General features: G+C 36.6%; 57 protein-coding genes, 1 tRNA gene and 1 pseudogene (1 of these 59 running past the window's edge). 18 read left to right on the top strand and 41 right to left on the bottom strand.

The features are described 5' to 3' along the window. On the top strand, positions 1–2,275 hold the 3' portion of the coding sequence (locus U5B17_RS08195) for an HD domain-containing protein (protein WP_430804863.1). Its footprint begins 161 nt before the window's first position; only the last 2,275 of its 2,436 coding nucleotides appear in the window; the start codon falls outside the window, past its left edge; its stop codon occupies positions 2,273–2,275. A 2-nt stretch (positions 2,276–2,277) separates the two neighbouring features. Further along, a complete protein-coding gene (glmS, locus tag U5B17_RS08190; protein WP_430804862.1) occupies positions 2,278–4,089 on the top strand; it encodes a glutamine--fructose-6-phosphate transaminase (isomerizing) in 1,812 nt (603 codons plus the stop codon). 96 nt (positions 4,090–4,185) lie between these two features. On the opposite strand, the gene U5B17_RS08185 is transcribed toward glmS, so the two are convergent. From U5B17_RS08185 to U5B17_RS08170, 4 genes are all read right to left on the bottom strand, one after another. Further along, complete coding sequence (locus U5B17_RS08185; RefSeq protein WP_430804861.1) at positions 4,186–6,393, bottom strand: restriction endonuclease subunit S; 2,208 nt, start codon at positions 6,391–6,393, stop codon at positions 4,186–4,188. 87 nt (positions 6,394–6,480) lie between these two features. Next, complete coding sequence (locus U5B17_RS08180; protein ID WP_430804860.1) at positions 6,481–7,557, bottom strand: Fic family protein; 1,077 nt, start codon at positions 7,555–7,557, stop codon at positions 6,481–6,483. A 10-nt stretch (positions 7,558–7,567) separates the two neighbouring features. After that, on the bottom strand, positions 7,568–8,299 hold the full coding sequence (locus tag U5B17_RS08175; protein ID WP_430804859.1) for a hypothetical protein: 732 nt from the start codon (positions 8,297–8,299) through the stop codon (positions 7,568–7,570). Continuing rightward, positions 8,300–10,363 (bottom strand): type I restriction-modification system subunit M, encoded by a 2,064-nt coding sequence (locus U5B17_RS08170; protein WP_430804858.1) that lies wholly within the window; start codon positions 10,361–10,363, stop codon positions 8,300–8,302. It abuts the gene before it with no gap. A gap of 107 nt (positions 10,364–10,470) precedes the next feature. Between U5B17_RS08170 and msrB the strand changes: the two genes are divergently transcribed. Beyond that, a complete protein-coding gene (msrB, locus tag U5B17_RS08165) occupies positions 10,471–11,475 on the top strand; it encodes a peptide-methionine (R)-S-oxide reductase MsrB (protein WP_430804857.1) in 1,005 nt (334 codons plus the stop codon). A gap of 52 nt (positions 11,476–11,527) precedes the next feature. Here the strand turns inward: msrB and U5B17_RS08160 are convergent, their stop codons facing one another. Next, a complete protein-coding gene (locus tag U5B17_RS08160) occupies positions 11,528–11,734 on the bottom strand; it encodes a transcriptional regulator (RefSeq protein ID WP_430804856.1) in 207 nt (68 codons plus the stop codon). A gap of 163 nt (positions 11,735–11,897) precedes the next feature. Between U5B17_RS08160 and U5B17_RS08155 the strand changes: the two genes are divergently transcribed. Further along, positions 11,898–12,656 (top strand): DUF3944 domain-containing protein, encoded by a 759-nt coding sequence (locus tag U5B17_RS08155; protein WP_430804855.1) that lies wholly within the window; start codon positions 11,898–11,900, stop codon positions 12,654–12,656. Between the two features lie 47 nt (positions 12,657–12,703). Here the strand turns inward: U5B17_RS08155 and U5B17_RS08150 are convergent, their stop codons facing one another. Together U5B17_RS08150 and thiC are read right to left on the bottom strand one after the other, a co-directional pair. Further along, positions 12,704–13,804, bottom strand: coding sequence for an Mrp/NBP35 family ATP-binding protein (locus tag U5B17_RS08150; RefSeq protein WP_430804854.1), 1,101 nt, complete (start codon positions 13,802–13,804; stop codon positions 12,704–12,706). After that, positions 13,794–15,128, bottom strand: a complete 1,335-nt coding sequence (gene thiC, locus U5B17_RS08145) for a phosphomethylpyrimidine synthase ThiC (protein ID WP_430804853.1) — start codon at positions 15,126–15,128, stop codon at positions 13,794–13,796. Before thiC ends, U5B17_RS08150 begins: the two co-directional genes overlap by 11 nt. A gap of 154 nt (positions 15,129–15,282) precedes the next feature. On the opposite strand from thiC, the gene U5B17_RS08140 reads away from it, so the two are divergent. The 4 genes from U5B17_RS08140 to U5B17_RS08125 are packed head-to-tail and all read left to right on the top strand — an operon-like array spanning position 15,283 to position 18,896. Then, complete coding sequence (locus U5B17_RS08140; protein WP_430804852.1) at positions 15,283–16,398, top strand: bifunctional 2-C-methyl-D-erythritol 4-phosphate cytidylyltransferase/2-C-methyl-D-erythritol 2,4-cyclodiphosphate synthase; 1,116 nt, start codon at positions 15,283–15,285, stop codon at positions 16,396–16,398. Next, positions 16,395–17,285, top strand: coding sequence for a response regulator (locus U5B17_RS08135; protein WP_430804851.1), 891 nt, complete (start codon positions 16,395–16,397; stop codon positions 17,283–17,285). The genes U5B17_RS08140 and U5B17_RS08135 overlap by 4 nt, the downstream gene beginning before the upstream one ends. Continuing rightward, on the top strand, positions 17,263–18,420 hold the full coding sequence (locus tag U5B17_RS08130; RefSeq protein ID WP_430804850.1) for a sulfate adenylyltransferase: 1,158 nt from the start codon (positions 17,263–17,265) through the stop codon (positions 18,418–18,420). The genes U5B17_RS08135 and U5B17_RS08130 overlap by 23 nt, the downstream gene beginning before the upstream one ends. An 8-nt stretch (positions 18,421–18,428) precedes the next feature. After that, complete coding sequence (locus U5B17_RS08125; protein ID WP_430804849.1) at positions 18,429–18,896, top strand: phosphatidylglycerophosphatase A family protein; 468 nt, start codon at positions 18,429–18,431, stop codon at positions 18,894–18,896. Positions 18,897–18,917: 21 nt separating this feature from the next. Here the strand turns inward: U5B17_RS08125 and U5B17_RS08120 are convergent, their stop codons facing one another. The 5 genes from U5B17_RS08120 to pgp2 are packed head-to-tail and all read right to left on the bottom strand — an operon-like array spanning position 18,918 to position 21,913. Then, positions 18,918–19,316, bottom strand: coding sequence for a hypothetical protein (locus U5B17_RS08120; RefSeq protein WP_430804848.1), 399 nt, complete (start codon positions 19,314–19,316; stop codon positions 18,918–18,920). Further along, positions 19,304–19,705, bottom strand: a complete 402-nt coding sequence (locus U5B17_RS08115) for a hypothetical protein (RefSeq protein ID WP_430804847.1) — start codon at positions 19,703–19,705, stop codon at positions 19,304–19,306. The genes U5B17_RS08120 and U5B17_RS08115 overlap by 13 nt, the downstream gene beginning before the upstream one ends. Next, positions 19,702–20,706 (bottom strand): alanine racemase, encoded by a 1,005-nt coding sequence (locus tag U5B17_RS08110; protein ID WP_430804846.1) that lies wholly within the window; start codon positions 20,704–20,706, stop codon positions 19,702–19,704. The genes U5B17_RS08115 and U5B17_RS08110 overlap by 4 nt, the downstream gene beginning before the upstream one ends. Continuing rightward, entirely contained in the window at positions 20,706–20,945 is a 240-nt protein-coding gene (gene cmeU, locus U5B17_RS08105) for a CmeU family protein (protein WP_430804845.1), read from the bottom strand. The genes U5B17_RS08110 and cmeU overlap by 1 nt, the downstream gene beginning before the upstream one ends. 2 nt (positions 20,946–20,947) lie before the next feature. Continuing rightward, complete coding sequence (pgp2, locus tag U5B17_RS08100; protein ID WP_430804844.1) at positions 20,948–21,913, bottom strand: cell shape-determining L,D-carboxypeptidase Pgp2; 966 nt, start codon at positions 21,911–21,913, stop codon at positions 20,948–20,950. A 130-nt stretch (positions 21,914–22,043) separates the two neighbouring features. On the opposite strand from pgp2, the gene U5B17_RS08095 reads away from it, so the two are divergent. Genes U5B17_RS08095 through U5B17_RS08085 form a run of 3 tightly spaced genes read left to right on the top strand, consistent with a single transcriptional unit; the run spans position 22,044 to position 23,482 of the window. Continuing rightward, positions 22,044–22,475 (top strand): copper chaperone PCu(A)C, encoded by a 432-nt coding sequence (locus U5B17_RS08095; RefSeq protein ID WP_430804843.1) that lies wholly within the window; start codon positions 22,044–22,046, stop codon positions 22,473–22,475. Next, the gene (locus U5B17_RS08090) at positions 22,475–22,930 is read left to right on the top strand and encodes a hypothetical protein (protein ID WP_430804842.1); all 456 of its coding nucleotides are present in this window, start codon (positions 22,475–22,477) and stop codon (positions 22,928–22,930) included. The genes U5B17_RS08095 and U5B17_RS08090 overlap by 1 nt, the downstream gene beginning before the upstream one ends. A gap of 9 nt (positions 22,931–22,939) precedes the next feature. Further along, positions 22,940–23,482: an SCO family protein gene (locus U5B17_RS08085; RefSeq protein WP_430804841.1), complete on the top strand. Its 543-nt coding sequence runs from the start codon at positions 22,940–22,942 to the stop codon at positions 23,480–23,482. A gap of 151 nt (positions 23,483–23,633) precedes the next feature. On the opposite strand, the gene U5B17_RS08080 is transcribed toward U5B17_RS08085, so the two are convergent. From U5B17_RS08080 to U5B17_RS08035, 10 genes are all read right to left on the bottom strand, one after another. Further along, complete coding sequence (locus tag U5B17_RS08080) at positions 23,634–23,771, bottom strand: hypothetical protein (RefSeq protein WP_430804840.1); 138 nt, start codon at positions 23,769–23,771, stop codon at positions 23,634–23,636. 90 nt (positions 23,772–23,861) lie between these two features. Then, entirely contained in the window at positions 23,862–23,990 is a 129-nt protein-coding gene (locus tag U5B17_RS08075; protein ID WP_430804839.1) for a hypothetical protein, read from the bottom strand. A gap of 513 nt (positions 23,991–24,503) precedes the next feature. Beyond that, entirely contained in the window at positions 24,504–24,674 is a 171-nt protein-coding gene (locus tag U5B17_RS08070) for a hypothetical protein (protein WP_430804838.1), read from the bottom strand. 145 nt (positions 24,675–24,819) lie between these two features. Continuing rightward, positions 24,820–26,397, bottom strand: a complete 1,578-nt coding sequence (gene pckA / locus U5B17_RS08065) for a phosphoenolpyruvate carboxykinase (ATP) (RefSeq protein WP_430804837.1) — start codon at positions 26,395–26,397, stop codon at positions 24,820–24,822. 10 nt (positions 26,398–26,407) lie between these two features. After that, on the bottom strand, positions 26,408–27,706 hold the full coding sequence (locus U5B17_RS08060; protein ID WP_430804836.1) for a sodium ion-translocating decarboxylase subunit beta: 1,299 nt from the start codon (positions 27,704–27,706) through the stop codon (positions 26,408–26,410). Continuing rightward, positions 27,706–29,511 (bottom strand): biotin/lipoyl-containing protein, encoded by a 1,806-nt coding sequence (locus tag U5B17_RS08055; RefSeq protein WP_430804835.1) that lies wholly within the window; start codon positions 29,509–29,511, stop codon positions 27,706–27,708. Before U5B17_RS08055 ends, U5B17_RS08060 begins: the two co-directional genes overlap by 1 nt. After that, a complete protein-coding gene (locus U5B17_RS08050) occupies positions 29,511–29,765 on the bottom strand; it encodes an OadG family protein (RefSeq protein WP_430804834.1) in 255 nt (84 codons plus the stop codon). Before U5B17_RS08050 ends, U5B17_RS08055 begins: the two co-directional genes overlap by 1 nt. A 117-nt stretch (positions 29,766–29,882) precedes the next feature. Beyond that, positions 29,883–31,226: a sodium-dependent transporter gene (locus U5B17_RS08045; RefSeq protein WP_430804833.1), complete on the bottom strand. Its 1,344-nt coding sequence runs from the start codon at positions 31,224–31,226 to the stop codon at positions 29,883–29,885. A 17-nt stretch (positions 31,227–31,243) separates the two neighbouring features. After that, entirely contained in the window at positions 31,244–32,596 is a 1,353-nt protein-coding gene (locus U5B17_RS08040) for a sodium-dependent transporter (protein ID WP_430804832.1), read from the bottom strand. Beyond that, positions 32,596–33,936, bottom strand: coding sequence for a sodium-dependent transporter (locus tag U5B17_RS08035; protein ID WP_430804831.1), 1,341 nt, complete (start codon positions 33,934–33,936; stop codon positions 32,596–32,598). Before U5B17_RS08035 ends, U5B17_RS08040 begins: the two co-directional genes overlap by 1 nt. A gap of 242 nt (positions 33,937–34,178) precedes the next feature. Here U5B17_RS08035 and U5B17_RS08030 point away from each other — a divergent pair, with 242 nt between their 5' ends. Continuing rightward, positions 34,179–34,481: a F0F1 ATP synthase subunit C gene (locus U5B17_RS08030; protein WP_430804830.1), complete on the top strand. Its 303-nt coding sequence runs from the start codon at positions 34,179–34,181 to the stop codon at positions 34,479–34,481. 58 nt (positions 34,482–34,539) lie between these two features. Then, positions 34,540–34,625, top strand: a tRNA-Leu gene (locus U5B17_RS08025). A 1-nt stretch (position 34,626) separates the two neighbouring features. On the opposite strand, the gene U5B17_RS08020 is transcribed toward U5B17_RS08025, so the two are convergent. From U5B17_RS08020 to U5B17_RS08005, 4 genes are read right to left on the bottom strand one after another with little or no spacing between them, the layout of a single operon-like run. After that, on the bottom strand, positions 34,627–35,973 hold the full coding sequence (locus tag U5B17_RS08020; protein ID WP_430804829.1) for an MATE family efflux transporter: 1,347 nt from the start codon (positions 35,971–35,973) through the stop codon (positions 34,627–34,629). Continuing rightward, positions 35,974–36,549 (bottom strand): recombination mediator RecR, encoded by a 576-nt coding sequence (gene recR / locus U5B17_RS08015; RefSeq protein ID WP_430804828.1) that lies wholly within the window; start codon positions 36,547–36,549, stop codon positions 35,974–35,976. Between the two features lie 13 nt (positions 36,550–36,562). Continuing rightward, entirely contained in the window at positions 36,563–37,813 is a 1,251-nt protein-coding gene (locus U5B17_RS08010) for an ArsS family sensor histidine kinase (protein ID WP_430804827.1), read from the bottom strand. Then, positions 37,810–38,481 (bottom strand): response regulator transcription factor, encoded by a 672-nt coding sequence (locus U5B17_RS08005; protein WP_230057412.1) that lies wholly within the window; start codon positions 38,479–38,481, stop codon positions 37,810–37,812. The genes U5B17_RS08010 and U5B17_RS08005 overlap by 4 nt, the downstream gene beginning before the upstream one ends. A 118-nt stretch (positions 38,482–38,599) precedes the next feature. Between U5B17_RS08005 and U5B17_RS08000 the strand changes: the two genes are divergently transcribed. Together U5B17_RS08000 and U5B17_RS07995 are read left to right on the top strand one after the other, a co-directional pair. After that, positions 38,600–40,186 carry an ABC-F family ATP-binding cassette domain-containing protein gene (locus U5B17_RS08000; RefSeq protein WP_430804826.1) on the top strand — a complete coding sequence of 529 codons (1,587 nt, stop codon included), beginning with the start codon at positions 38,600–38,602 and terminating at the stop codon, positions 40,184–40,186. A 36-nt stretch (positions 40,187–40,222) separates the two neighbouring features. Next, positions 40,223–40,650 (top strand): annotated as a pseudogene (locus U5B17_RS07995) (methylated-DNA--[protein]-cysteine S-methyltransferase). A 178-nt stretch (positions 40,651–40,828) separates the two neighbouring features. Here the strand turns inward: U5B17_RS07995 and U5B17_RS07990 are convergent. From U5B17_RS07990 to U5B17_RS07970, 5 genes are all read right to left on the bottom strand, one after another. Then, the gene (locus U5B17_RS07990; protein ID WP_430804825.1) at positions 40,829–41,236 is read right to left on the bottom strand and encodes a hypothetical protein; all 408 of its coding nucleotides are present in this window, start codon (positions 41,234–41,236) and stop codon (positions 40,829–40,831) included. 68 nt (positions 41,237–41,304) lie between these two features. Further along, positions 41,305–41,898, bottom strand: coding sequence for a hydrogenase-4 component G (locus tag U5B17_RS07985; protein WP_430804824.1), 594 nt, complete (start codon positions 41,896–41,898; stop codon positions 41,305–41,307). Between the two features lie 60 nt (positions 41,899–41,958). Continuing rightward, positions 41,959–42,519 (bottom strand): c-type cytochrome, encoded by a 561-nt coding sequence (locus U5B17_RS07980; protein WP_430804822.1) that lies wholly within the window; start codon positions 42,517–42,519, stop codon positions 41,959–41,961. 81 nt (positions 42,520–42,600) lie between these two features. Continuing rightward, the gene (locus U5B17_RS07975) at positions 42,601–43,875 is read right to left on the bottom strand and encodes a major outer membrane protein (protein ID WP_430804821.1); all 1,275 of its coding nucleotides are present in this window, start codon (positions 43,873–43,875) and stop codon (positions 42,601–42,603) included. 126 nt (positions 43,876–44,001) lie between these two features. Continuing rightward, entirely contained in the window at positions 44,002–45,321 is a 1,320-nt protein-coding gene (locus U5B17_RS07970) for an aminotransferase class V-fold PLP-dependent enzyme (RefSeq protein ID WP_430804820.1), read from the bottom strand. 109 nt (positions 45,322–45,430) lie between these two features. Between U5B17_RS07970 and U5B17_RS07965 the strand changes: the two genes are divergently transcribed. Both U5B17_RS07965 and U5B17_RS07960 read left to right on the top strand, forming a co-directional pair. Beyond that, positions 45,431–46,258, top strand: coding sequence for a DUF234 domain-containing protein (locus U5B17_RS07965; protein ID WP_430804819.1), 828 nt, complete (start codon positions 45,431–45,433; stop codon positions 46,256–46,258). Continuing rightward, positions 46,255–47,247 carry a sensor histidine kinase gene (locus U5B17_RS07960; RefSeq protein WP_430804818.1) on the top strand — a complete coding sequence of 331 codons (993 nt, stop codon included), beginning with the start codon at positions 46,255–46,257 and terminating at the stop codon, positions 47,245–47,247. Before U5B17_RS07965 ends, U5B17_RS07960 begins: the two co-directional genes overlap by 4 nt. Before the next feature lie 365 nt (positions 47,248–47,612). On the opposite strand, the gene U5B17_RS07955 is transcribed toward U5B17_RS07960, so the two are convergent. The 10 genes from U5B17_RS07955 to U5B17_RS07910 form a co-directional block, all read right to left on the bottom strand. Further along, entirely contained in the window at positions 47,613–48,047 is a 435-nt protein-coding gene (locus U5B17_RS07955) for a Dps family protein (RefSeq protein ID WP_430804817.1), read from the bottom strand. A gap of 166 nt (positions 48,048–48,213) precedes the next feature. Then, positions 48,214–48,561, bottom strand: a complete 348-nt coding sequence (locus tag U5B17_RS07950) for a chaperone NapD (protein ID WP_430804816.1) — start codon at positions 48,559–48,561, stop codon at positions 48,214–48,216. Continuing rightward, complete coding sequence (locus U5B17_RS07945) at positions 48,558–49,508, bottom strand: WD40 repeat domain-containing protein (RefSeq protein WP_430804815.1); 951 nt, start codon at positions 49,506–49,508, stop codon at positions 48,558–48,560. The genes U5B17_RS07950 and U5B17_RS07945 overlap by 4 nt, the downstream gene beginning before the upstream one ends. Continuing rightward, positions 49,505–49,978 carry a 4Fe-4S binding protein gene (locus U5B17_RS07940; RefSeq protein WP_430804814.1) on the bottom strand — a complete coding sequence of 158 codons (474 nt, stop codon included), beginning with the start codon at positions 49,976–49,978 and terminating at the stop codon, positions 49,505–49,507. Before U5B17_RS07940 ends, U5B17_RS07945 begins: the two co-directional genes overlap by 4 nt. Further along, entirely contained in the window at positions 49,978–50,490 is a 513-nt protein-coding gene (locus U5B17_RS07935; protein ID WP_430804813.1) for a nitrate reductase cytochrome c-type subunit, read from the bottom strand. Before U5B17_RS07935 ends, U5B17_RS07940 begins: the two co-directional genes overlap by 1 nt. Continuing rightward, a complete protein-coding gene (napH, locus tag U5B17_RS07930; protein ID WP_430804812.1) occupies positions 50,490–51,281 on the bottom strand; it encodes a quinol dehydrogenase ferredoxin subunit NapH in 792 nt (263 codons plus the stop codon). Before napH ends, U5B17_RS07935 begins: the two co-directional genes overlap by 1 nt. Further along, positions 51,281–52,045, bottom strand: a complete 765-nt coding sequence (gene napG, locus U5B17_RS07925; RefSeq protein WP_430804811.1) for a ferredoxin-type protein NapG — start codon at positions 52,043–52,045, stop codon at positions 51,281–51,283. Before napG ends, napH begins: the two co-directional genes overlap by 1 nt. A 2-nt stretch (positions 52,046–52,047) precedes the next feature. Further along, the gene (napA, locus tag U5B17_RS07920; RefSeq protein ID WP_430804810.1) at positions 52,048–54,825 is read right to left on the bottom strand and encodes a nitrate reductase catalytic subunit NapA; all 2,778 of its coding nucleotides are present in this window, start codon (positions 54,823–54,825) and stop codon (positions 52,048–52,050) included. Between the two features lie 134 nt (positions 54,826–54,959). Beyond that, positions 54,960–55,838: a cache domain-containing protein gene (locus U5B17_RS07915; protein ID WP_430804809.1), complete on the bottom strand. Its 879-nt coding sequence runs from the start codon at positions 55,836–55,838 to the stop codon at positions 54,960–54,962. Continuing rightward, positions 55,828–56,193 (bottom strand): HIT family protein, encoded by a 366-nt coding sequence (locus tag U5B17_RS07910; RefSeq protein WP_430804808.1) that lies wholly within the window; start codon positions 56,191–56,193, stop codon positions 55,828–55,830. The genes U5B17_RS07915 and U5B17_RS07910 overlap by 11 nt, the downstream gene beginning before the upstream one ends. Before the next feature lie 95 nt (positions 56,194–56,288). On the opposite strand from U5B17_RS07910, the gene U5B17_RS07905 reads away from it, so the two are divergent. After that, the coding region (locus tag U5B17_RS07905) for a molybdopterin-dependent oxidoreductase (protein ID WP_430804807.1) at positions 56,289–57,671 on the top strand (1,383 nt) is incomplete at its 3' end.

Raw genomic sequence — 57,671 nt, 5'->3', positions numbered from 1 at the left:
CCCAGTAAGCCTTCTAGCAAGCGGAAAATTCGCACAAAACCTTATCAGTATAAACTCAAAGCTTGAAATTTTAATTACCTACAAAAATACTCAAGGCTACAACACAAAAACCTTTATAAAAGCCCTAAGTAACGAGCTTGAGACGCTAAATTTAAATCTAAAAATAAAATCTCATGAGATAGATGAAATTTTTTACACCTACAAAGATGATATAAAAGCCAAAAGCTCTCTTTGTATGGTACGCTATATTTGTGGCTCAAAAACCCTATATAAGGGTGTTAGAGATGAGATAAGCCGTACAAAAGAGTACAAAAAAGATGAACTTTTAAGCTACCACGCAAAAGCCTTGATGCCATTTGAAATTTCAAAACCGCTAAACCAAACTCCAGACATAAAAGCTGACTTTGGCGGACTTAACGAAATTTGGCACTTTAACTGCATTTTGGCAACTAAAAATAGCGAAAACAATGCTCGTCTAAGCTCTCTTGAGTTTATAAACGAAAAACAAATAAGCCAATTTAATCTAAACACTGACTTTCTTTTAAGCCTACGCTCAGCCTTAAATTTGACCCAAAACAGCGATAAATTTAGTGCAGAGTGTGTTAATAGTGTAACGCAACTACTTCAAACAAAGAGCAAAAAAAGTCTAGATACAGAGGGTGTCATGAGCCAAAAGATGCTAAATTCTATGCTAAATATCGGTACTTTTGTGCGTTTTTGTGCAGCAGTAATCACTAGAGAAAACTCAAATAAACTAAGCTTAAATGAGAAAAAAATTGCCCGCCAAAATAGTGGCTTTTATCAGATACAAAACTTTATATTCTCATCACTTCACAAAACTCCAACAAACCTAAAACAGCTACTTAGCGAGCTAAATGAACTTAGAGACATAGAGCTAAAATTTGATATAAGTGCTATTTTTTACATAAAAAGACTAAAATTTAACAAAGATGAGCTAGATAGCATTGCTAGTGAGTTAAAAAAACTATTTTTACGCAATAACTCACATTGTATTTTAAAAGCACTACTTGATGCCGATGTTCTTGGACTTATTATCAAGCCACTAGAGCACATTATAGGGCTTGGCGAGTACGATGGCTATCACAAATTTAGCGTCGATGAGCACAGCGTTTTGAGTGTAAAATTTTTAGAAAATATAAAAGATAAATTTATAAAATCTCTCTATGCCGATCTTTGTATGCAGGGCAAGTTAATGTTAAAGCTTGTTACGCTTATGCATGATGTTGGAAAGGGGCTTGCAGGCGAGCATAGCAGTGTTGGATCAAATATCTTTAGGGCATATGCAAACAAACTAGAACTTAGCAGTGAAGCCGTAAATATGGGTGTCACGCTGATAAAACACCACACTCTTATGGCAAATGTGGCAAACAGAGAGGATATATACTCGCAACGCATAATATTTAGCTTTATCTCAAATTTGGGCGAAAAGCAAGCTTTAAAACTACTATATATCCTTACATACTGCGTAATGAATGCTACCGACGAGAGTCTTTACAACAACTATACAGCAAAACTTTTACATGAACTTTATGAGATTTCACTAGAGAGTTTTGAAGATGAAGGTCTGCTTGATGAAGCAACAAGAAGGGTTAAAAAAGAGCAAAGCATACGCAGAAATGATGAGTTTTTGACTTTAAAAGATGAGTTAAAAGATAAAATTTTTAAGATAACTTCAAATTTATTATTTGCAAAATACTCGGCCAGTGAGATCATCGAGCTAGCAAAGCTAGCAAATGATATCAAAAATCTCTATGTTGAACTTAAAAATAAGCAGAATTTAAGCCTTATAATCATCTCAAATGAGCGTGTAAACTTAGCTATGCTTCTTTTTAATCTAGCAAATTTTGACCTTGCATATATGGAGATATTTGAGCTTTTTGAGCACAAATTTTACATAAAACTTGAGTTTAATAAAAACGCCAAAACTGCCGAACTAAAGGAGCTTGAAAACACTGCAAAAACGGCTTTGCAAAGCAAAGATGAGCCAAAAGGTAAAAAGATAGTCATCTCAAAAGATGAGCTAGCGTTTGACCTAAATCACTCTCAAGAGTATGCAAAACTTAACATAAACGCAAAAGATCAACGAGGGCTTATGGCTCATGTGATGGGAATTTTAGCAAAAAATAGCGCAAATATCGCAAGCGCTCGCATACAAACTATAAAAAATCGCACAAGAAACCTGCTTTTAATAAGTAAAGACGATAGTTTGTGTTATAATTGGGGTAAAATTTTAAATCAAATAACAAGTGAGTAAAAATGTGTGGAATAGTCGGATACATCGGAAATAACGAAAAAAAGAGCGTCATACTAGGCGGACTTAAAGAGCTTGAATACCGCGGCTACGACAGCGCTGGTATAGCTGTAATGCACGGAGAGAGCATTGAGTATTTTAAAGCGGTTGGAAAGCTTGAAAATTTAGCCCAAAAGACAAAGGAGTTTAGCTCAGATGGCTTTGGTGTGGCGATCGGTCACACCAGATGGGCAACGCATGGCAAACCAACTGAGATAAACGCCCACCCGCACCTTGGTGAGCACTCATTTGTCGTGCATAACGGCATTATAGAAAACTACGCCGAGCTAAAAGCCGAGCTTGAAGCAAAGGGTGTGAAATTTCTAAGCCAAACAGACACCGAAGTCATCGTTCATCTTTTTGAAGAAAACTTAAAAACTCACGGCGAAGCATTTAAGGCATACGAAGCGACGATTAGGCGCCTTCACGGAGCTTACGCAACACTTTTGATAACAAAAACTGAGCCAAATAAAATTTTCTTTGCAAAAGATGCTGCACCGATGGCTATCGCAAAAGCAAATGACGGCGGACTGATGTTTGCCTCGTCTGACGCTGCACTTATCGGCGTTGCAAGTGAAGTCGCCTACCTAGATGATAAAAGCTACGGCTTTATAACCGAAAAGGAAATTTACGCCTACACAGATAGCAAAGCCGTAACGCCAAGCTTTGTAGCACTTCCGCAAGATAAAAGCTACGCACAAAAAGAAGGCTATAAATTTTTCATGGAGAAAGAAATTTACGAGCAAAGCACCGTCGTAGCCGAGTGTATAATGGGACGCGTAAAAGATGACAGGATAAAGCTTGAAAATTTAGACGATGAGTATTTAAAAGAGATTGATGACATCGTGCTTTGTGCGTGTGGCACGAGCTATCACGCAGCCCTTGCCGCTTCGTATCTGTTTGAGCGACTTGCCGACACCAGAGCCAAGGTCGAGATCGCAAGCGAATTTCGCTACCGAAGCCCAAAACTAAATCCAAACGCACTTTTTATCGTCATCAGCCAAAGCGGCGAGACAGCAGACACACTAGAAGCCCTAAAAATCGCCAAAAACGCAGGATTAAAAACCCTAGCCATCTGCAATGTCGATAACAGCTCGATCGTGCGATTAGCAGACACCACGCTACTAACACGCGCCGGTATCGAAAAGGGCGTGGCTTCTACAAAGGCATTTGCAACGCAGGTTGTTACGCTTTGGATGCTGGTTTTACAAATGGCAAAGGCAAAGGCAAGTATTAGCAAAACCGAGCTTGAAAATGAGCTAAAAGCCCTACTTCACATCCCACAAATCCTAAATATCAACACAAATTTACAAGAAAAAATCCATCGCCTAAGCAAACACTACCTACATGGACACGGATTTTTCTTCATAGGACGCGACATTTTCTACCCACTCGCACTTGAAGGAGCACTTAAATTAAAAGAAATTTCATACCTGCACGCAGAGGGCTATCCAAGCGGCGAGATGAAGCACGGACCTATTGCTCTTGCTGATGAGAGACTTTTTACCATCGCACTTATGCCAAAAACAAGCCTTTATGACAAGGTTAAAAGCAATGTCGAAGAGCTTGCCGCTCGCGACGCATATATACTTGCGATAAGCCCGGAGGAGTTTGAGCTAAGCGATGACTTTATAAAAACGAGCGTTCAAACACATCCGATGGCTGAGTTTTTCGAGATGATGATAATACTTCAAATTTTCGCACTTGAGATTTCAGTGCGACTTGGAAACAATGTCGATATGCCACGAAATCTTGCCAAAAGCGTAACGGTAGAGTAAAACAGGGCTGAGCTTCAGCCCTAAATACACCAAAACATAAATTTATAAAAATTTACCATTTTATCTGCCGTTGTCTATTTATCGAATTTTACACTTTTAAATAGCCAAACTCTGCTCTATGGCGGTTTCTACTTTGGATTTGGCTTGTTGCAAAAGTTCGCTTGCCTTGTTGCGTAGGGTAAAGGATTGTTTTATTTTTTCGGCAATTTGGGTTTGTTTTTCGTACGAAATTAACGGAACATACAAATTTTTAATTGTTGGTAAATCGGTATTTTGTCTAACACTGGCTTGGGCAATATTACGATACAAATACCATTCTTTCGCAATATTTTGAATATACAAAGCCACAAAATAGGGATTAAACTCATCAATATTTTTCAAACGAACCCTAATCGTAAATGAAGCAAAAATATAATTTTCTTGCTCTTTTGATACAACACCAACATCACCAACAGTTCCCATTTGAGAAATGACAATATCATTTTCTTTTGTAAAAAATCGACTGTTTAAATCTTCGGTATTTGTTATTCGGTCAAGTTTGGTTTCGTCTATTTGTAAATTTTTCAAATTTAATCCTTTGATATAGGGAACACCTGTATCTGTTTCAGAATAAGGACTTGTCGGCACAGAACCATAATTAATCAGAGAACAAATTTCTTCTAATGTTTTAAATCCATTTTTCTTAATTTGTTTTTCCATTAAATCATATTTTTGCTGATAATATTCGCTATCTAATCTGCCTGTGGCATTTAGACTTTGGCTTAGCGAACGCGTATTTATGTTTAAATGTGAAAATTTATCATAGCTCGGCGCAAAAAATAGCTCTTCATAAATTTGCCAAGTCGCAAGACGATAAAAATATCTAGCCTTTTTAAGCAATATTTTAACTTCTGCAAATAAGTATCTAGGAGTTACCCCCCCCCCCACGATTATTGAATTTTCAACCATTTCTTTTGCGTTTTTGAGTAAATTTTTAGCTTCACTTATTAAATCAAAACTTTTTTGTAAATTTTTAGCGATACTTTCTTGGATTTTTAAAGAAAATTTTGGGATTAAAAGATTTTTAAATTCATCTTTTGAAATTGCCGTTAGTATTGTTCCGTTTGAAAATTTTTTTAAATAATCTTGAAAAAATTTGCTTTTAAATAAGACAAGAAGCGTTTCGGAATTTATTCTTGCTGATTTTATAACATAAAATCCAGTAGATACGATATATCCGTCAAATTCTTTTGTAATTATGGCACAACTAGAAAACGAGCCTTCAACAGATGAAACAATCAAATCTCCATTTTTTACAAGTCTTCTGGCACGGCTCGGTAAATTTTTACCATTTTGTAACTCTGATTCGTTTATATTTCCATTGCTTGATATGTTTGCAAGCTCGATATATTTATAAAATTCATCATCTTTTGGTATAAATTTTCTATCTTTAATCTCTGTATCATCAAAACTAAAATATCCGCCACGATAATTTTTGATTAAGTTTTCTATATCGTCATATTTTTGCTGATAATATTCGCTATCTAATCTACCTGTAGCAAGGAAGCTTTGTTTAAGTGTTTGCACGGAAACATTTAGTCTATTTGACAAAGGTTGAATACTTAATAATGGGTCGTTCGGATCAAGTCCAATCTCTTCATATAGCAAAATTTCCGCTTGTCGGTAAAGGTCTTTGGACTGCTCTAAACATTCGTAAGCATTTTTCATTATTTCATCTATTTCGTTATTTAATGCAAATATTGAATTTGGTATTGGCATTTCATTAAATACAAATTCATAAAATCTCGGGTGTTCTGTTCCATATTGACTTTTATTCAAAATATTCTGAACAGGCTTTGAAAGAGAAAAAGCCAACAATGTATTTGCAGATATTTTGTCTGTTTTAGGACGATATATTAAATATTCTGTTGAAAAAAATTGTTTGTGTTTTTTTGGTTGAACTACCGCTATTTCTTGCAAATACGAACGCAATCTTGATATTACAAAATCATTTTCTATCGCTAATTTTTTACCACTTCCTAAATCATTGCTCAATTCCGTATCTTGTAAAAAATTTCCCAAAGAATGTGTTAAATCATATACAAAAGATTTTTCATTTGTATATTTAAAAGTTTTTGAAATTAAATCAAAAAAATCAATTACTTTTTTATTGGAATTTATAGAATTTAGAGATAATTCTCTTGATTTGCCATTAAAATCAGAGCCAAAAATCAAATATTCTTTGTCTATACTCTGAAAATTTGAAATGTGTATATCCAAATTTGGATATTTATTTTGCAATGTTTGGTTTAAATTTGAAGTCATTTTTTAGTCCTTTTTTATATGTTAAAAATTATGTTATTTTTAACATAATTTTATAATATGTTAAAAATTTTGATTTTTTTTAACATATTATTTTATAATCAATCCCTTTCTTAAAATTTCAAATAAATGAATATTAACAAAATAATTTATTCTGCCAAGTTTTACACAGCGAAATTCTTCTAAATTTTCGCATATTCTTAGATATTTAGAAGCAGTTTGCCTTGAAATACCTAGTTTATTTTTCACAGATTCGATTTTTGTATATGGATAAGCGAACAATAATTCTACAAAATCCTTACTATAAATTTCTGGTGATTTATTTTGCAAAAGACTACTAAGATCCGACATAGCTTTGTCTATACTTTTTATTAAATTTACCGAAGCAATAGAAGTTTGCTCAATACCTTTTAAAATATATTCTATCCAGTCATTCCAATTTGAATTTTTACTTACTTGTTCTAATAAATGATAATATTTGGATTTGTTTTTTATAATATATGCACTAAGATATAAAATAGGCAAATCCAAAAGACCTTTGTATGTAAGATACAATACATTTATTATACGGCCAGTTCTACCGTTACCGTCATAAAATGGGTGTATGGTTTCAAACTGATAGTGAATAATAGCAAGTCTAATTAGTGGGTCTAAATCGTCTAATTCATCATTTATATATTTTTCTAAATTTGACATTAAGCGAAGTATATCAGCATTATTTTGCGGTGGAATATGCTTAATTTCACCTGTGGCTGGGTTTTTAAGCGTCGTCCCACTTTGCGTTCGAAATCCTGCGGAATGGCGTTCTAATCGTCTTTGAATTTCTAAAATATGGCGATTTAAAAATAATTTTTCCTTTTTTATCAAAGCATAACCCTTTTTAAGTGCAGCTTCGTAATTAATTACTTCTTTTGCAGATTGTGTAATTTTAGCTTCATCAATTTGGGCTAAAAAAAGTTCATCGTGAGTTGTAATAATATTTTCAATCGCATTAGAATCTTTGGCTTCTTGTAAAACCAATGAGTTGATTAAAATATCTTGATTTGGTATAGTTCTAATAAAACCATTTAATTCACCTAATTTTCTTGAGGCATTATTTAAAGCTTTATAAATTTTTGGAGTTATTTCAAAATTTACAGGTAACTCTTGTGGAATAAATTCTTTCATATAATCTCCTTTAACTAAGTATTCTTACAAATTCTCGTAAAAGCCAGTATGCTTTCTCATACGCTTGTTTGGTTTCTGTGTTTTCTGGGTTTATTTCACTATGGAATAAAGCATTTCTCATTGAATAGATTATTTCAACAAATGCTCGGTAAATATCTTTTATTTCATCATCAGTTAAAGTTTTGTTTGTTAATAGTTTTGTTATCAATGGTGTTATATCTTTGACATAACTTTCTATTTCTTCTTTTATAATTGATTGTATTCTTTCTTTTTGTGTTTTTGAAAATACAGAACTATTTAATTTATTGTTAAAATCATCATAAATACAATCTATTTTATTTTCTTCTTCATTGTTGATTTTTGCAATAATCCGCCCATTGTCTGTTATTTTTATAAAATATTTTACTCTCCTATATGTTTCATTATTGCAAATAATTCTATTAGTAAAAGATTTGATTTTAACATATTCAAAATATACTGGTTCTTTATTATTTGTAATCAATCTACTAGATAGTTGATTTTTTAATTCACTCAAATTTTGAATAAATAAATTTTCTTCTAATAATCTTTTGAATATTGAAAAATAATTTGCTCTTTTCATTTCGTCTATTTTATCTCTATCTGCTGTGCAGTCAGAAAATTTATCTTTTAAATAGCAATTAAAAGCAAAATAAGCCTTTGCAAAATAGGCAAAATAATCTATTTCCATTTGCTCTTTATATTCTTTTAATTGCCCATTCATTTATTCTCTCCAAAAACTCAAATTTTCGGCTTTGGCAAATTCGATAAAAGCTTCGGCTATGCCATCTTTATCAAATTCGGCGTATTTTTGGACATTGTCTTGATACTTAATCAAACGCTGATTAAATTCTTCATCACTTTCATCTTTTTGGCGAATAGGTTCATCTCCTGCCATGCGTGGATTAAACAGGTCATGCTTTACAATCCAGTGCTCGTGCGTGTCTTGCAATGGGTAGTAAATTTTATCACCTGAATTATCCTTGCTTGGTTCGCTCATCGTGGCAAAAAATATGTTGTAATCATCTGCCTTAGGACAGAGCTTATCGTCCCATTTTTGCACAAATAAAACACTTGTTTTGGTACCTGTGTGCGGCTTAAATACATTGCCGTGAAGCCCTACAACCGCTAAAATTCGTGCGTGTTCGCTGATAAATTCGCGAATATACTTATCACTTGAGTTGTTAAATCTACCTTGCGGCAAGACAATCGCCATTCTACCGCCAGATTTAAGCATATTTAGGTTGCGTTCGATAAATAGTATGTCTCGTCCAACTTTTTGTTGCCATTTACCATTTGCATTTTTGCCAAGTTCGTAAGCATGAAGTATGCGTGGCTCTTTAATATCTCCTGCAAACGGCGGATTTGCCATTAAAATGTCAAATTCAAAATCTCGGTTTTCGTTTTTGGTTGAACGCAGATTTTTAAGGCGTTTAAAGCCCTCAAAATAAACATCTTCCCACTCTTCGTCTTTGGTAAATTCATCCCAACGAGCATAATCAATAGAATTTAGATACAAAACATTTGTATGCCCGTCGCCTGCGATTAAATTTAGCATTTTAGATACTCGCACACTTTTTTCGTCAAAATCTATGCCAAAGACTTTTTCTTTGACATAATCTTCGCATTCGGGGATTTTCTTTTCGGCGGTAAATAAATCAGATGCTTCTAGACCTTTGTTTTTGTAAATGCTTTTCCATACATAAAAACAAGTGTGTATCGGAAAACCACAACTGCCACTGGCGGTGTCTATCATAGTTTCATTGGGTTTTGGGTTTAGCATTTTTACGCACATATCAATCACATAACGGGGTGTGAAATACTGCCCTTTTTCGCCTTTGGCTGATTTATTGACTAAATATTCAAATGCGTCATCGATGACTTCTAAATTTGAATTGAATAATTTAATGCTTTCTAATGACGCTACACAAATGCTTAAATGCGACGGAGATAGCTTGATTTTGTCATCACCTGCAAAAACGCCCTCCCATTTTTTCTTGGCTTTGTTAAATAGGTTTTCTATTTTTTGTTTGAGTTCGCCGTCGCTTTCGCCGTAATTTTTAAATTCTAAATTGCGTGATTTATCTCTTGCACCTTCTAATTCGTCAAATAATTTAATAAAAATCAATTTAAAAACTTCTTCAAATACATCAACCCCTGCATTGGCTAAAACTTCGTCTTCCATATCCAATACAATGTTTTTAAGCGTAGTTTTTTGTGTTTGCAGTTTGTCGGCATTTTTTAAATCATCAAATGTAAAGTCTTGTTTTAAGACATCTTTTAGGCTTTTGCCACTTTGCGGAATATTTGGAATTGGCTCGAAATAATTTGGGTCTTTGCGGTGATAATAAGCTATTACTTCGCCATTGCTCCAAACCGCGATGGTCGCCCCTGTGGAATTGCAATAACTTTTAAGTTGCTCTTTGCCGTCTTTTGCTTTGGGCTTTTTAAGTTCTATGATGATATAAGGTGCAGTGATTTGCAATGCGTCAAAAATAACAATATCAGCTCGTTTGACTTCACGTCCAAAATGCACTGGATATTCTAATTGTATGCGGTTTTTAAGATACCCATATTCGTTAATTAGTTTATCCAAATAAAGCTGACGGATGATTTCTTCAGGAGTAAGCCTAATCTCTTTATTGCGAATTAAACATGTTGTATGGTATGAAATTTTGCCGTTTTTGTCAGTTTTAGTAAAAATTTTATTTTCTAACCTATCGATACATTCTTTTGTAAATAAATCAAGCTTATGGTTGCTATTTTTTAAAATTTCATCTATTTTCATATATTTTTACCTTATAAATTTTATAATATTATAATCTTATTTGTCTTAATTTTCGTAATTTTAGGTATTTTTTGCTAAAATTTACGAAAAAATTTTAAGGGGAAAACATGCAAATTTTTAAAATTTTATCACTTTGTGTTTTGCTTGTTTTTGCAAACGCTAATCAAAAAGGAGAGCAGATGAGAGACGAGATTTACCTAGCAGGTGGATGCTTTTGGGGTATGCAAGGATATTTTGATAAGATTTTTGGAGTGATTGAGACTAGCGTAGGCTATGCAAACGGCATAAGCGAAAGTGCTAATTATCACGGCTTAAAACAAAGCGGACATGCTGAGACTATGCACATCGTATTTGATGCAAACCGTATAAATTTAGCTGAAATTTTACTTCACTTTTTTAGAGTAATTGACCCAACTAGCCTAAACCGCCAAGGAAACGATATCGGCACGCAGTATCGCACAGGCATTTACTACACCAATCCTGCCCACGAAAAGATAGCTAGGCTTAGCTTAAAAATTTTGCAAGAAGACCATCAAAAGCCACTTGCAATCGAACTAGAGCCACTTCGTCACTATATCTTAGCTGAAGAGTATCATCAAAAATATCTTGACAAAAATCCAGGTGGCTACTGCCATATCAATCTAAATTTAGCACACGAGCCGCTTTTTAAGGCGAAATTTTCGCTCACACAAAAAGAGCTCAAAGACAAACTAAACGATATAAGCTACGCTGTAACTCAGCAAAATGCGACCGAGCGCCCATTTACCAGCGAGTTTGATAAATTTAACGAAAAGGGAATTTATATAGACATCACAAGTGGTGTGCCGCTTTTTAGCTCGAAGGATAAATTTGACGCAGGGTGTGGCTGGCCAAGCTTTTATAAGCCTATCACAACCGACGCTTTAAAATATCTAGCCGATAAATCACACGGCATGGAGCGCACCGAAGTTCGCTCTAGCACGGCAAACGCACATTTAGGGCATGTATTTGATGACGCACCGCTTCAAAATGGAGGCTTAAGATACTGCATAAACGGCGCTGCACTGGAGTTTATCCCAGTGGATAAAATGCGAGAACTAGGGTATAAAAAGCTACTTCCGTTTGTGGAGTAGATGGGGGCTCAAGCCCTATTTATAAATTTATCAAAAACCATTTAGGATAAAACTACTTTAGCCTAAATTTTTGATTTTCACTTGCGAGCTCTTGCAGCTCTTGTAAATTTTTCTCACTCTGTTTTAACAACTCATCAAATTTAAACCCAAGCATTACTATGCGATAAAGCTCGGGTTTATTTTTACGCCAGTTATATAATGTCTTGGTGTCTATTTTTAAAATTCCAGCAATGTCTCTTTGCGATAGATTATTTCCCACTTATTTGCCTTTTTGTAAGGAATTTATGCAAATTTCACTGACTTATCAACTAAGTAATTATTTCTTTATTATTTATTTTATAAAGGAATAATTACTTATATTTAGTTTTTATTAAGCGTTTAATTAGTAAGATTAGCTAAACAATTTTTTACAAGGAGAAAAAATGAGTAAGCTATATGATGCGGATTTGGATTTTTTAAGACAAATCAGTGATGAGGATTTGACGCCATTGGTTAAAATTTTAACTGATCCAATAAGCGAAACGCTCACAGCAAAAGAAAAATACAAAGCCTTCAATCCGCAACACAGCAAGTATATCGATGAAATAATCGATGAGCTACATGATTATGGTGGAAATACAGTTTTTAATTTACTTCGTGGAAGTGGAGTTTCGTATCGTGAAATTTTACTAGATGTCTGCAAAAATCTAAAAATGCAAAATGCAAAATATCTAAAAAGTTTGCCAATAGACGAGATAGAACAAGCCTTAATAGAACAGGGCTTAAGAGTGCAATTAGATAAACTTGACGACGCACAAAAAATAGCTTTTTTGAACGATTTAGGAATAGAAACGAGAGACGCTACAAAAATTTCTACAGATAGTGCCATATTAATGGTAAGACAAGCCTTTAGAGCGGGTGGTTTTAAATCTTATCAAATATCACTCAAGGTAATAAATTATGTTTGGAATGCAACCTTTGGCATAATTTTTGGCAAGCTTTCATTTGCCACAAATGCCTTAATAACAAAATCTTTGAAATTTTTAACATCTGGACCAATCGCTGGAGCTATGGCTGTTTGGACTATTTTTGACATCGCAAGTCCAGCCTATAGAGTTACAACGCCAGCAGTTTATTACATAGCTAGTTTAAGACTAAGGTATAAATACGAAAAACTACTTGAAAAAGAAAATAACAAATAGTTTAAAATGGCTAAATTCCTGCCATATATAGGCAGGAATTTTTTATATTACTTCGAACAAGCCGACTTGCCGTCCATCACTGGCTGGATCGCAGAGTTATCCGCTCCGCCGTCGTCATTTATCTTTTCTATCTGCTTCCAAAGCTTTCTAGCAGCCTCTTCATAGCGTTTTGCAGTCACACTATTTGGCTCGTAAAAGCTCACAGGCTTACCACTATCGCCACCCACTCTCACGGCTGGTTCTATCGGCACTTCGGCTAAAATTTGCGTCTTATAAACTTTAGCCAGTTCAGCAGTCGTGCCCTTGCCAAATATATCATACTCCTTGCCGTTATCAGGGCAGATGAAGCCGCTCATATTTTCAACAATTCCAGCGATTGGGATGTGTAGTTTTTCAAACATATCAAGTCCGCGTTTACTATCATCAAGTGCCACTACTTGTGGTGTTGTCACGCACACACCAGCAGTCACTGGCACACTTTGAGCAAGTGTCAGCTGCGCATCACCAGTACCCGGAGGCATATCAAGAAGCAAGACATCAAGCTCACTCCAAAGCACATCACGAAGCAGCTGCTCGATAGCTTTCATAATCATCGAACCACGCCATATAAGGCTAGCGCCCTCCTCCATTAGCACACCCATACTCATCATCTCAACGCCATGCGATAAAATCGGCTTTAGCTTATTGCCAACAACTTGTGGTTGAGTGCCGACTTCGCCAAGCATTCTTGGGATATTTGGTCCGTAAATGTCAGCGTCTAAAATCCCTACTTTTTTGCCTAGTTTTGCAAGGCTTATGGCTAAATTTAGCGTAGTTGTACTTTTGCCAACACCGCCTTTTCCAGAGCTTACCATGACGAAATTTCTAATCTGCGGAGCGATATTTTTACCGCTTTGGCTGTTTGATTTTTCCTCTGGCATTTTTGGCTGGATGATGTTTATCTCCGCCTGCGCACCACCTAAAACTCGAGAAATTTCAACTCTTAACTCATTTGCTACATCAGCACTTGAGCTAACTATCTCAACATCTATCTTTATCTTCTCGCCAGCTTCGACATTTTTTACAAAGCCAAAACTCACGATGTCCTTTTCAAAACCTGGGTATATAACCGCCTTTAAACGCTCTAAAATTTGCTCTTTACTTAGCATTTTTCTCCTTTATTAGATTTTTTGAAATTTTATACGCACAAAATTTTGGCCCACACATCGAGCAAAACTCCGCCTTTTTAAAGCCATCATCAGGCAAGCTCTCATCGTGAAGCTCTCTTGCCTTATCTGGATCAAGAGCAAGTTCAAACTGCTTGTTCCAGTCAAACGCCCATCTCGCATCACTCATCGCATGATCTCGCTCTATCGCTCCTGCTCTGCCACGAGCCACATCGGCTGAGTGAGCGGCGATTTTGTGTGCGATAATGCCATCTCTTACATCAGCAGCCGTTGGAAGCCCTAAATGCTCTTTTGGCGTCACATAGCAAAGCATCGCCACGCCGTGATACGCCGCCATCGCTCCACCTATCGCACTTGTGATGTGATCATATCCAGCACCTATATCGGTAGGAAGTGGTCCAAGCACATAAAATGGGGCATTATGGCACCACTCTTGCTGAATTTTAACATTGTATTCTATCTGATTTAGTGGCACGTGTCCGGGACCTTCAACCATGACTTGCACATTCTTTTCCCACGCACGAAGCGTAAGTTCGCCTAAAATTTTAAGCTCACTTAGCTGAGCCTCATCAGTAGCATCATACAAACAGCCAGGGCGCAAACTATCGCCAAGCGAGAGTGCTACATCGTATTTAGCACAGATATCACAAATCTCATCAAAGGCTTCGTAAAATGGATTTTCTTTATGATAGTGCATCATCCAAGTAGCCATAAGGCTCCCACCACGGCTTACTATACCCATTTTTCGTTTTGGAATAAGTGGCATAAATTTAAGCAAAAATCCAGCATGTATCGTAAAATAACTAACCCCTTGCTGTGCCTGTTTTTCAAGTACTTCAAGCATAACTTCTATGCTTAAGTTTTCAACATCTTTTACATCGTGAATTATCTGATACATCGGAACTGTACCGATTGGAACTGTTGAATTTTGGATAATAGCTTCTCTAATCTTATCAAGATCGCCACCAGTTGATAGATCCATAACCGTATCAGCTCCATATTTAAGGCATAAATTTAGCTTTTCAAGCTCGCTATCTATGTTACTAGCAAGACTTGAGTTGCCTATATTTGCATTTACCTTTGTCTTTGCGTCTATGCCGATTGCCATTGGAGTTAAGTTAGCATGATTTATGTTTGCAGGGATTATCATCCGCCCAGCAGCCACGCACTCACGCACAAACCGAGCCTCTAACCTTTCAACATTTGCCACATACTCCATTTCAGGCGTTATAATGCCTTTTTTAGCATAATACATCTGAGTTGGTGTAGCGTCATTTGCTCTACTTTTTAACCAGTCTGTTCTCATAATCACCCCTAAATTAATAGAAATATTTTACAAAATTTTAACTTCTAATAACCTTTAACATCGCTCTAAAAAATTTTCAAACATTTTTTTAAAAAATAAAGAAAATAAAAGTCTTTAAAGTGTATAATTTCGTAACATTTATAAAAGGCTGATTATGTTAGATGTCACACTTATTATGCTTGGAGCTGGCAACTCCACACGCTTTGGGCTACCTGTTAAAAAACAATGGCTTCGTATCGGCTCTGATCCACTTTGGCTTATGGCTACCAAGAATTTGAGTAAATTTTACACATTTAAAGATATTATCATAGCTAGCAAAGAGTGCGAATATATGTCAAGATTTGCTCCACACTACCAATTTATTGCTGGTGGAGAGACGCGCCAAGAAAGCCTAAAAAACGCACTTAGCGAAGTAAAAACTGAGTTTGTTTTAGTAAGTGATATAGCTCGCCCCATCATAACACAAGAGCTTTTTAGCAAAATAATAGACGGTGCAAAACAGGCTGATTGTGTAATTCCTGCACTAAAAATTTCCGATACTGCTTACTTTGGAGAGGACGCGATAGATAGAGAAAAGATAAAGCTCATACAAACGCCCCAGCTTTCAAAGACTCAAATTCTAAAAGACGCCTTAAAAACGGATCAAATTTTTACCGATGACAGCTCAGCTATCCGCGCAATGGGTGGCAGCGTATGGCAAATTTTAGGCGATGAGCAAGCTAGAAAAATCACAACAACACAAGATCTAAAAAAGCTAAAATTACAGCCGCCAAGCTTTGAGCAGTTTGCAGGAACTGGCTTTGATGTGCATGAGTTTGCAGATGGCTACGAGCTTTGGCTATGCGGCGAAAAGATAGAGCATGAAAAGGGCTTAAAGGCGCATAGCGACGGCGATGTTGCGCTTCATGCACTAAGTGATGCCATACTTGGCGCAGCTGGGCTTGGTGATATAGGCGAACACTTTCCTGATACTGACGAAAGATATAAGGGTGTAAGCTCGGTGTCTTTGCTTCAAGAAATTTATAAAAATGTACAAAATGTTGGCTTTGAGCTAGTAAATGCCGACATCACCATAATGGCAGAGCAGCCAAAACTAAGTAAATTTAAAGCAAAAATGGAGACAAATATCGCAAATGCCCTAAACATAACGCCAAGCCGCATAAATGTAAAAGCAACAACGACAGAAAAGCTTGGATTTGTCGGACGCAAAGAGGGTATAGCTGTGATAGCGAGTGCAAGCTTAAAGTATTTTGATTGGACAAGAGTATGAAAATTTTAATAGTAGAAAATGAAATTTACCTAGCAGGCTCAATCTCCAGCAAACTTGGAGATGTTGGGTTTGACTGCGAGATAGCAAACAGCGTCAAAGACGCATTAAAACACGAAAGCGCGGATATTATCTTGCTTTCAACCACTCTTGGCGGACAAGACTTTTATCCTATCATTGAAAAATTTAAAAACACCATCATTATACTTTTTGTAACATACATAAGTAGTGATACCGTGCAAAAACCTATACAAGCGGGCGCTAGCGACTATATACAAAAGCCGTTTATGATCGAAGAGCTGCTTCGTAAAATAAACCATTTTATCGAATACAAACGCATGAAAAGCCTTATACAAACGCAAGAAAATTATATAAAACATACGCTTGAAAAATTTAAGATCCCAGATCTTGAAAGTAAAAAAATAAAACTTCCATTGCTTATAAAAACACCCAAAATTCAGTTTGCAGATAAGTTTGTATTTAGATTTACCAAAGAGCAAAATTTGCCTTTTAGTATAGCAAACACAACAAATTTAGCCGAGATTTTAAATGCGATTAGACTTTGTAAAGATGAAGTGTTATATATAAATAATCTACAAAATTTCAACGAAAATGAGCGTGAAGCCATCGTTGGAGCCTGTTACAAAAAGCGCGTTATACTCGCAACAAATAACTTTGAACAAAGTGCGCTTTTTGAAACTATGGAGCTTGCTAAAGATGAGCAAAGCTTTAGCGTGGATAGTATCGTGACTCTTGATGAGTATTTAAAACACACCATATCCACCTATCAAGACCGTTACCCTGATACTGAGCTTGCTAAAAAGCTTGGAATCTCACGCAAATCACTTTGGGAAAAGAGAAAAAAGTATGATATTTCAAAGAAAAAGTAAAAGTATAAACATCAGCAAACAAATTTTAGGCACGCTTGAGCTTATAAAAAACCAGATTTTTTCAGAATTTAATGCGCTTATGAGCGAAGAGCAGGCAAGAGAGTGTCTAAAAACTGGTAAACTTGCAGGCGAAGAGATGCCATTTGCCTTTATCTTTGCTCCAAAAGAGCTTGATGAAGTGGAGCTTAAAGCTGTAGAACAAATAGAGCTAGTTTTTGAAGGGACAGCTGTTGGGGTTATAGAAATTTCAACCATATATGAGATGAAGCCAGAATATGAAAAAAATATCTTTAACACCAGCCAGATAAACAAATGCGAATTTAGTAAATTTGCTATAAGTGGAAATTTTGAGCTTTTTGTTAGCGAAGTAAGGGAGGCAAAAGAGCAGATACAGCGGATAAAAAGAGAGCAAAATGCTAAAAAAATAACCGCCATAATGCTAACCGCAGACCCCTTAAATAGAGCGCATGAGCGTATAATAAGAATGACAATTGATCAAGCCGACTTAGTTGTTATATTTTTACTTCAAACATATCAAGAAAAGCACCTAAATTTCGAGCTTAGAAGAGAGATAATAGACTACTTTATCAAGCGATACCTTCCTGAAAATCGCGTTGTGGTAATGCCGTTTAAAAATACAAATTTATTTAGCGCACACCAAAACCCAACACTTGAATACCTAGCAGCATATAGACTTGGCTCAAACCGACTAGTTTTAGGGCAAAACCATAGCAGCCTTAGTATATTCTACGATCATAATCAAGTAAAAAGCATACTTGATAGCTATGTAAAGCGCAAGGATATGGAGATAGTCATACTACCTGAGCTTGTGTATTGTAACGAGTGTAAAACGCTTGTTAGCACACGAACATGTCCTCACGGTGCACACCATCACATCCGATATAACCCAAATGTGATAAAAACATTGCTCTTCCAAGGGATCTTGCCGCCAGCTATCCTTGTGCGACCAGATATTTCGGCTATCGTTTTGGGTGCACTTTTTAAGGATAGATTTGAAAATTTACAAGATCTTTGCCATGGACTTTTTGTAAATTCCGGACTACTTGAAAAACACACTGAACGAGAATTTTACGAAGAGCTGATGAGACTTTATCAAACCTCATCTTTAACATAAGGAATTTTATGCAAAAATTATTTTTAACATTTTTTGGCGCAGGACTTAGCCCAAAGGCACCAGGTACTGTTGGCTCAGTAACTGCGGCTATCGTTGGATATTTTATACTTAAATTTTTCTCTGCAACCACCCTATTTTTAGCAACTATCCTAATCTCCCTCATCGCCATAAGTGTTATAAATGCTTATGAAAAGCAAAGCGGAGAGCATGATAATGGCTGGATAGTCATCGATGAAGTTGCTGGTGTATGGCTAGCGTTTGTGATAAGTGGAGCAACTGAGATACAAATGCTCTTATCCCTTGTCTTTTTTAGGGTTTTTGACATTTTAAAGCCATCTATTATCGGGAGGATCGATAGAGATGTAAAGGGCGGTCTTGGAGTCATGGGTGATGACATCGTGGCTGGCTTTGTTGCTGGGATAGCAAGCTCAATGATTTATGGTATTTTACTTAAATTTAACCTTGCAAGCTTTTAAAAGCAAACACTAAAAAGTATTTTAAGGTATATTGCAAAGCTTTTTATCAATGATAAATTCAAACAAAAGCTTTGCCCCACTATCCCTATAGAAAAGATGGTGTAGCTTAATGCCACCAGCTAACATGGGCACAACCCTTGGATCTTTGCAGTGAGTTTCAATACTTCGTTTTATAAGCATTTGACGATATTTTTTTAGCTCGTCATCACTCATTTTTAAGATAGCTTTACTTGAAGCATCATTTATCTTATAATGATAATATAGCTCTTCACCAACATTTAAAAGCGCAGTAAGCGTGAAATTTATATCGCGACGCTGCGGAAGAGCACGCGAATAATACTCAGCATAAGAGCGTGCCAGCTCATAGGGCGTGGCAAAAAGTACCACAAAAAGGCTACACATAAGAACTATCGCTCGCAAAACTGCCTATCCACGCTTATGCGAAATTTCTCTTTACTGTCCTTTAAAAATATCCCATTTAAGGTTAAGTCGTGGTGTAAAATTTTTAAAAAAAGCCTATTTTCGCATAGATCTTGCTTTGCGCCTAAAACAAGATCAGACCTTAAATTTGCCTTATCTTTTTCGATAATAAAAATCCCGTTTAGCTCGCTATTTTTAGCACCTATGCTATTTAAAGTAATGTTTTCATTTATCTTTGCGGGTAGATACTGCGCAGCTAAAACAGCTATAAACTGAGCTGTCTCAGCTGGCTTTAGTGTTTTTAGCAAATTTTCATAAATACTAAAGTCAGGTACCTTTTGTCCAAAAAGCAAAGCCATAAAACCAAGCAACAAAGCTATCTTTTTCACACCCATTTCCTATCTATAAAAGGTGAGAGTTTGACCAAAATTTCATACTCTATAGTATTAAAAAATTTTGCCCAACTACGCGCATCATCAAACACACAAACCCACTCGCCCACATCTTCACAGCTAAAACTATCCATACTCATCTTACCTAGCATTGGCTTCTTGTTTGCCAAAAGCAGCTCGCCCTGTCCGCTATATCTTAAAAGTCCGCCGCCATAACCAATGTCATAAGTTGCCACGGTCATATCCTTTGGTGCTATAAATTTTGCCCCATATCCGACACCCTGAGTGGCTTTTAGCGTGCGTGCGCTAATACGCCTAGCCCAAAGACTAAGAACTGGTTTTAGCTTTAAATTTTTATCAAACTGTGCATATCCAAACTGTGCCATACCAATGCGCACATATTCATCATCAAACCCAGATGAGTTTCTCTCAAAAGCAGCTGAAGCATGCGAATGAAAAACTAGCTCATCTTTACTACCAACCTGCTCTTTTATGAGTGCTTTTACAAGCTTGAAATTTTGCTTTTGCACGAAATAATCCGCATTCATCTCGTCAGCCGATCTAAAGTGTGTAAAAACTCCAAGAAGCTGTAAATTTCTCTCTTTTATGATTTTTAAAGCAACATCTATCTCACTTAAATCTATGCCATTTCTATGCATTAAAGTATCTATCTTTAAGTGTATCTTTATACCACTTTTTGCCGCTCTTAGGTCATTAAGAGAATTTGCAGCATAGATAAAGTCATCTTTTTCAAAGCCATTAAAAATGTGTGAAAGTATAAGAATTTCTTGCATATATTGCGTAAGTTCATATGCTTCGTGCTCATTTTTTACCGCACAAATTTTAAACCCAAGTTTACTTGCTGTTTTTGCCAAAAGCTTTGCCCCATGCCCATAAGCATTACTTTTTAATACAAGTATGACGCGCCCACTAGCTTTTTTAGAGATAACCTTAAGGTTATGTTCATAATTTTTTTTATTTAGTCTAATCTCTGCCATTAGACATTAAAACTCACATCATAAGCCTTATAAACATCTGGCAAAAGGCGCCTTACGCTATAATCAAGAGCATAAAATTTCTGATAAACTTCCCTTGCATTAATCTCTTTTGCACTATCAAAGTCAAAAACATCCGTACCATTTTTCTTGGGGATATTTGCATCTAAAAGCTCAAAAAACTCAGCCCTTGCTTTAAAAATTTCCTCAATTTTTTTTGCTATTTCCTCTTTCTTCTCCACTTTTACTCCTCAACTAAAATTTTCATACCATCTTCATAAAGCTTAACATAAAGTGTCTTTTGCCCACTAAATTTCGTTGATGGAGAATCATAAACCTCGTAAAAACTCACACGAAAAAGTGGCTCATTTTTAGAATTTGGGTATGGGGTTATGACAAAATTTGAAAAACTGATACTCTTTTGTTCTTTGCGTGAAAATATCATGCGTTTCATGTTTTTAAAATTTTCCAAACTCATGCCATCGTGACGGATAAAATCCTTATCATAGAAGCTAAAATACTCCTGCGTATCATTTTGTGTCCACGCCTTTTTCCATTTAAAAATACTAGAAAAAATTTTACCTATCTTTGTGGTATCAGCCTTTGGTCGCTCACCCTCATATATAAAAGCAAGGCTTTTTTTATGATCAATTAACTTATCATACGAACCAAGCAAGATGTCATTTTTCATAGCAACACAACCCTTAGTCTTTAGATCATCGGTGCGTTCGCCATTGAGTGGATAACCGTGTATCCAGATACCGCTTCCATTTCGTTTTGCATGCTTATCGAGTAAATTTGGATAAGAAAGCGAAAAAGCAAGTGGTCCTAAATATGGATCACTGGGGATAAAACGGCGCGTAAGCTCATATACACCAATAGGCGTTTTTAAGTCACCTTCAGCCAACTTTTCACCGCTTTTTCCCACGATTACATCTATATTTAGCTCACTTTTTATATTGCCATTTGAATAAGAGATAACTTCGAGTTTTTTGTTGTCTTTATCAACCACGCTTAACAAAACATCGCTATCATAGTAACCGTATTCTAAATTTTTACTTTCTAGCTTTTTTTGCCAAAAGCTATCACTTAGAATGTTTTTTTCTATCGTTTTTATAACTTCACTCGCGCCATTTTTTAGATAAATTTCTTCATAATCTGTTGCATTTAAACAGGATAAGACAGTAAAAAATAAGATAATCTTTTTCAAATTTATACTCATTTTATTGGAATTTAAACCGCTTATTATACCAACAATTTACTTAGTTTTGCTAAACTTGTGTGATAAAAAGATGAAAAATATTAATTTTTATCTTAAATTTCTCACAAAGGATATAAAAATGAAAAAAATTCTACTACTTAGTTCACTTTTAGTACTTGGTACTTTTGCTTCTGAGATAAGCATCGAGAAAATTTACGCAAAAGAGAGCATGAAAAGTGCTGCAAATGGTGCTGTTTTTATGGATATAACAAACAACTTAGGTGCAGATATAAAGCTAATTTCAGCAAGTTCTAATGTATCAGACAGTGTGGAGTTGCACGAGCATAAGACGATTAATGGCATGTCAATGATGTCAAAAGTAGATGACATCGCTATCGCAAACAAAGAGACTGTACATCTAAAGCCAGGCGGTCTTCACATAATGCTTATGGGACTTAAAAAACAGCTTGTAAATGGCGACGAGATCGATCTTAGTCTTAAATTTGATACTGGCAGAGTGATAAATTTAAAAGTTGATGTTGTAAATCACAAACAACTCTTTTTAGAGTAATGAAAAAGTATTATGCCCTGCTCGTAGCCATTACGATTGGGGCTTTATCGTTTGTTTTTTTTAGCAACAAAACCTCTGTTGCATCAAGTTTTAGTATCTCACAAAATAAACTTGAGCCACTAAAATGCGATCTTAATATTAAGCCCTGCGAGGTTGTTTATAATAATAAGAGTATAAAATTTGATTTTTTAGATGATAAGATCGCGCCTATGCAAGAGCTTACACTGGTTATTAGCGGTCTTGATAAGCTAAACTTTAAATCTCCCAGCTTACAAATGTATGGATTAAATATGAATATGGGAAATATCAATGCAAAACTTACAAAACAAGATGAAAATTTCATCTCAAACATCGTCCTTAGCTCATGTCTTATCGATATTATGAGATATCGTCTTGAAGTCTTAGAGCAAGGCAGAAAGACTGGTCTTTATGTCGATTTTGACCTGAAATTTTAGGAGGGAAATTTGAGATACTTCTTTTCATTTTTTATCGTACTTTTTGTTATTGTAGGCTCAACCTTTTTACTTATTAAAAAAGATCCACACTATTTTTATGCCGATATAAATGGTACAAAGGTCGGACTTGAGAGCTTTGATGGCGAGTATAAGGCAGTTTATTTTGGTTATCTTTATTGTCCAGATATTTGCCCAAGCACTCTTTTTAAGCTATCAGAAGTGCTAAAAGAGTTAAATCGAAGTGATTTTAAGCTAGTATTTATAACGATCGATCCTGAGCGTGATACAAACGAAGAGCTTACACAAATGGCACAAAATTTTTATGATAATGCGATTGGCTTAAAGATAAATAACCTAAAATATGTTGCCAAAAACTACGGGGTAAAATATCAAAAAATAGAGATGCCAGACTCTGCTATGCGCTACTCAGTTGCTCATTCAAGTTCTATTTATCTGCTTGATAAAAAAGGTAAGTTCTTTACTGAAATCTCAAATTTAACAACAAAAAATATCAGAGAAAATTTACAAAATTTAATAAAACAACGCCCCTAATTAGCCCTTTTTAAAAAGAGCTAAAAGAAAAATAAAGCTTTTAAAGCAAAACCAATCTCCACTTTTGCACCATTTGCCATAATCCAAGCGCTACTTTGTTTTGCGCCACTAAGCTTAAAACGAAGTGTATTAACATCAAAGTATGAAATATTTAAGTCGCTAAAACACCATCATAAAAGCTATAATCATCAAATTCATCATTGCAATCCTTAGCCACAAAAATAGCTCGTACTAAAACAGCAGACATCGCACCAAGTTTTTCTTTCCCACAAGCCGAAAAATATGGCATCACTGGAGTTAATGTGCAAAAGCTCCACTCTAAAATTTTACTCTTTCCATCTTGTTCGTAGCTAAATTTGCCATATAATTTTTATCAAACTCAAGAACTTGCTTCAAAAACAAAACAAACTGTCGCTCGTTTAACTTTTTTATTTTTATCATTTTGCTTGTTTAAAACTATGCTATATTCTAGCTTTTTGCCATCCTTAAAAAGTTCAGAATTTTTCATCTTTATGTCTAGCAAATTTGGATTAAGCTTGGTATTAATAAAATCAGTTGCAATCTTGTATTCTGGTAGTGGGCTAGTATACTATTTGCAAAAAAACAAGACCAAAAGTTGCTAGAAAACGCACAAATTCTGGACTTTTTAGCTTAAGGGCTTCATTAAATGTTTGCATTTTTATTCATGCAGTTTTATCTTTACAAATTTTATCATAATAATATCATTTTTGATAAAAATCGCCACCATTTTTACAAAGTTCATTTAGGCTAGAATTTGACATATTAAAGACATAAACTCATCCATTTTCTCCGCTCATCCAAGATATACCTATCTCACTAATGCCATAGTTTAAAAATAAAAATCTATAATATATGGCGTAAAAAGATTATCTATCGCGCTTTTTGTGCTGACTTGATTCGAGATTTTCTCAAGGACAAACCTAGTCTTATGTCCAGCACTTATGGCTTTAGCAACGGTATTTTCTTCAGTAAAGCCTGTAAAAGAGCTATTTTTGTCATGCTAATACTCATTTATATTGTGCTGCATATAAGTAGTTTGCGTGATTTTTGATGAATATTTTAGTATATGGCTTAAGCTTGGCGGATTTAGTCCGCTTGTAATCCTTGGTTTATTTATGCAGGCAAGTTCATTAAAATTCATCTTGCTATGATTTGGTTCTAAAGCTAGCATAAGCAAATTGTTGTTTAAAAAATTTTCATAAAGTAGGTAAATACCAGCTAGAAATAAAATGATTATAAGTAAATTTTAAGGTAAGTTAGTTCTTGCAAGATGAATAAAATTTAAAAAAGAAAAGACCTGCAAAAGCAGGTCAAATTTACGCTTTTGGTCCAGCTTTTGCGTATTCAACGCCCTCAGCCACATCTTCATAGCGTTTGAAATTCTCAATAAACATCTTTGCTAGCTTATCACGCATAAAGATATATTCATCAGAATTTGCCCATGTGTTTATAGGATTAAGCAGTCTTGTTTCCAAGCCATCAAGTGCTTTTGGTATGCAAAGGTTAAATTTCTCAAAATTTTCAAACTCACACTTTGTGATACTGCCGTCAAGTATGGCATTTATGCACGCACGCGTAGCCTTGATGCTCATACGCTTACCAACACCATAAGCACCTCCACTCCAGCCAGTATTTACAAGATAGACATTTACGCCGTATTTATCGATCTTCTCGCCCAAAAGCTTAGCGTATGCAGTCGGATGCAGTGGCATAAATGGCTCTCCAAAGCACGCACTAAATGTCGCTTGTGGCTCGGTGATACCGCGCTCTGTTCCAGCAACTTTGGCTGTGTAACCGCTTAAAAAATAATACATAGCCTGCTCTTTTGTCAGCTTTGCGACTGGTGGAAGTACGCCAAAGGCATCGGCTGTTAAAAATATGATATTTTTTGGATGTCCAGCACTCAGGCTTGGCTCGTGGTTTGCGATATGCTCGATCGGGTAGCTCACGCGAGTGTTTTCGGTTTTGCTACCATCTTTGTAATCTACCACGCCGTTTGCATCTGCTACAACATTTTCAAGCAGGGCATTGCGCTTTATGGCACCGTAAATTTCAGGCTCACTCTCAGGATCAAGGTTGATACATTTTGCATAGCATCCACCCTCGAAGTTAAACACGCCTTCATCATCCCAGCCATGCTCATCATCACCGATAAGCCTTCTGTACGGATCTGTTGAAAGCGTTGTTTTGCCAGTGCCAGAAAGTCCGAAAAATAGCGCAGTATCGCCGTCTTTACCGACATTTGCCGAACAGTGCATACTAAGCTTTCCTTCAAGCGGCAACCAATAATTCATCATAGAAAAAATGCCCTTTTTCATCTCGCCACCATACCAAGTTCCGCCTATGACAGCAACATTTTCTTCGACATTAAAGATAACAAAAACATCGCTATTTAGTCCATCTTTTTCCCATTCATCATTTTTGCATTTACAAGCATTATAAACGACAAAATCAGGGCTAAAATTTTCTAGCTCAGCTTCATTTGGGCGAATAAACATATTTTTTACAAAATGCGCTTGCCAAGCCACTTCTGTAACAAAACGAACTGATTTTTTGCTCTTTTTACTAGCTCCGCAAAAAGCATCTTGCACATACAAATCCTTACCACTAAGCTGAGTTTTTGCCTTTTGTAAAAGCTTATCAAATAGCTCTTTTGTAATAGGCTTATTTACCTTACCCCAAGATATATACTTGCCACTTGGATCTTGCTTCACAAAATACTTATCCTTTGGACTACGACCAGTAAAAACTCCTGTATCGACCATAAAAGTTCCGTTACTTGAAACTTTACCTTCGTTGTTATTTTTCTCATGTTCAAAAAGTTCATCGTAGCTTAGATTGTAGAAAATTTTTCCGACATTTTTTAATCCCATTTTTTCCAAATTTGCCTTCATTTTTCACCTCTTACTTAAATATTGATAGTAAAATACCAGCAGCGACGGCAGAGCCGATAACCCCAGAAACATTTGGTCCCATTGCATGCATGAGTAAGAAATTTGTAGGATCTTCCTTCATGCCCTCTTTATTTACCACTCTAGCTGCCATCGGCACGGCACTAACGCCGGCTGCACCAATGAGCGGATTTATCTTATCTTTTCCAAACTTATTCATAAGTTTTGCCATCAAAACACCAGCTGCAGTGCCTATAGCAAATGCCACAAGCCCAAGAAGCAAAATTCCAAGAGTATTTGCTACTAGAAATTTCTCCGCTGCAAGCTTTGAGCCAACCGTAAGCCCTAAAAATATCGTGACTATATTAATAAGTGCATTTTGCATCGTATCGCTTAAGCGGTTAACTACACCACTTTCACGAACAAGATTGCCAAAACAAAGCGCTCCTACAAGCGGAGTAGCATCTGGCAAAACAAGTATGCAAAGCATTAAGATAGTTATAGGAAAGACTATCTTTTCGCGCTTACTAACTTCTCGAAGTTGAACCATTTTAATAAGGCGCTCCTCTTTTGTGGTCAGAGCGCGCATAATCGGTGGCTGGATAATAGGCACTAAAGCCATATATGAATACGCTGCAACCGCGATCGCTCCAAGCAGGTCGGGGGCAAGACGAGACGCTAAAAATATAGCTGTCGGACCATCTGCTCCACCTATAATGCCTATGGCGGCGGCATCAGCTAGCGTAAAGTCAAATATATTTGTGTATTGACTAAGCGTAACGGCACCTATAAGAGTCGTGAAAATTCCAAACTGTGCCGCACCTCCCAACATTGCTGTTTTTGGATTTGCTAGAAGCGGTCCAAAGTCAGTCATCGCTCCAACACCCATAAAAATAATGAGAGGGGAAAGCCCAGTTTCTATACCAAAACCATAAATGATACCCAAAAAGCCATTTGGCCCAGCTATCTCGGCAACAGGTATGTTTGCAAGCAATCCACCAAAGCCGATTGGTAAAAGCAAAAGTGGCTCAAAACCTTTTTTAATCGCAAGATAAAAGAGCAAAAAGCAGATAAAAAACATTATGATACGACCATAGCTTTGTGTAAATTTACTAAGCTCGTGTCCTGCACTATCTTTGTAGCCTTCAATAGGATTTAAAAGAGCATTTATCCCCGTGGTCTTGTAAAAGCTAGTAAATAGCTCGCTCATTGTCTTTGACTCGTATTTTGGTTGCGCATTACTAGCTGGCTCGCTCGCAAAACAAAAACCGCTAATCAAAAAAGCGAGTAAAATTTTGACTAAAATTTTCATTAACCTATCCTAGCTAAAAGCTGGGCATTTTGAACATTTTGCCCTTGCATAACATCGATACTTGTTACAGTCCCATCACAAGGAGCAGAAACTTCGATCTCCATCTTCATTGCCTCTATGATAAATATCGGCTGACCTTTTTTTACGATATCACCGACTTTAGTTAAAATTTTAAATATAACTCCTGGCAAACTTGCAGTAACCGCCTCTCCGCTACCATTTGATATGCTCAAAGCTTGCTGTGCTGGATGGATGGTTGGCGTAACATTTGTTACCTCAACTCCATCATCAAATCCCTCTTTTACCTCAACATTATATCGCACACCATTAACACAAACGCTGTATTTGCCAGCTTCATTTTTTGCAGAAGGTGTCGTAGTAGCTGGCTTAGGAGTGTTTGAAATTTTTCGGACATTTACTTTAGCTTCGCCTTTTAAGAATGCTATGCCCTTTTCTTTACATGCCGCAGCGATAAATAAATTCTCCTCTGTAGCCTCTATGCCCTCGCGTGCTAAAATTTCTTTAGTGTGCGCTAAAGACTTGCTCTCATCGGCATTTGCGATGTCAAGCGCCTTGCGAGTGGTTGGCTCAAGCTTTAGTTGTTCGGCTGCGATTTTTACCACCTCACTATCTGGAGCACAAGGCGTCTTACCGAAGTAGCCAAGCACCATTTTGCCATATCCGTCGGCGATTTTTGCCCATTTGCCAAACATTACATTATTAAAGGCTTGCTGGAAGTAAAACTGACTAACTGGAGTTACGCTCGTGCCATATCCACCCTTTTCAACAACCTCTTGCATAGCATTTATAACCTCTGGAAATTTCTCCAAAATGTTATTATCACGCATCATTTGAGTGTTTGCCGTAAGTGCGCCACCTGGCATCGGTGAGAACGGAATAAGCGGACTTACTTGCGTAGCCTCTGGTGGTATAAAATAATCCTTCAAGCACTCGCCCAAAACTCGCTCGTATTTTAAAATTTTATCCGTGCAAAGTCCGCCAAGATCGTAGTTTTGACCCTTTACCGCGTGTAGCATTGTAAGGATATCAGGCTGACTTGTGCCGCCACTAACTGGGCTAGCTGCTAGATCTATACCATCTGCACCAGCTTCCAAAGCCGCCAAATAACAAGCCACGCTAACGCCTGCGGTTTCGTGAGTATGGAGTCTGATATGCGTATTTTCAGGTAACATTTTACGAGCCATCTTTATAGTTTCATAGACCTTTTGTGGACTTGAAGTTCCGCTAGCATCTTTAAAGCAAACACTATCATAAGGTATGCCAGCATCTAAAATTTCTCTTAAAATCCGCTCATAAAACGCCACATCGTGCGCTCCAACACAGCCTGGTGGTAAGTCCATCATAGTTACTACTACTTCGTGCTTTAGCCCGTGTGCGACTATCCTTTCGCCTGAGTATTTTAAATTTTCAATATCATTTAAAGCGTCAAAATTTCTTATAGTAGTTGTGCCATGCTTTTTAAAAAGCTTAGCGTGAAGATCTATTAGCTCGCTACTGCCAGTATCTAGCATAACGGTATTTACACCGCGTGCTAGAGTTTGCAGGTTTGCCTCTTTGCCAACCACCGAGCGAAATTTATCCATCATCGCAAAGGCATCTTCGTTTAGGTAAAAATAAAGACTTTGAAATCTAGCTCCCCCGCCAAACTCAAAGTGCGTTATGCCAGCATCCTTGGCTGCCTGCAAAGCTGGCAAAAAGTCATCCATAAGCACCCTAGCGCCAAAAACCGACTGAAAACCATCGCGAAATGTCGTATCCATCACATCTATAAATTTTTTAGCCATCATCTCCCCTTTGATCTTTTTTTATGTTGGGTTATTGCAGCACTAATAACCGCTGTCAAAATGCCATCATCTTTAATGTTACTTACAGGAATTTGGCTTTTATTTGGGGTTATGTTATGTGAATTGTCAAATTTTGCAAAGACTTTAGACTGAATTTTTAATACAAAAATCATAAGCAGCAAAAATGAGAAAACACCACCCATGCCAAGCACCATAAACCTAAAACCCTCAGCGACCAGATTTACATCTTGCATAAATTTCCTTATAAAATTTCAGATACAAAAATATAGCAAAAAAGAGCTAAAATTTCCTTTGTTTTTTAAGAAATTTTAGCTCTAAATTTAAAAAAGCGCTTTCAAACTTTAAGTTATCTAAAAAAACAACCCTTTTATCATAATACCAAAAACACAAATAGGCGAGACAAATCTTATCAAGATATACCATACATTAAACGCAAATTCATTCATATAAGGTTCAAAAAGTGTTTTTAGGGCTTCTTTTCTTATAATGTATCCAGCAAAAAGTGCGCCACCTATGCCACCAAGAGGCAGCAAGATCTTCTCAGCTGTAAAGTCTAAAAATGTAAAAAAGTCTTTGCCAAAGACCATATATTTATCACCAACACCTTCTATATTTGCAAAAATACATAAAATACCAAGGGCAAAAATTCCACTTCCAACTATCGTTAAGGATTTTGCCCTACTAAACCCAAACTCACGGATTAAGAAAAATACGAAAGGTTCGATAATTGATATACAAGAAGTAAGTGCTGCAAAACTAAGTGCAACAAAAAATACCACAGCTAAAACATTGCCAACAAAACCTAAATTTCCAAACAAAGTAGGAAGTGACATAAACACAAGTCCAACGCCTTGGCTTGGCTGAGCATCAAACTGAAAAACAAATGTAAAGATGACAAGACCAGCGATGATAGCAATGATAATGTTAATCCCGACAACACTTAGTGTTGATCTAACTAAATTTGTATCGTTTGAAAGCGAGGCTGAGTAAGTTATAATAACCGCCATACCAAGCGACATTGTAAAAAATGCAAGCCCTAATGCAGAAAGAAACGAGTCAAGCCCTATCTTGCTAAAATCAGGTATCAGTAAAAATGATGCAGCTTTAGAAAAGCCGTCCATACTAAATGAATAAAAAAGCATAAGCATAAGCATTACAAAAAGTGCAGGCATCATAACCATGCTAACCTTTTCTATACCGCTTTTAACACCTCTTGAAAGGATATAGATACACGAAGCAAACGCAAGTGCATAAAATATAAACTGACCAAAGGCATCTTTAGTTAGAAATTCTAAAAAGTAGCTTTTTGAGTCATCAATATTTGCAGGAAGTGAACCAAAAGATAAGACTATATACTTATAAACCCAGCCTATTATAACCAAATAATATCCAGAAATAAGAGCCGCTGTAACCATTGTAAGACCGCCCACAAAACCCCAAAAACCCTTGTTTTTAACAGCAAGTTTTTTAAAGGCATTTACACTATCGCTCTCACTAAGCTTACCTATACTAAGCTCTGCTAAAAAGACAGGGATCGCCACAATAGCACATATTAAAATGTATAAAAACACAAACGCTGAGCCGCCATTTTGACCTACAACATAGGGAAATTTCCAGATAGCACCAAGCCCCACAGCCGAACCAGCAACTGCAAGGACATAACCTAATTTACTAAAATGTTCACTTTTTGACATTATTATCCTTTAAAAATTTACTTCATTACCAAGTCATAAAGACCAGAATTTACAACAAAAACTACAAAAACACAAACAGGAGCGACAAAACGAAGTAAAAAATACCAAATTTCAAAAATCGCCCTACCCATATACTTTAAAAAAACATCCTCCAAATCCTCTCGTTTAATTACATATCCAACAAAAACACAAAATACTATGCCACCTAGCGGAAGCATGACATTTGACGCTATATAATCAAGCCAATCAAAAAATCCCCTTTCAAAAAATGTAAGACCTTCTTTAAAACCATCAACATTTGAAAGTGCGCAAAGAATTCCTAGCACATAAACAACCGCACCAACAATGCTTATAGCCTTTAGTCTTGAAAGACCAAATTCTCGCTCTAGGAAAAATATAAACGGTTCAACCATCGAAACTGCCGATGTAAGACCAGCAAAAACAAGTGCTATAAAAAATGTAAAACATAAAAAATGCCCTATCTCTCCAAGCTTTGCAAATAGCGTTGGCAAAGATATAAATGCAAGCCCTACACCCTGACTTGGCTGAGCGTCAAACTCAAAAACAAATGTAAATATGACAAGACCAATGGCTATGCTAATTATAATATTTAAAGCAACAACATAAAGAGATGATGTAAATAAATTTGTACTATCGTTCATGTTTGCAGAGTAGGTTACAATAGCTCCGATACCAACGCACATCGTAAAAAATGCAAGTCCAAGTGCCATGAAAATGCTCTCGGCAGTTAGTTTTGAAAAATCAGGCACAAGTAAAAATTCCAACGCCTTTTTAAAGCCATCCATAGTGGTTGAAAATACTAGCATTAGCAAAATAAGCACAAAAAGTGTTGGTATAAGAAGTAAATTTATACTTTCTATACCGCCTTTTATACCCTTTGCAAGCACAAAAAAGTATGCAAAAAAAGCAAGTGTAAAATATAAAATTTGCTCGCCCGCACCAGCTGATATAAATGCTCCAAATTGCGCAGATGATATTTGAATATCTGCTGGCAATTCAAAAAATGAATTTAATGCATATTTTACCACCCAGCCTATTATCAAAGTATAAAATGATGCTACAAAAATTCCCGTTATCATCATAACACCGGCAAAGCCCCACACTCGTTTATTGCTCGGCGCAAGCATCCTAAATGAATTTACAGGATCAGTTTTAGCAAGCCTACCCATACTTATCTCGGCAAAAAATATACTAAGACCAACAACGATAGCAAACACAAGATATACAAGCACAAATGCCGAGCCACCGTTTGAGCCAACCATATATGGAAATTTCCATGCATTGCCAAGCCCTATAGCTGCACCAACAATAGATAAAATAAATCCGAGTCTTGAAAATTTATCGTTCATTACTTAACCAGTTGATATATCATAATCGCGATGATTGCAAGTGGTGTGATATAGCGAAGCAAAAAGTACCACACCTCAAACATATTCCTACTCATAAAACCACTAAAAAGCATAACAAGAGCCTCTTTTTTAAGCATAAAACCTACAAAAAAGCTAAAAACTATCGCTCCAAGCGGCATTAAGATATTTGATGTAGTATAATCAAGAGCATCAAAAATAGGCTTACCAAAGAGTGTGAAATTTGTAGCTGTTGGCTCATAGTAAGAAAATATACAAAATACACCTAAAATATAGACAAAGATACCAACATAAATGAGCGCATTAATCCTTGACATCTTAAATCTATTTACAAGGTAAAAAACAAATGGCTCTATCATAGAAACAGCGCTCGTAACGCCAGCAAATAAAAGGGATGTAAAAAATACCACCGATAATACATTACCCACAACACCAAGTTTGGCAAATAATGTAGTAAGCGAAACAAAAATAAGACCTGGCCCAGCCTGCGTAGTATCTGCGCCATAGGCAAAAACAAGAGTAAAAACAACAAGTCCCATTATGATGCCTATCATTATGTTTATAAAGATGATAGAAAGCGTTGATCTTACCAGATTTGCTCCGCTTGGCAAGCTTGCTGCATATGTAGGAACTGTGCAAACTCCCATTGACAATGAGAAAAACGCAAGTCCAAGCGCAGCTAAAATCGTATCGCTTGTTATAGCACTAAAATTTGGAACAAAAAGAAATTTTGCAGCCTGCACAAAACCATTACCTATGAAGAGTGAATAAAAAAGCATAAGAACAAGCAAGATAAAAAGTGTTGGCATCATCCATATATTTAGCTTTTCTATGCCACCTTTTATTCCTCTTGAAACAACATAAAATATAAGAAAAAATACAGCGCTAAAACAAATAAGCGCACTTGTAACATCACCACTTAAAAGCTTACCAAATATTGCTCCAGCTTCGCTTGCTTGAGTTGGAAGTGAGCCAAAACTAAGATATATATAATACAAAATCCAGCCTATAACAACCATATAAAACGAAGCGATTAAAACAGCTGTTATCATGAAAAATCCAGCCAAACTCCAAGTTTTTTTATGTTTTGGTGCAAGCTTATAAAGGGAATTTACAACATCGGTTTCACCAAGCCTTCCAACGCTAAGTTCAGCCAAAAATGCAACAAAAGCAACACCAAAAGTAAGCACTAGATAAAGTACTATAAAGGCAGAACCGCCGTTGTTACCTACCATTGTAGGAAATTTCCAAGCATTGCCAAGGCCAACAGCAGATCCTGCCATCGCTAAAACAAAGCCTATCTTTGTAAATTTTTCGTTCATTTTTGCCCTATTTAAATAATAAATTTAAAATAAATAATTTGTAACAATACCATAAAAAGCTTTGAATTTGTATAAATAGCAATAAAATTATGAAAAAATTTTATTTCGGTTGGGTTTTTTAGAAACAAAATAAAACTCTTGCAAATTTTAAGTAAATCAAAGCTTTTTTTTGTATAATGCACGCTTTAAAAGGTTTGAGTAGGGGACAGATCCGAAAGAGCTTAAAATTTTAAGGAGATACGATGAAAAAGATCGTTTTTTTAGTTATTGGTCTTGCTGCATTTGCATTTGGTGCTGACGGCGAGATGATTAAGTCATATACTGTTATTGCAGCTGGTCTTGGTCTTGGTCTTGCAGCTCTTGGTGGCGCCATAGGTATGGGTAATACAGCAGCAGCTACTATCAGTGGCACAGCTAGAAACCCTGGTGTAGGCTCAAAGCTTATGACTACGATGTTTATCGCTCTTGCGATGATCGAAGCACAAGTTATCTACGCACTTGTTATAACACTTATCCTTCTTTATGCAAACCCAATGTTGGGCTAATAACCAAGGTAATCTTAAAGCCCCTTTTTGGGGCTATTTGTTCTTTTAAATTTATTTTGCGGTCGTGGTGGAATTGGTAGACACGCTATCTTGAGGGGGTAGTGCCTTCCGGGTGTACGAGTTCGAGTCTCGTCGACCGCACCATTTAAACTGTTTTAAATTTAAGCCATACGCCCTTTTTAAACCTGAAAGTAAAAAATACAGCCCTAACCACCCAATCAACAAACATCGCATACCATGTTCCCATCATGCCAAACTCACACCAAACACTAAAAACATAAGCCAAGAAAACTCGGCAAACAAACATAGAAACTATACTAACTTTCATAGCAAACTTTGAATCGCCTGCCGCACGAAATAGTTGTGGAAATGTAAAAGAGAGTGGCCAAATAAGCATAGTAACCACTCCGTGCCAAAGAACGATCTGACGCGCCAAATTTTCAGCTTCAACAGAGAGGCTGTAAATGGCTAAAATTTGCTCTAAAAACAAAAAAGTGAAAAGTGTTGTAATAATATGAACACAAAAAACTATAAAAATACCTTTTTTTGCATAAATTTTTGCCTGCTCATACTCACCAGCACCAACACAACGCGAAACAACTACGCTAAGTCCCATGCCGATAGAAAAACCAGCTAAAACCTGAAAAATACTTATCGTGCCTCCAACGGAATTTGCAGCAATGGCAGCTGTTCCAAAAAGTGCAACAATACTAAAAACAAGTATGCGCCCAAGATAAAACATACCATTTTCAAAGCCATAAGGCATGCCAATATTTAAAATTTTTCTTACGATTTTTGCATTAAATTTATACCTAAAACTTTTATCTATACAAAGTTTATTTTTATCATCAAGTAAAAACCATATCGCTATAACAGCAGCTAAAAATCTAGCCAAAAACATACAAATCGCAAGCGCAAAGATGCCAAAATTTAACACATACACCGCCATGGCAGCAAAAACAAGATTTAAAAAATTTGCAAATAACATTATAAACATAGGAAGTTTTGTATTTCCAGCCGCACGAAAAATAGCTGCTGCTGCCGCATAAATCGCTATAAAAGGCACTGCTGCTGTCGTAAAAAGTAAGTATATGCTAGCCCCTTGTCTAACCTCAGCCGTTATGCGCACAAAAAGAATATCAAGTATAGCGTCCTTAAAAAGATACATCAATAACATCACAAAAAGTGAAATTCCAAAACAAAGCCAAATGAGCTGAGTTGCGGTATTTTTGGCATTTTTTTCATCATTTGCACCAAGGTATTGACCTGTTATAACACCACCGCCAGTTGCAATAGCTGTAAAGACGCTAATAAACAGCGCCATAACAAACTCAACCAAAGAGACAGAACTTAGCGCATCTTCACTAACATGCGCTGCCATAAATGAAGCTACCAGCCCAACAAAATGCTCTAAAAACTGCTCGATAATTATGGGCAGGCAAAGTTTAAAAATATCTTTGTTGGAAAAAAGTTGTGCGCTTTTTGGCTGCATTTAGGTTTTTACGCGACTTTCAAATGCCTTTATAAGCGACAGCATATCTATATTTTCAAGGCTAACACCAGTAGGCACTCCCTGTGCTATCTTGCTAAAATTTAGTTCGCTAAAACCTAGTTTTTCCTGCGTAAAAAGCATTATAGCGTCTGAGTTTAGCCCAGGAGTAAAGGCAAATATCACTTCATTTATACCATTTTTACAGATCATCACACGAAGCTTTTGTAGAGCTTGCTCGCTTAAGTCATCAAGCACAAAATAAAGTCCGTCATAAATGGCATTTTGTTCAAAAACTAAAATATCCCTTGGGCTTTCAACGATAACAAGCTTGCTTTTATCACGGTTTTCATCACTACAAATATCGCAAATTTCATCCTCGCTAAGCCCACCACAACACTCACAACGACGAATAAATCTAACTGCATCTTCAATGCTTTGAGCAAGCTTTAAACCACCAAAGCTATCTTGCAAACTTACAAAATAGGCGTACCTTTGGGCTGATTTTTTACCAACTCCAGGTAGTCTAGCAAAAGCATCGACTAGCTCATTAAATTTTTCAAGCCCTTTTTTCTTCATTTTAGCTTTTTATTTACTCAGTTTTTAGCGGAACAACAAAGCAGTGATGCTCATCTTCGTAGCGGTATTTTAGGCTAGTTTTATGCATTTGCAATATCTGATCTATAATATAAAGCCCAAGCCCCATACCAGAGCTTTTAGCGTTTTTATCCCCTCTAACAAAAGCTTGCATATAATGCTCAATACCAAACTCAAGCGGTTTGCCTAAATTTTTAACGATAATCTCATCTTTACTACATACCAAAACAGCTTTCTTGTCATCAGCATACTTTAAAGCATTATCTACCAAATTTTTAATAGCAAGCGTAAAAAGCTGATAATCAACTCTCAAAAGCACATCATCATTTATCTCGCATGCAACTCTTTCGTGAAAATTTTCAAGCATAAGCATATCTATAACCTGCTCTAAAATAAGTGAAAAATGGCACTCTTGATAGTTTAGCGAGTAACTTTTTGAAAGCAGTTGCTCTATCTTGCTAAATTCATTTATCAACATCTCAAGACGGATAAATACCGAAATCAGGCGTGATTTTTGAGTATCATTAGCAACCATCTCTGAAACGATACGACCCTTACCAATAGGTGTTTTTAGCTCATGCATTATCGCACGCAAAAAAAGCTGACGCGAGCGGATAAGATCACGAATTTTACAAACAGCATTGTCAAACTCATACGCAACCTCTCCTATCTCATCTCTCTTTCGTCCATCTTGGTTAAAAGAATTTGCGATATTTACATCTAAGTTACCAGCCGCAAAACGCCTTATATCAAGTGTTAGCTTTCTTAGCGGAGCAAGAGAGCGAAGCACTGAAACAAAAAGAGAGATAATAAGCACAACAGCTGCAACAAATATAATTAATAGCGAGTCATTTACATTTTTTGTCTCATTGCTTTGCAATAAAAACTGAAATGTAGTATTTTTTATACTAAGATAAAGATCATCTTTATATAAAAGTGACTGAACAAGACCGATTGGTGTTTGGCGAGCAACAACCAAATCACCCTTTTCTACGACCATAGCTGCTAGTTTTGCATTATTTACATATTCTAAACCAAAATTTTTAAAGTACTGTACTAAGTCTTGGGGAGCGTTTGCTCGCTCATAAAGTGCCAGTAGATAATTTATGGAGCTTATTTGCTTATCTCTTACTCGCTCAAGAGCCTGCTCTTTTTGAATTTTAGCATAGGTCAAAAAGAGCACACATACAAGTGTAAAAGAGAGCGCAAAGATTATAGTTATCTTTGTTGCTATCGAGTTTTTCATCCGATAAGCTTATATCCTATGCCACGAACTGAAAATATATGTTTTGGCGATTTTGAGCTATCGCCTATTTTTGTGCGAAGGCGTCCGATAATGACATCAAGACTTTTTGAATCTTTGTCTTTTAGGCTTTTGCAGTTATAAACTAGCTGCTCGCGAGATACCGAGAAGCTATGTTGTTTTATAAGATAACTTAAAATTTCAAACTCAGCAGGCGTTAAAACCAAACTTTCGTTATTATAAAAAATTTCATGACGCTTTTCATCTACTCTAAATGCACTATCTATAGTCTCTTCAACTACTTCGCTAGTTTTTTTATAGCGACGGATAAGACTTGTGATACGAGCATACATCTCTTTTGGATCGTAAGGCTTTGGCAGATAGTCATCCGCTCCAAGCTGAAGCCCGACCACTTTATCGCTAATGTCTGAGCGAGCTGAGCTTATGATGATAGGTATGTCGTATTTTGAGCGAATCTCTTTACAGACTTCAAGCCCATCGATACCAGGCAGAGTCAAGTCAAGGATAAGTAGGTCAAAATTCTTCACACCTGCGCTTATGCCAAGATACGGATCTTCAAAATTTGTTACTCTAATGTTAAAATTTTCTAAATATTCGGAAAGAATTTGTGCAAATTCTGCATCATCTTCAATCATCAATACATTTATCATCTTATATCCTTTTTAATTTTTTACGCCATTATACCCTAAAAAAATAAATCAATAGTTATTATTTTTTAATCAATCTTTTGGCAAAATATCGTATTTTAAAATTTAGATAAGGAAAAATATGCTTGAAGTTAAAGGACTTACTCAAAGATTTGCTAGCAGCCTACTCTTTGAAGATGTAAATTTAGTACTAAAAAGAAATAATCGCTACGGACTCATAGGTGCAAACGGTGCTGGAAAATCAACATTTCTAAAAATTTTAAGTGGCACGATAGAGTCAAGCAGTGGCGAGATCGTGATAGAAAATGGATTAAAAGTCGGCGTTTTAGGGCAAGATCAGTTTGCATTTGAAAACTTTAGCATAAAAGATGCTGTTTTGTATGGAAATAAGCGACTCTATGATGCGGTAAAAGAGAAAGAAAAGCTTTATATGAGCGAGGAATTTACCGATGAGATAAATGATCGCTTAAGCCAACTAGAGATAATAAGTGCTGAAGAGGACCCAACCTATGAATACGAAACAAGGATAGAGAAAATTTTAAGCTCGCTTGGGTTAAATGAGTTTGATAAGCTTATGAGTGAGATTGAAAATTCTGACAAAGTTAAGGTTCTTTTGGCTCAGGTTTTATTTCCAAAGCCTGATATATTATTTTTAGATGAGCCTACAAACAACCTAGATATCGATGCTATCGCTTGGCTAGAAAATGAGCTAAATCGCCACGAAGGAACGCTTGTGGTCATTAGCCACGATAGGCACTTTTTAAATAGAGTTTGCACACATATTTTAGATGTTGATTTTAAGAAAATTCGTGAGTTTAGCGGCAACTATGATGATTGGTATATGGCTGCGAATTTGATGGCAAAACAACACGAAATGGAGCGAGATAAAAAGCTAAAAGAAAAAGAGGAGCTTGAAAAATTTATCGCTCGTTTCTCTGCAAATGCAAGTAAAGCAAAGCAAGCAACAAGTCGTGCAAAACAGCTTGAAAAGCTAGATATAGCAGAGATTGCTGTTTCAAGCAGACGCGATCCTAGTATTTTGTTTCGCACAAACAGAGAGATTGGTAATGAGCTAATAGAGCTAAAAAATATCAGTAAAAAATTTGATGATAAAATAGTCTTTGAAAATTTTAGTTTCAAACTTGAAAAAGGGGATAAGCTAGCTATCATAGGACACAACGGTGTTGGCAAAAGCACGCTTTGTAAAATCATCACAAACGAACTAAAGCCAGACAACGGAGATGTACATATTGGTGCAACGATAGAGCTTGGCTACTTTGCGCAAGATACTGTAAACAAGATAGAGGGCGATTTAAAACTTTATGAATATCTGCAAGATGCTAAAAACAAAGATATAGATGAAATTCGCAAATGCCTTGGCAGAATGCTTTTTAGCGGGGCTGATCAAGAAAAAGCAGTCGGAGCGCTAAGTGGTGGGGAAAAACACCGTGTAAGACTAGCCCAACTCATGCTTCATAAGCCAAATTTACTCATCATGGATGAGCCAAACAACCATCTAGATCTTGAAGCTATTATCGCGCTAGGTGAGGCATTTTACAACTTTGCTGGCTCGGTCATTTGCGTTAGCCACGATAGAGAGCTTATAGATGCCTTTGCAAATAGAATTTTACACCTAAAAGGCAATGGTGAAGTGGTTGATTTTCGTGGTAGCTATGAAGAGTATCGTGCAAGCATGGGGCTTGAATAAGCTTTGAAAAAGGCATATTTTAGCTCACCTATTGGCATGCTTGAGCTTGTAAGTAATGGCAAGCAAATTTGTGAGCTAAATTTTGTCGAAAATAGTGGCCAAAACGACAAAAATGATGAAATTTTAAAAAAAGCACTAAGAGAGCTTAAACTTTATTTTTCTGGAAAACTTAAAAATTTAGTATAGACATTTGCATAAATGCGAGCGAATTTGAGCAAAAAATTTACAACTCACTTTTACAAATCCCATATGGCAAGACGATAACTTATGGCGAACTTGCTGCTAGTATAGACCGACCAAAGGCATTTAGGGCTGCTGGCAATGCAAATGCCAAAAACAAAATCCCCATCATTATACCTTGCCACAGAGTTGTATCCACGCAAGGGCTTGGTGGGTACTCTGGCGGTAAAGGTATAGAAACAAAAAGGTTTTTACTAGAGCTTGAGCAAAAATTTAAAGACTAAAGTTATAAAACATCAAGTAGTATAATTTTAACACTTACAAAAACATAAAGCTATCTTGCCGTAAAACTTAGTATAAATAAAAAAAGGCGCCCCACATGAGACGCCATTGTATAAAAAGGAGTTCTTATTTTTGATTGCTTGGTGAAATTATAACAAGCATCGGTAAATCAACGGCTAATCAAAAATTTATGCTCTCCTCTTTAGGAATGGAAATTTTTGTTTTTATATTTTTTTTGCTACCCACCTTGACTACTGGAGTGCTCTCTTTTGCCTCCCGTATAAGCATCATACTTTCAAGACTGCCATCAATAATGGTTGCATATACTAGGTCGCCTTTATTGTGATAAAATTTTACCGAACAAAACTCTGCTTTTGGAAGCTTTGCATTTGTTGTATCGGTTGAAGTTATTTTGTAGCAGTATCTACCATCAACATAGGCTAGCTCAGTTATTATCCCTTTTATAGCACTTTTTGTCGGTGACTTTTTTATAGCTACTGGTGGCGCAGGTTTTACTTGCTCTTTTTGAAAAACGCAACCATTTAGTAAAAATGCACATATGATAAAGAGCAAAATTTTATAATACATCAGTATCCTTTTGTAAAGTATGTAAGATTTGAAATTCGAGGCTAGCCCAGACTGGCTAGTCTTTTAAGTTACGCAGTTACATTTAATACATTGCCACCAAGCTCGGCTATCTTTTTATCAACAGCTTCTAGCGCTTTTTGCATAGTTTTTTGAGAAATTTCAGTAATCTCTCCGCCCCAAGCCTTCTCAGCTTCCTTAAAACCACGAAGCATACCTTCGCGTCCAGCTTGTAGCTTTTCAAGGTTATCTCCGGCACCAGCTAAAACAAAGCCGGCTATACGCTCAGTAGTTTGATCAACACCAAAAAACCCTTTTTCACTAACTAGCTCAGCTGCCTCATCTTGTGAAAGTGATACAAGTGGCTTGCCAGTATAGCCGATAGCATTTAGATCTATACCGCCCAAAATTTCAGCCAAATTTTGTGGAGTATGTCCACTTGCTAGGTCAAAAAGCGAACTTTGAGCCGAAAAACTAGATGTTGTTTGGCTAAAAATTTCAGAATTATACTGCATAAAATAACTATTTGTAAGTGCCTTAACATCTATGTTTGACGCCATCTGCTTGATAGACTCAGCCATATCCTTTTGCTCTGTTTTTTGTCCTGCTTGGTTAAGGTTTGTATAACCAGCAATGCCCTTAACTTGGTTTAATGATACATTCATAATCTCTCCTTTGATTATCTCTCATATTTTATATCGGCAAATTTTAAAATTTGTTTAGCCTTATCTTAGATAACTTCCTTGTTTTTTCTCTGTAGAAACTGGCTTGTTTGCCTCGTATTGCTCATTTATGTATGCGTCTTTGCCTTTTAGATAGGCTATTATAGCACCAAGGTCGTTATTGCTCGTTGTTTTTGCGATATTTTGCATAACACTACGCATACTGCCACCAAAATCCGTATTTGAACGATAAGACACCATCGCGTCTTCTATATCCTCTGCACTTTGATCTTTTAATGGCTTTATACCGCCGACTCTTTTTTCAGCCTGTTCGCCATGACAGCTAGCACATTTTGCATCATAGATCTCTTTACCTAAAGAGACAGAGTAGCGCCCTCTTTTTCTATCAACACCTGTTTTTAAAATTCTGGTATCCTTATAAACCCTAGGATCTTCATCAACAAAGATATCGACTTTTTGATTATTATCTTTGGCATAGTTTTTAGCCATTTCGCTTAGCTGTTTGCCAAACTCGCCATTTGCTCTGATATAATACACCTCAGAAGCACCAAATGCACTAACACCTAAAATACACGCCAAAGATAATGTTGCAAAAATTTTCACTTTTTCCCCTTAAATTTAAAAATCCCAAGCAGGGCGAACCTAACTTGGGATTATAGCATAACTTTGTAAAATCAGACTAAATTAGAATGAGTATTTAGCCTCAAATCTAAATTTATCTTGTTTTTCCTTGTCTCCGCCTGATTTTTCCTCTTTATATGAATACCAGCTAGAAAATTCAAGTTTTTCACTATATGCGTACGAAAGTCTAGGAACAACTTCTTTAATTTTGGTTTTTTCATCTTTGCCTTTTATACTGCCTTGGATATAATCAGCTCCAACAAAGAATTTATCCATAAAAGTGTAGCCAACTGTACCGTACCAAAAGCTACCCTTGCCGCTTGCCCATGTGTGATCAAATGTCTCTTCGCCTGGAGCTATAAGTGCGCCATTGTCTTCAAGTGTGAAAGATGTTACGCCGTGATTTTTAGCCTTCCAGCCAACATAACCAGCAGCTACATCAGCACCAAATAGTGATGTAGAAAGCTCACCAGCATAGAAGTTACCGTCGTTGTATTTATTTTCTGTATCCCAAGTAGCTGCAGCAGTATCATACTCGGCATTTGTTACAAATTTCTTCTTAGCTTTACTATCCGCACTAGCATAAGCGTAGTTAGCAGTAAAACCAACCGAAACATCGTCAGTTATAGCAAAATTTCCAGTTACTTCAACTGCAGCTATATCAACAATATCAGTTAGGCTAGCATACCATAGTTGAAAGCCGATAGGATCGTATGAGCCGACAGCTCCGACCATATATAGGTTGCCTGATTTGTGCGGATATGCAATCTCAACTGTTGCACCAGCTGCATCTTTGGCAGAATATTTACCTTTGATATGCTCTAGCAAGCCACCATCTACCTCGTATGTATCATAATCAAGAGCATCAAATGCAGCTGCGACAAGCGTTAGTCCCTCAATATCTTGATTAACTATCTTAACACCTGTGCCAACTTCGTCATCCGTAAAGAACGAGCCAATCACTTGCTTGCCAGCTGTGATAGTTGTATTTTGTGCTTTATATCCTAGGTATAGTTGATATACACCGAATTTACCATCAGCATCTGTCTTGTCAAACTCGTTTGCTGAGTTGTCTTTTGAGTTATATCTTAAACCTAAAACACCAAAGAAATTATCATCTATAGCCGCTTTAAAGTCAGTTGTAAGTCTAAAAAGGTGATTTGCCTCAGTATCGCTTTTTTCCTGATATGGTTTTGATTTTACATTATCATATCTATATCTTGCAAAACCGCTCATATCGACATTTTTAATAGCCTCTTCAAGTGGAGTAGCTGATGCTACGCTTGAGAACGCACCTAAAGCAACCAAAGCTGCAAGTGAAATCTTTGAAAGTTTCATTTTGTCTCCTTATTGAAAATATTTATCGAAATACTATCTATTATTTTCTAAAATATAGCTTAAATTTTGCCTTTTTGTTACTGTTTATTAACCAAAAAAGACTGATTTTACATTTTTTCTAAAATTTTAACAAAGCTTTTCGCTGTATGTCGTATAAAAAGATCTCTCCTCAGCCCAGCTCGTATGATATTTCTCTATGCTTTTTTTTAGTGCGTCAAAAAAATAATCAATATCCTCTTTCGTATGCGTATAGTGCAAACTCACGCGAAGCCAGCCTGGCTTCTTATCAAGCAAAACATCATCTTTCATCATAAGTAGCTCATGTCCATATGGCCCAGCACAAGCGCACCCTGCCCTAGTTTGGATACCAAAGTCGTTACTAAGTATTGCAGACAGATCGTAAGGAGAAATTTCTGCGACATTAAATGAAAATATCGGTAGTGCCTTTTGTCTTTCTGGGCGATAATTTTTCACGCCATCTATTTTATTTAGCCTTTGTTCAAAGTACTCACCAAGCTCAAATTCTATATCATAAATTTTACTAAGCCCGACTTCATCACGAGTTTTATACGCAAGAGCTGCGCGCATTAGCTGTGTTATAGGAGGTGTCCCACCTTGCTCTCTTTGCTCTATCTCAGGCACAAAAATATGAGATGTACGAGAGACATAACCCACAGTTCCACCACCAGCAAATGTAGGCTCATCACAGTCTATCAGCTCTTTTTTTATAGCAAGTAAGCCACACGCCCCAACACCGCCAATAAGTTTATGTGGTGATAAAAACATCGCATCAAAATAATTAGTATCCACATTAAAGTAGGCACTAGAAGCTGCTGCATCAAGCGCAACAACGCCATCATACGCCTTAACCATCTCATAAATTTTTCTATAATCACTAATAACGCCAGTAACATTTGAAGCCACGCTAAAACTAGCTATGATCTCGCGTCTTGAATTTAGCTTTAAAACCTGTTCTAGCTCTTTTAAATTTATGCCTCCATTTTTATCAAGCCCAATGCGCACAACATCACAAAGCGCCTCACGAAAACTAACTTCATTTGAGTGATGTTCATAAGGTCCTAGCACAACAAGCGGGGAGCTTGAGTTTTGTTTTACGGCATAGCGTTTGCGAGTTTTTGGCGGAATATAAAGACCTAAAAGCTCTTGAAATTTTTTAATCGCCGAGCTTGAGCCGTATCCTGTTGGTAGCAGTACAAAGCTATTGTCAAGCCCAAGCGATGTTTTTAGACTTTTGCGTGCATTTTCGTATAAATTTTGCGTGATGATGGCTGAACTAGCGCTGTCTGAGTGGGTATTTGCATAAGTTAAAAGCATTTTTTGTATCTTTTCTTCTATGCTTTTTAAGCCAAGACCAGAAGCCGTAAAGTCAAAATAATAAATTCCATCTTTTAAAATAATATCATCTCTTAAATTTTCTATTTGCACACCCTGACCTTTAAAAATTTTGGGTGATTATAGCTATTTTTCATTAAAATTTTTGTAAAATGGGCTAAAAGGAGCAAACATAAAAGCACTAAAATCAACCTACGAGCGCATGAAACATCTTGATATAGATGATGTTTTTAACTTTCACATCGTGTTTGATGAGATAGTCTTAAGCAAGGCTTACTACGATGTTTTTGAAGCGATAGAGGGTGAAATTTTTGCTAATATTAAGGAGCTAAAAAAGCGCTTTGAATTTGATGATGAGCTCAGTGAACCGATGAAAACAGCTCTTTTAAAGCTTGCAAATAGTGACAGAAAAAGATTTAGTATAAATAAGGCTTTACCGCAAATTTTAGCCAGCAAAACTTTTGCAAAACTGCTTGAAAATGGGTTGATTTACATAGAAAAAAGTCGTGAAATTCGCCCTACCAAAGCCAAAAACCAAAAGCTAAAAAAGAGCGAACGACGCTACATAATTCAAGATAAAGTGCATTTTACAAGCCATTTTACGCGCTTTTGGTTTAGGTTTATCCAACCAAATTTAGCCCAACTTGAAAATGGAGAGTTTTCAAGCGTCATGCAGACCATAAAAGCCGAGTTTTATGAATACGCTAGCCTTGGTTTTGAGCTTTTGTGTGCTGAATTTTTGCGTACGAGAGGCGTTAAAAATGCAAATAGCTTTTGGCATAAAAACATAGAGATAGATCTGCTTGGCATAGGCGTTAATGGCATAGTTGTTGCGGAGGCTAAATTTAGAGCAAAAAAGGTTTGTAAAAGCGTTTTGACGCTACTTTTAACAAAGTGCGAGCGATTTGGATTTGTGCCAAATGAAGTATATCTTTTTTCAAAAAGTGGTTTTAGCAAAGAGCTTGAAAACTTAGGTCAAAAGCGCGTAAAACTCATAAATTTAAACCAAATGACGGAGCTTTTAGAATGAATGAGCAAAATATCGAAGCTGGGCTAAAAAGCCTAATAGAGCAAACCTACCTAATAGAGCAAGAGTACAAGAATTTAAACAACTCATACGAAAGCTTGCAAAAGATTATAAAAGATGTTGTAGATGTTTTACCAACAGCGATATGGGTACTAAACAGCGATGCGACCATATTTTTACAAAATGCTCAAGCAGCCAAAAATACCCTACTCTTTTCACGAATAAACCTTGAAATTTCAGAGTGTGAGATAGAGCTAAAAGGTCTATTTTATCTAGTTAAAATCGCCGTAAAAGATGACAAAAAGATAGTATCAGCCATAGATATCACGGCTCAAAAGCGCACCGAGCGCCTTGCTAGCATGGGTAGCGTAGCAGCTCATTTAGCCCATGAGATACGAAATCCTATCGGCTCAGTATCCTTGCTTACCTCATCTTTATTACGACGAAGCGAAGGCAAAACTCATGAGCTTGCGACAGAAATCCAAAAAGCTATATGGCGAGTTGAGCGTATCATAAAAGCGACTTTACTTTTTACAAAAGGTGTTCAGATAAATCGAACAAATTTTAATTTTGATGAATTAAAGATAGAGTGCGAAGAAGCCCTAAAATACTACTCTTACTCAAAGGATATAAAAATTTTACTTGACTTTGGAGATGAAGATTACAACGCAGATAAAAACTTGCTATCCATGGTCTTTGAAAATATGCTTTTTAATGCTATTGATGCGTGCGAAGAGAGCGAAAATGAAAGTGATGAGATAAGTATTAGCTATGAAAAAACGCAAACTGAGCATAAATTTTATATCTGCGATAGTGGCGTAACGATAAATAATGCTGGTACAGTATTTGAACCATTTAAGACAAGCAAACTAAATGGCAACGGGCTTGGACTGCCACTATGCCTGCAAATCATACAAACACATCACGGAAGTATCGAAGTCACACTAAATCCAAAGACATTTTGCATAAGCTTGCCTGTAAATTTTAAGTGATATTTTAAATGCTATTTGGCTATAGTAGGCTTTAAACTAACCAAGTTTTATTTATATGTAGCACTTTGCGATTTTTGGTAAATTTTTAATTTTTTGATTTATTTTTAAGTCAAAAATATGAATAGTTACTTTTGACATCATCAAAACCATCTTTTATATCATAAGTTGAGTCACAAATTTAGTCACACCGCCTAATTTATCTAAAGCCCAAAAATACCCTTAGTTTTTTAGCTAACAATAACGACGGTTTTACTTCTTGCGCCTGATTTTTGTTGTCTAAAAATAAATTTATCTTAAGTAATGTAGTCTAAAAAATGTAAAAAGTAAAAATTTTAAAAAAGAAAGCCCCAAATATGGGGCTAAAATTACTTTGCAAGTGTAGCGTTTAGCATCCAGATAGCTTTTTCATAGTGAGCTATCTGCTCTTGTGCATAAGCCTGAGTTGTTGTATCTCCTTCAGCAGCTTCATCAAGTTTTTTAAACTCATCTAAAAGGTGCTTATAATCAGCTAAAACTATCTCTAAAACTTCTGTCGGAGTATAGCTTGCTTTTGGCTCATGCTTTATGCAAGTTGTCTTTGCAAGTTCGTCAGCTTTAACGATAGCCTTGCCACCAAGCATTATAGCGCGCTCAGCTACTTCGTCGAAAATTTCATGAAACTCATCATAGGCTTTTTCTGTATATTCATGAATGCTGAAAAACTGAATACCTTTTACATTCCAATGTAGGTCATGGAATTTAATGTATAACGCGTGAGCGTCAGCCTGAATTTTATTTAATTGAGAAATAACTTTTGACATTTTGTCTCCTTTGTTTGATTTATAAAATTATAACATAAAAAAGTAAACGAAATTTATATTATTTAATAAATTTTATTATTTAGTATAAAATACTATAAATTCCGAAACTAGAAATTTTTACCATAAAAAACAAACTCTTCTAAAAACTAAAATTTGCTCTTAAGCCCTATTTTACGCGATCTCCTATGTGACCGTTATAAATTATATTCCTAGCATCAATATTTTCATCAAGTAAAATTTCACTTATCTTGCCACTTTTTTTGATACTTTCTATATCATTTTGTAAATCTTCTTGATAACTGTATATCATAGCCGCACTTGAAACACCCTCTAGTTTTTCAAGTACCTTAAATTTCTCTATCTCTTCATCTAAATTCTCAACACTAACCACTACCACTATCTTTCCATCTTGTGCAGCAACAACCTCGCAACCATCTACATTCTCAATAAGCGGTATAACATTTTCAGCGCTCGTCTCATCTTTTGTATAGACAATTAGGCTTGATATATTCATTTAATACTCCAAAATTTTACTTCTTTTTGATATGCTATGCTTATTATCCTGCCATCATTTGACAAGTAAATTTCGCTTAAAATTTCCTGCCCTGTTTTTATGGTATGCAAAAGCTCTTTGCTTTTAATATCATAAACTACGATATCGCTATGCTCGCCGTTCATAAAAGCTATCTTACTTTTATCTGGGCTAAGAGCTAAGGCATAAACTATAAAATCAGCATTAAAATAGTTCAAATTCGATCCATCAAAAACACCCACCTGACGCGTAATGCTACCAACAGCTAAAGCATCATCTACATAGTCAATGTCATACATATTATCTTTAAAGAAATTATGCGTTTTTATAACTTGCCTTGTCTTTAAGTCATACTCGTATATCACGCCACTCTCAGCGCCTATAGCTATCTTATCGCGGTTTTTACTAATCTCAAAATCAACATAAAGTGCTATTGAAAATTTATGTTTAAACTTTAGTTGTGCGCTGGTTAGATCTACAATGTAAATTTCATTGCCAAAGTCTGAAATTATGGCTTCATTTTTGCTTGTAAAAAAGGCTTTTTTGGCAGATTTGTTTGGAGTGATAAAGTTATTTATCTCAGTAAATTTCTCTCCATCAAATTTATATACAAAAAGTCTTCTCTCATCATAACTAAGCTCAGCCAAAACAAGAAGTTTATCATCTAGTCTATCTATACTAAACACCCTAGAGCTAGGCTCATCAGCAAAGTATGCCTTCTTTTTAGGCAGTATGATTTTAGGTAAAAATTTATCATTTTTTATATCATAAATTTCAACTTCACCGATATCTGTACCAAGATAAAGCATCTCATCTATCAAATTTGAACTGATAACATTTGAAAAAGCACTAACAACTCGAGTTGGTTGCGAAATTTCAGCCGAAAAACAAATTCCAAAAAAAGCTAAAAGAACTAAAATTTTTCTCATCTTGCCTCCATTTTTATAGCATTTACAAAGCAAACTTCCATACATTGCGCACAGTTTGTGCATCTATTATTTATCGTAGGTCTAAATACTCCAAAAAACTCTACCGCACGAAATTTACAAACATCTTGACAGCTATAACACATCGTACCATTCCATGCTAAACAGCTACTAATATCAATAATGGTTTTAGCTTCAATAATAGCAGGAAATTTTAAATTTAAGACTGATTGTTGGGTGCTTTCGCACTCTATGGCACACTTTTTACAAAAAGTACAGCCCTTAGTTTGAAATTTAAAACTTACTTTTTCACCATCAAATGAAAGTAGATTTTCATCACAAGCACCAACACAAGGCGCTTCACACTCTACGCACTCAAACTCACCGCTAAAATATGGTGGTGGGATAAAATTTTGAGCGGATTTACCGCCCAAAATTTTTCTAAAAAGCTGTCTTCGTGAGACATCTTGCATTACCTAACACCCTCATTTAAGACATCTAGTAAATTTGAGCTTTTTGACGAACTTTCATCACGAAAATCAGCTTTAAAATTATTTTTCACCCTTGGTTTTACATTTGCTTGTGGGACATGGCACTGTGTGCAGCTAAAACGATCTTGACTTAGCTCGCTACCAGTTGATTTTTTAAATCTTATACTATAAAGATGTGACTTTGGTATAGCTGTAGCTCCAACACCCTCAGCAACCTCTGGCATATGGCAAGTTACGCACATATTCATATCTTTTGTTATAGGCACAATATCAGAAATATCGTGCGGAATAAGTGGCGGTGCGTTTTCAAAGGCACGATCTATCTTGGTTGACTCTCCTGCTGGCGTAGCAGTCCAGTTTATGTCAACTAATGTGATATTGTCATCAAAAACATCATTTTGATTAAAACTTGTCAAGTCTGCGTTTTTTGTATTACAGCCAACCAATAGTGCCGCCGCACCAAGACCAGCCAAAATAAGCTTAAAAGCTTTCATCATTTTCTCCTTAAATTTCTTATATTAAACTTTAATGCATCGTCATTGCAGACATCGATACAACGACCACAACTTGTACATTCACTAGAGGTTACAAAACCATTTTGTTTGCCTATAATGCCTAGGACTTGATTTTCTGGGCAAATAAGCTTACACTTCATACATTTAGTACAGTTATCACTATTATGCTCTATCCTAATAAGTGAAAATTTTGAGATAATCGCATAAAAAGCACCAAGTGGACAAATTTTAGAGCAAACCACCCTATCTCCCACAAATGCGTCTATCGCAAAAACCCCAAATGCTACAAAAAGCCAAAGTGTTGTGCCATAAATTATCCCGCGTTGTATTATGCCTATAAAGCTAACACCCTCAAAGGCTGGTGCTGATGTTACAAGCGAAAGAGCAAGAACAAAACCAAGCACATAATACCTTGCATTGCGAGAGAAATTTACAAATTTGTTATCTTTATCATAGCCAAATTTTACCCTAACCCAGCGAGCTGTCTCTGTTATGATATTTACAGGACAAACCCAGCTACAAAACGCACGAGGCGCTATAATGGCATAAAAAACAAAAACGATAGCCGCCCCAACTAGTGCCGAACTAGCTATGCTAAAACTTGCCAAAAATAGCTGTAACACAGCAAATGGATCGCTTAAAACAACGGTATCAAAAAGCTTTGAGCTACTTAAATTTCCTTGTAAAATTTTAAGCCCATAAAAGTTGCTGACAAAAAATAGAGCAAGGATTGAAATTTGAGTTATTCTTCTTAGTATCAAATACTTCATCACAGCTCCTTATCACTATTTAGATAATCATCAAGCTTTTTACTATCTTGTTTAAACTCTTTTGGAGCGACATCTCTTAGCTTTTTCTCATCATCTGCTATCCAACCCTTAACATACTGTTCATTGCTTGAGCCTAGTCCAAGAGCTAGCGGAAGCACAAAAATCGACGGCTTTGGTGTTACGCAAACTTGCTCACACATGCCACAACCCGTGCAGTAATTTGCATCAACAACAGGTATAAGCATAGCGTGTTTTTGAGTTCTATCATTGTGTCTATAGTCAAGCTTTAACGCCTTATCTATAACAGGACAGGCTCTATAACAAGCATCACAGCGAAGCCCCTCATAAGCGATACAAAAATTTGGATCTAGCACAGCTATACCCATCTTTGCTTTGTTTATATTTAGCTTTCCATCATCGTTGCTAACTAAAACAGGATCTAGCGCTCCAGTCGGGCAAGCAACCGTACAAGGTATGTCAGTACACATATAACACGGAATTTCTCGTGGCGTAAAAAATGGAGTGCCATAAGGCAAACCATCTTTTAAATCAGCCAGTTTTAGCGTATGCCACGGACAGGCTTCAACACAAAGCCCACATCTAACACACTCAGCAAGAAATTTATTCTCATCGAGTGCACCAGGCGGTCTGATAAGCAGAGTTTGGGCTTTAAGGCTAGTTTGAGTACTCCACATAAAACCTCCTGCGAGCACCAAACTAACAGCCTTTAGTCCAAACTTTAATGCCTCTCTTCTAGTTTGCATGATTAAGCCTTATAAATTTTAACCGCACACTTTTTGTAATCTGTCTCTTTTGAGATCGGACAAGTTGAGTCTAAGCAGACCTTGTTGATAAATACATTTTCATCAAAAAATGGTACATATACAAGCCCTTGTGGAGTTTTGTTTCTGCCACGAAGATCGACTCTAGCCTTAACCTTACCACGACGACTCTCAACCCAAACAATATCATTTTGCGCCACACCAAGCTTAGTCGCATCGCCTTCATGCATATAGCAAAGTGCCTCTGGAACAGCACGATAAAGCTCTGGAACACGCATAGTCATAGTGCCCGTATGCCAATGCTCAAGAACACGACCTGTACATAGCCAGTATGGATATGTATCATCTGGCATCTCGCATGGATCCATATAAGGACGGAAGAAAATTTTAGCTTTATGAGCCAATGAGAATTTCTCTTCGCCACTTGTAACGCCTTTTAGATCGCCTTTTGGTAGCTTAGCTTTTGCATTTCCATAGTAAGCAAATGCTTTGCCATTAGCATATTTTTTCGCGTATGGGTCATATTTTGCATTAAATCTCCACTGAGTCTCTTTACCATCAAGAACTGGCCAGCGCAATCCACGAACTTTGTGATATGTATCAAAATCAGCCAAATCATGACCATGACCAACACCAAATTTTCTGTAATCTTCCCAAAGATATTTTTGAACGAAAAATCCATACCCCTCAAACACTTTACCATCTGAGCCGACAACCTTTCTACTATCGCCAAAAACTTCGGTGTTATCAAAGTCTTCCATTATTGGGTCTTGTGCTTTGTAAGTTTTTGCCTCTTCATTTGCAAAAAGCACATCAAAAAGTGTTGCATTTTCATCATAGCCCATAGCTTTTGCTTGCTCTAAAACGCTTGGTAGTGTTAGCTTGTCATCAACCTTTGTCTCGCCCCACACCTCTTTTAAAGTAAAGCGTTTTGAAAATTCAAGAATTTGCCATGTATCACTCATCGCTTCGCCTACTGGCAGTACTTGCTGGCGCCACTGCTGGCTTCTACGCTCAGCATTTCCGTAAGCACCCCACTTCTCATAAATCATAGCCGATGGAAGGATAAGGTCAGCAACCTTGGCTGAGATACCAGGGTATGGGTCGCTTACAACGATGAAGTTATCCATTTCGCGAGCTGCTTTTATCCAGTGGTTTGCGTTTGCGGTATTTTGCCAAGGGTTATTTACATGAACCCAAGCCCACTTCATCTTTCCATCTTCTAAATCACGCATCATTTTTACATAGTGCGAGCCTGGCTTTGGATTTAGAGTGCCTTCTGGAAGCTTCCAAATTTTCTCACTTACTTTTCTGTGCTCAGGATTTGCTACGACCATATCAGCTGGCAAACGATGAACGAAAGTTCCAACTTCACGAGCCGTTCCACACGCGCTTGGCTGTCCTGTTAAAGAAAATGCGCCATCGCCTGGTTTGGCTTGTTTGCCAAGAAGCATATGCGTCATGTAAGCTTGCTCATTCACCCAAGTTCCTCTTTGATGCTGGTTAAAGCCCATAGTCCAAAAGCTTACAACTTTGCGACCTTTTTCTATATATAAATTTGCCAACTCTTTTAGTTTTTTCTTAAATTCTTCAATATCCTCGTTTGGATCACCTTTTGAAATTTTTGCAACAAACTCAAGAGTGTAAGGAGCTAGTGCTTTTTTAAAATCTTCAAATGTTATAATCCAATGCTTATCAGGATTTGCGGCATTTTTATTTTCTAGTACATCGCCCTCTTTGTATCCAAGATAAGCTAATGTCTTACCCTCTGCCTTACTCAAAGTCTTTTTAAGCTCTTTTTCTAAGATATCTTTCTCAGCTGCGTATTTTGGGTGGTTTGGATTATTTCTTAAACCATAACCTATATCAACTGGACCTGTTACAAACTCACAATAGTTTTTCACATAATCCCAGTCAATAGCCTCAGGATGGTTATAAACTATCTCATGTGCGATATAGTTCCAAATAGCAACATCGCTTGAAGGAGCAAATATGATCTCAGTATCTGCTATATTTGAAGTACGAGTTGAATATGTACTTAAATTTACTATCTTTACACGCTCAGCGTTATTTAACTTTCGATCGCTAACACGAGACCAAAGCACTGGGTGCATCTCAGCCATATTGGCTCCCCAAGCGATGATAGTATCAGTTAGCTCGATATCATCAAAACAGCCAGCTGGCTCATCTATACCAAATGTCTGCATAAAGCCAACAACAGCTGAAGCCATACAGTGGCGTGCATTTGGATCTATAGCATTACTTCTAACGCCAGCTTTTAAAAATTTAGCCGCCGCATAGCCTTCCATTATAGTGTATTGACCAGAGCCAAATACGCCAGCTGAGTGAACGCCATTTTCTTTGATAGTCTGTTTATATTTTTCAGTCATTACATCAAAGGCTTTTTCCCAAGATACAGGCTTAAATTTACCTTTTTTATCAAATTCGCCCTTTTCGTTTACACGCAAAAGTGGCTGAGTTATACGGTCAGAACCATACATTATTTTAGCGTTAAAATAGCCCTTGATGCAGTTTAAACCACGATTTACTGGAGCTTCTGGGTCGCCTTTTACAGCAACTATCTTACCCTCTTTTGTAGCGATCATTACGCCGCAGCCCGTTCCGCAGAAACGACAGGCAGCCTTATCCCAACGCCAGCCCTTCTCTGCTTCGGCAGCACTTAGCGAGCTTGGCACTGCGATGCCAGCACTAGCGCAAGCAGCCGTTGCCGCAGCACTTTTTATAAAATCCCGACGATCCATATTTTCTCCTTTGGTTAAAATTGTATTTAATGAAATTATAGTCTAAATTTAGTTTAAATATGCTTGATTTAAATCAAGTTATTAAAATGTTATTTTAGGATTAAAAATTATTAAAATTTCTAGGCTACAAAAGCCTAGAAAAGTGGGTTTAAGAACATATTTTCGCTGAGAATTTTTTTATCACTAAAATCTTTGTCAATATGAAGCACGAAAGAGCCTATGCGTTTTGAGCTAGCATCAAATATCGGTGATACTGAAAAATAGTGTGAGCCTTGGACAAAAAAGCCATTTTGTTGCAAATTTAGCTTTTGTATCACAGGTACAACGCTTAAATTTGCACTTTTTAAATTTGCGATAAAATAATTTGTCATTATCTCATCGCCGTCCCTAGAGGCTCGTTCAAAATTTATTTCCTTATCAAGCAAGACAAAAAGGTCTATGCCTTGGTTTTTAAAGAAATTACTAATCGCTTCAAAGTCGCTCATAAGCTCGATAGTGCCTAAAATTTCACCATTTTGCTTAACTGGTGAAAGTGCCCTAATATATGTACCAGCAACACCGCGCTCTATCCCACTTACAGTACCATTTCCTTGTTTCGATACATATATCATGTAGCGAAAACTACTAAGCTCATCGCCATACCTATCCATATCCCAGCTGCGTATCAAGCTCACTATATCATTTGTATGAAGGTGAAGCTTTAGGTTTTGATAGGCTGGTGCATTTTGGATACTGGATATAATCTTATTTATATTTTTCTTGCAAATTTCTCTATCTTTTTCCAAAAAGCACTCGGTTACAGCAGCATTTTCGCCAAGTATAATCGCAAGTGCCTGCAATGAGCTTTTAGATTCATCGATATTTTTATAAAGCTGTTTTATCTGATAGTCAAAAAATGCTTTTGCCGTATTTATATGATTTTGCTCACTGTATCTTAGGTATAAAACAGATAATATCGCCAAAACTACAACTGTGACGATGCCAAAAATAAGTGGTAGAATTTTATTTTTCACTCAGAGCCTTTTGAAGTATTTTAGCAAATTCACTAAACTCTGGTAGACTTAAGCTAGAGTTTCTTAATGGCTCTTGCCAAAGGTTATTTGGATAAAAAGCATCATCTTTAAAGCGCGCCATAATATGCATATGCACGCGCGGCAGGACATTTGCAAAACTTGCTAAATTTATTTTTGTGGGGTTATAAAATTTTCTCATTTCGCGCTCAACGATTAGACTAGCCTCCCAAAGCCTAGCGAGGCTCTTTTCATCACAATCACTAAGCTCACGAAAAGGCTTTTTAGTAAAGATCTTAACCCAAGGAAGCTCGTTTTCTTCGCGCTCTATCCATATAAACTCATCTTCAAATATCATTATTTCCCCTAAAATTTTGCTTTATCTTAGCAAAATTTCGCTAAAATTGCCTTTTAAGTTGCAAGTTTGCAAATAACTAAACACAGAGAAACCACATGCAAAGACGAAAATTCTTACAACTAAGCGCAGTTGCTAGCACGCTAGCCTATACAAATTTACAAGCAAGCACAGCTATGCCACAAAAGGGGCTAAGTGCTAATAAATTTGGTGTATTTTGGGTGGAAAGTAGCGAGGATAAGATAACAAATATCACGCCATTTCGCAGTCATATCCACACAAACAAACTAAATGAGATCATACCTGAGATCATTCAAAAAAACAAAACTCGCGTAAAGCACCCCTATGTGCGTAAAAGCTTTTTAGATGATCCTGCAAATCCAAAGCCAGAGCTTCGCGGTAAGGAGGAGTTTGTGCGAGTTAGCTGGGAGGTAGCGCTTGATCTAACGGCACAAAGGTTAAAGCACACTTATGATACTTATGGAGCAAACGCTGTTTATGGACAGGTGTATCAGTGGGGCAACCTAGGCAAGGTCGGACACAGCCGAAATATCGGCAAGCGTATGCTAAATGTCCTTGGTGGCTATGTGAGTGAGGCTGGAGGCTATTCGTATGGGTGCGCGCAAGTGATTATGCCACATGTTTTGGGTGTGATGGAGACAAGACAGCATCCAACTAGCTGGAAGGCTATACAAGAAAATGCGAAAAATATCGTATTTTGGGGGACTGATCCTATCGTGTCAAACGAGCTTGGTATCGGTGCGCCACTTCATGATGCGTATGAGAATTACCGCATTATAAAAGATATGGCGGCTCGTGGTGAGATGAAAATTTACAGCATCGATGTCTTTAAAAACGAAAGTGCAAAGTTCTTTAACGCAAAAACACTTCTACTTCGACCAAGCACAGACACAGCTATGATGATAGGGATGTGTCACTATCTTTATACAAACAACTTACACGATAAGAAATTTTTAGAAAATAACTGTGTTGGGTTTGATAAATTTAAAGAGTATTTTATGGGAGAAAAAGATGGTGTCGTAAAAGATATAGCTTGGGCCAGTGAAATTTGTGGGATTGCTAAAGATGAGATAGAGAGTTTTATAAAAACCATCGCAAAAGATCGCACCATGATAGTAAGCGGATATGCCATACAGCGTGCAGATCACGGTGAGCAAGCCTACTGGATGCTAATCGTCCTAAACGCTATGCTAGGGCAAATGGGGCGTGCAGGCGGTGGCTTTATCACAAATGATCAGACGCACAAAACAGGCGACACACACTACAAAGCTCCAAAGATACGAAATTTTGATGTCTTGCCACACGATGAAAAATACAAAGCCATGATAAACCCAAAAGGCTCAGTCATACCAAACTCCCGCCTTATCGAGTGTTTAGAGCGACCGGGTGGCGAGATAGAAAGAAACGGCAAGGTGCATAAATTTCCTGAGCTAAAGCTCATGTTTAGCACAAATGGCTCT

The sequence above is a fragment of the Campylobacter australis genome, assembly GCF_050586305.1.
Classification (GTDB): Bacteria; Campylobacterota; Campylobacteria; order Campylobacterales; family Campylobacteraceae; genus Campylobacter_A.
This window is presented reverse-complemented; position numbering and strand designations above follow the sequence as displayed.

Coding starts and splice junctions, on each gene's coding strand:
- U5B17_RS08180 (WP_430804860.1), bottom strand. CDS start 7,557: ATGAAAGAATTTATTCCACAAGAGTTACCTGTAAATTTTGAAATAACT.
- U5B17_RS07985 (WP_430804824.1), bottom strand. CDS start 41,898: ATGAATGTATCATTAAACCAAGTTAAGGGCATTGCTGGTTATACAAAC.
- U5B17_RS07960 (WP_430804818.1), top strand. CDS start 46,255: ATGAATGAGCAAAATATCGAAGCTGGGCTAAAAAGCCTAATAGAGCAA.
- U5B17_RS08055 (WP_430804835.1), bottom strand. CDS start 29,511: ATGGCTAAAAAATTTATAGATGTGATGGATACGACATTTCGCGATGGT.
- napA (WP_430804810.1), bottom strand. CDS start 54,825: ATGGATCGTCGGGATTTTATAAAAAGTGCTGCGGCAACGGCTGCTTGC.
- U5B17_RS08090 (WP_430804842.1), top strand. CDS start 22,475: ATGAAAAAGTATTATGCCCTGCTCGTAGCCATTACGATTGGGGCTTTA.
- pckA (WP_430804837.1), bottom strand. CDS start 26,397: ATGAAGGCAAATTTGGAAAAAATGGGATTAAAAAATGTCGGAAAAATT.
- napH (WP_430804812.1), bottom strand. CDS start 51,281: ATGAAGTATTTGATACTAAGAAGAATAACTCAAATTTCAATCCTTGCT.
- U5B17_RS08005 (WP_230057412.1), bottom strand. CDS start 38,481: ATGATAAATGTATTGATGATTGAAGATGATGCAGAATTTGCACAAATT.
- U5B17_RS08060 (WP_430804836.1), bottom strand. CDS start 27,706: ATGAAAATTTTAGTCAAAATTTTACTCGCTTTTTTGATTAGCGGTTTT.
- recR (WP_430804828.1), bottom strand. CDS start 36,549: ATGAAGAAAAAAGGGCTTGAAAAATTTAATGAGCTAGTCGATGCTTTT.
- U5B17_RS08175 (WP_430804859.1), bottom strand. CDS start 8,299: ATGAATGGGCAATTAAAAGAATATAAAGAGCAAATGGAAATAGATTAT.
- U5B17_RS08070 (WP_430804838.1), bottom strand. CDS start 24,674: ATGCTAGCTTTAGAACCAAATCATAGCAAGATGAATTTTAATGAACTT.
- U5B17_RS07965 (WP_430804819.1), top strand. CDS start 45,431: ATGAAACATCTTGATATAGATGATGTTTTTAACTTTCACATCGTGTTT.
- U5B17_RS07975 (WP_430804821.1), bottom strand. CDS start 43,875: ATGAAACTTTCAAAGATTTCACTTGCAGCTTTGGTTGCTTTAGGTGCG.
- U5B17_RS08000 (WP_430804826.1), top strand. CDS start 38,600: ATGCTTGAAGTTAAAGGACTTACTCAAAGATTTGCTAGCAGCCTACTC.
- U5B17_RS08125 (WP_430804849.1), top strand. CDS start 18,429: ATGCAAAAATTATTTTTAACATTTTTTGGCGCAGGACTTAGCCCAAAG.
- U5B17_RS08045 (WP_430804833.1), bottom strand. CDS start 31,226: ATGTCAAAAAGTGAACATTTTAGTAAATTAGGTTATGTCCTTGCAGTT.
- U5B17_RS07940 (WP_430804814.1), bottom strand. CDS start 49,978: ATGCAAGATGTCTCACGAAGACAGCTTTTTAGAAAAATTTTGGGCGGT.
- U5B17_RS08110 (WP_430804846.1), bottom strand. CDS start 20,706: ATGGCAGAGATTAGACTAAATAAAAAAAATTATGAACATAACCTTAAG.
- U5B17_RS08185 (WP_430804861.1), bottom strand. CDS start 6,393: ATGACTTCAAATTTAAACCAAACATTGCAAAATAAATATCCAAATTTG.
- U5B17_RS07955 (WP_430804817.1), bottom strand. CDS start 48,047: ATGTCAAAAGTTATTTCTCAATTAAATAAAATTCAGGCTGACGCTCAC.
- U5B17_RS08010 (WP_430804827.1), bottom strand. CDS start 37,813: ATGAAAAACTCGATAGCAACAAAGATAACTATAATCTTTGCGCTCTCT.
- U5B17_RS08130 (WP_430804850.1), top strand. CDS start 17,263: ATGATATTTCAAAGAAAAAGTAAAAGTATAAACATCAGCAAACAAATT.
- U5B17_RS08040 (WP_430804832.1), bottom strand. CDS start 32,596: ATGAACGATAAATTTTCAAGACTCGGATTTATTTTATCTATTGTTGGT.
- U5B17_RS08080 (WP_430804840.1), bottom strand. CDS start 23,771: ATGCCATATTTTTCGGCTTGTGGGAAAGAAAAACTTGGTGCGATGTCT.
- U5B17_RS07950 (WP_430804816.1), bottom strand. CDS start 48,561: ATGAATATATCAAGCCTAATTGTCTATACAAAAGATGAGACGAGCGCT.
- msrB (WP_430804857.1), top strand. CDS start 10,471: ATGCAAATTTTTAAAATTTTATCACTTTGTGTTTTGCTTGTTTTTGCA.
- U5B17_RS07945 (WP_430804815.1), bottom strand. CDS start 49,508: ATGAGAAAAATTTTAGTTCTTTTAGCTTTTTTTGGAATTTGTTTTTCG.
- napG (WP_430804811.1), bottom strand. CDS start 52,045: ATGCAAACTAGAAGAGAGGCATTAAAGTTTGGACTAAAGGCTGTTAGT.
- U5B17_RS08150 (WP_430804854.1), bottom strand. CDS start 13,804: ATGCTAAGTAAAGAGCAAATTTTAGAGCGTTTAAAGGCGGTTATATAC.
- U5B17_RS07910 (WP_430804808.1), bottom strand. CDS start 56,193: ATGATATTTGAAGATGAGTTTATATGGATAGAGCGCGAAGAAAACGAG.
- U5B17_RS08075 (WP_430804839.1), bottom strand. CDS start 23,990: ATGAAAAATTCTGAACTTTTTAAGGATGGCAAAAAGCTAGAATATAGC.
- U5B17_RS08155 (WP_430804855.1), top strand. CDS start 11,898: ATGAGTAAGCTATATGATGCGGATTTGGATTTTTTAAGACAAATCAGT.
- U5B17_RS08030 (WP_430804830.1), top strand. CDS start 34,179: ATGAAAAAGATCGTTTTTTTAGTTATTGGTCTTGCTGCATTTGCATTT.
- U5B17_RS08140 (WP_430804852.1), top strand. CDS start 15,283: ATGTTAGATGTCACACTTATTATGCTTGGAGCTGGCAACTCCACACGC.
- U5B17_RS08020 (WP_430804829.1), bottom strand. CDS start 35,973: ATGCAGCCAAAAAGCGCACAACTTTTTTCCAACAAAGATATTTTTAAA.
- U5B17_RS08095 (WP_430804843.1), top strand. CDS start 22,044: ATGAAAAAAATTCTACTACTTAGTTCACTTTTAGTACTTGGTACTTTT.
- U5B17_RS08035 (WP_430804831.1), bottom strand. CDS start 33,936: ATGAACGAAAAATTTACAAAGATAGGCTTTGTTTTAGCGATGGCAGGA.
- U5B17_RS08170 (WP_430804858.1), bottom strand. CDS start 10,363: ATGAAAATAGATGAAATTTTAAAAAATAGCAACCATAAGCTTGATTTA.
- U5B17_RS07990 (WP_430804825.1), bottom strand. CDS start 41,236: ATGTATTATAAAATTTTGCTCTTTATCATATGTGCATTTTTACTAAAT.
- glmS (WP_430804862.1), top strand. CDS start 2,278: ATGTGTGGAATAGTCGGATACATCGGAAATAACGAAAAAAAGAGCGTC.
- U5B17_RS07935 (WP_430804813.1), bottom strand. CDS start 50,490: ATGAAAGCTTTTAAGCTTATTTTGGCTGGTCTTGGTGCGGCGGCACTA.
- U5B17_RS08135 (WP_430804851.1), top strand. CDS start 16,395: ATGAAAATTTTAATAGTAGAAAATGAAATTTACCTAGCAGGCTCAATC.
- U5B17_RS08050 (WP_430804834.1), bottom strand. CDS start 29,765: ATGCAAGATGTAAATCTGGTCGCTGAGGGTTTTAGGTTTATGGTGCTT.
- thiC (WP_430804853.1), bottom strand. CDS start 15,128: ATGAGAACAGACTGGTTAAAAAGTAGAGCAAATGACGCTACACCAACT.